Source organism: Pediococcus pentosaceus, assembly GCF_001437285.1.
GTDB classification, from domain to species: Bacteria; Bacillota; Bacilli; order Lactobacillales; family Lactobacillaceae; genus Pediococcus; species Pediococcus pentosaceus.
This window is the reverse complement of sequence record NZ_JQBF01000004.1, coordinates 1-57,671: the sequence shown is the minus strand read 5'-3', so window position 1 is coordinate 57,671 and position 57,671 is coordinate 1. Positions and strand designations below refer to the sequence as shown.

Genomic DNA, 57,671 nt, shown 5'->3' with positions numbered 1-57,671 from the left:
CAAAGTTGTCGAAGGCGATATTCCTGATGGTTACATGGCTCTTGATATTGGACCTAAGTCAGTTGCAGAATTTAAGGATGTCCTTAAAGATGCTAAGACTGTTGTATGGAACGGACCAATGGGTGTATTCGAAATGAGCAACTATGCTAACGGTACACTTGAAGTTGGTAAGTTCTTAGGTACATTATCAGACGCTACAACAATTGTTGGTGGTGGTGACTCAACTGCTGCTGTTAAGCAATTAGGCGTTGGCGACCAATTGACACATATCTCAACTGGTGGTGGAGCTTCACTTGAATACCTTGAAGGTAAAGAACTTCCTGGTATCGCTGCTATTTCAAACAAATAATTAAAGTTGTAGAAATCGAAGAATCAGTTGATTCTTCTTTTCTGCTACATAACCTGTAATTCGGAAAGGATGTTTTATTTTGCGTACTCCAATTATTGCTGGAAACTGGAAAATGAACAAAAACCCCCAAGAAACTCAAGAATTCTTGGATGCTATCAAAGGTAAGTTACCTGATGCTTCTGTAGTAGAATCAGTTATTGCTGCTCCTGCTATCGATTTAAGCACTTTAGTAGCTTTCTCAAAAGATGAACAACTAAAGACTGCTGCTGAAAACAGCTACTTCGAAGACGAAGGTGCTTTCACTGGCGAAACAAGTCCTAAGGCTTTAAACGAAATGGGCGTTAACTATGTTGTTATCGGTCATTCAGAACGTCGACAATACTTCGGTGAAACTGACGAAGATATTAACAAGAAGGCTAAGGCAATCTTCAACAACAACATGACACCAATCATTTGCTGTGGAGAAACTCTTGAACAACGTGAAGCTGGCGAAACTAATGAATGGGTTGCTGGTCAAATCACAAACGCTCTTAAAGATTTAACTGCAGAACAAGTTGCTGCATCAGTGATCGCTTACGAACCAATCTGGGCTATCGGTACTGGTAAGACAGCTTCAAGTGATCAAGCTCAAGAAGTTTGTCACGTAATTCGTGAAACAGTTGCTAAGCTTTACGATCAAACTGTTGCTGACAAAGTACGTATTCAATACGGTGGTAGTGTAAAACCTGCTAACATTGCTGAATTAATGGGCAAAGAAGATATTGATGGTGGACTTGTTGGTGGAGCATCACTTGATCCAGAATCATTCCTAGAATTAGTTAACTACAAGGGTTAATATAATTAAGGAAATATAATATAATAATAGTTGAACTGCGTTAAGCAGATTTAAAAATGTGAGGAGATATTTAAAATGTCACTTATTACTGATATTTACGCACGCGAAGTCCTAGACTCACGTGGTAACCCAACTGTTGAAGTTGAAGTTTATACTGAAGATGGTGGTTTCGGTCGCGGAATCGTTCCTTCTGGTGCTTCAACTGGTGAACACGAAGCTGTTGAACTTCGTGATGGCGACAAGAACCGTTTCTCAGGAAAAGGTGTAGAAAAGGCTGTTGCTAACGTTAATGGTCCTATTTCTAAAGAAATCGTTGGTTTTGAAGTTACAGACCAAATCGCTATCGATAAGGCAATGATTAAATTAGACGGTACCCCTAACAAGGGTAAGCTTGGTGCTAACGCTATCTTAGGTGTATCACTTGCTGTTGCTCGTGCAGCTGCAGATGAACTACAAGTTCCTCTATACAACTACATTGGCGGTTCAAACGCTCATGTTCTTCCAACACCAATGATGAATGTTATCAATGGTGGAGCTCACTCAGAAAACAAAGTGGACTTCCAAGAATTCATGATCATGCCTGTTGGTGCTCCTTCTGTTAAAGAAGCTATCCGTATGGGTTCAGAAACTTTCCATGCTTTGAAGAGTCTTTTGTCAGCTGATGGCAAAGCTACTTCAGTTGGTGATGAAGGTGGATTTGCTCCTGACTTTGCTAACAATGAAGAACCTCTTCAATACCTAATCAAGGCTATTGAAAAGGCTGGTTACAAACCAGGTAAGGACGTTGCTATTGCAGTTGACGTTGCTGCTTCAGAACTTTGGAACGACGAAGACAAGAAGTACAAGCTTCGCTGGTCAACTGGTGAAGAATTCACTACTGAAGAATTCGTTAAGTACCTTGAAGGCTTAGTAAACAAATACCCAATCATTTCTATCGAAGATCCTATCGATGAAAACAACTGGGACGACTGGGCAAGCATCACTAAAGAACTTGGCAAGAAAGTTCAACTTGTTGGTGACGACTTCTTCGTTACAAACACAGAATACCTTGCTAAAGGTATCAAGATGGGTGCTGCTAACGCAATCCTTATCAAGGTTAACCAAATCGGTACTCTTACAGAAACAATGGAATCTATCGAAATGGCTAAAGAAGCTGGTTACACAGCTATCGTTTCTCACCGTTCAGGTGAAACAGAAGACACAACAATCGCTGACTTAGTTGTTGCTACAAATGCAGGTCAAATTAAGACTGGTTCAATGAGTCGTACAGACCGTATTGCTAAGTACAACCAATTAATGCGTATTGAAGACCAACTTGAAGGCGTTGCAGAATACAAGGGTATTAACTCATTCTACAACCTAAGTGCTGACGCTCGTGAAGAAATCAGCAACAAGTAATTAAATTAGGTCAATCAAAGAGGCGGACATTTTGTCCGCCTCTTTTTTTGTTATTAAATTGGAATTCAGGCTCAAATATGTTAAATTAGTACTAGAACTTATTAAGAACATGAAGGAGGTCATCTTGTGTATTCACTTCTGATGACAATTCTATTGATTCTGTCAGTGTTTATAATCATTGCGGTTATGATGCAACCGGCTAAGACTGACAGCGCGATGTCTTCATTAACGGGTGGTGCTGGTGACCTATTTGCAAAGCAAAAACCACGTGGATTTGAAGCATTTATGCAAAAAGTAACTGCAGTCTTGCTTTTCTTGTTTTTTGCTGTCACCATTGCAATGGTTTACGTATCTGCACACTAGAGAGATCGTATTGAACAAAAAAATTGCATTTAGCAAATTCTGAAATTTAGATTTCGGAATCATTAGGAACGGCTAAAGACGAAATTAGTTTTGTCTTTAGCTTTTTTATTTAATAAATACAAAAATATGAGGTAAGAAATGGAAATAAACAAATTACAAGCTTTAATTATTAATTATCTGCAACAACGACCAACCCAAAAGTTAACTGCTGAGGAACTTTTTAAGGGTTTAAATTTAGAAGGGGCCAGTGTGTTTAACACCTTAGTTAAGGAATTGGCATTAATGGAACGTTCTAAAAAAGTTGAAATAACGGAAGATGGCAAATTTAAAATTGCTCGTCCTAAAAATCAATTATTAGTTCATGGTGTGTTCCATGCTAATGATCGTGGTTTCGGATTTGTTTCAGTAGAAGAGGATGAAATTCCTGACATTTATATTAGTGAAGATCATACAGCGTATGCTTTAAATATGGATGAAGTTGATGTAAAAATTACTCGTCCATCTAAGAAGGGTGACGATCGCGGACCAGAAGGAATTGTTAAGAAGATTACAAGTCGCCACTTTACCCAAGCGGTGGGGGTTTTTGAATTTGCTCCTGAACCACAGAAGAATGTTTTAGGTCATATCAATTTGAAAGACAAGAAAATGTCTTCATATCAATTCGATGTTCTAGAAGGCGGAATTCAACCAACTGACGGTTCAGTGATCACGGCCCAAGTTACGCAATATCCTAAGCCTAATTCTCCTAAGTTAATTGCCGGGGTTGCTGAAAAGACGGTTGGTCATAAGGATGATCCAGGAGTGGACATCTTAGAAGTGGTTTATCAACATGAGTTACCAACTGAATTTCCAGATGATGTCAAAGCAGAGATTGCTTCGATTCCAGACTATGTAACAGATGCAGAGAAAAAAGGACGCGTTGATTTAACTAATGAAGTAGTGGTCACAATCGATGGGGATGATTCCAAAGATTTTGATGATGCTGTAGGTCTTAAAAAACTAGATAATGGAAATTACCGTTTATTAGTTAACATTGCGGATGTTTCTCACTATGTTAAAGAAGGTTCTCCTTTAGATAAAGAAGCATATCGTCGAAGTACAAGTGTTTACTTGACTGACCGAGTAATTCCAATGTTGCCACGTAAGCTTTCTAACGGAATTTGTTCATTAAACCCTAATGTTGAACGGCTTTCGATGACTTGTGAAATGGAAATTACGCCTGAAGGAGACGTAGTTAACCATAAGATTTACCCAAGTGTAATTGAATCAGATGCTCGAATGACATATAACGATGTTAATAAGATTTTGGAATCTAAAGACGAAAAAACTATGGCACGTTATGAAAAATTAGTGCCTATGTTTGAAATGATGGGCGAACTTCACAAAATCTTGCTTAAGAAGCGTAAGCAACGTGGAGCAATTGAATTTAGCGATAAAGAAGCCCAAATCATCGTTGATGAAACCGGACATCCAATTGACATTAAATTACGGACGCGTGGGACTTCAGAACGTATGATTGAATCATTCATGTTGGCAGCTAATGAAACGGTTGCTGAGCACTACTATAAGGCTCATGTGCCATTCTTATATCGTATTCATGAAACTCCCGATAGCGAAAGAATGTTAACCTTCTTTGAATTCCTATCTGTATTTGGACACGTAGTTAAAGGAAGCACCAAGGATCTGAAGCCTAAGACGCTGCAAAGCGTGCTTAAGAAGATTGCTGGGACTCCAGAAGAAGCAATGATTTCAGTAATGATGCTTCGTAGTATGCGCCAAGCTAAGTATGATGCTCAATCATTAGGTCATTTTGGATTGGCTGCTGAGTATTATACGCATTTCACTTCACCAATTCGCCGTTATCCGGACTTATTTGTGCACCGCTTAATTCGTCATTATGCCGAAAATGGTACTGGTGAAGCAGCACAAGCGAAATATGTTGAAAGCATTCCAGAAATTGCCGATCATACTTCCAAGTTAGAACGTCGAGCAATCGACACAGAACGTGATGTTGATGGAATGAAGAAGGCTGAATTTATGGCTGACCATGTGGGAGAAGAATTCCATGCGGTAGTTAGTTCAGTAATGAAGTTTGGTTTATTCGTTGAATTGGAAAATACGGTTGAAGGACTAATTCATATTAGTACCATGAAGGATGACTACTATGAATATGTTGAAAAACAGATGGCCTTGGTCGGACGGAATACCCACCGTACATTCCAAATTGGTCAAGAAGTTGAGATTAAATTAATGCGAGTGGATAAGGATCAATCTGAAGTTGATTTTGAATTATTGCATCCAGAAAAAACACCTAAGAGTGATATTCAACTTCCACCGCGTCAACAATTTAACCGTGGTCCGCGTCGTAACGGTCAAAAGCCTAGCGGAAAGAACAACAATAAATCAGGAAATCGAAACGGAAAACCATTTTACAAAGATAAAACGGTCAAGAAGTTTTCTAAAAATACTTCTCATAAGAAATAAGAGGAGGTTATGTTATGGCTAAGAAACCAAAGTCCAATGATAAAGCACTTGCCCAAAATAAAAAGGCGCGTCATGATTATTCCATATTAAGTACGATGGAAGCGGGAATGGTTTTAACGGGGACGGAAATTAAATCCATCAGAGATCGGCGAGTAACGTTGAGAGATGGATATGTACAGATCCGGCACGGAGAGGCCATCCTCATGAACGTTCAAATTAATGAATATTTACAAGGAAATCAATTTAACCATGATCCCTTCCGTAACCGAAAACTTTTATTGCATAAAAAAGAAATTTTGAAGTTACAAGAAGAAACCAAAAATAAGGGAATCACCATCGTACCGTTGAAGATGTATCTAAAAAATGGTTTTGCCAAAGTCCTAATCGGAGTTGCCAAAGGTAAACACGAATACGATAAACGTGAATCATTAAAGAAGCGTGATCAACAACGGGAAATCGATCGAGCCTTAAAGAATAGATAAAAAGAGATTATCCAGCGGATAATCTCTTTTTTTGTTAGATTGATTTTTTTAAATGTTGGTAATTACGGTGAGATACAACTTGTTCATGATCATTTTTGAAGCCTAAACGACGATATAAACGTTCAGCGTTAGGATTTAAATCATCAACTAGTAAACCTAATTTTTTAAGACCACGTTTTTGAGCATATTCGGGTAGAGCATTAAGCAGTTGAGTTCCAATTCCCATGTTCTGGAACTTGGGATTGACTACCAATGAATCTAGGTACCATTCGTCAGCATCCGCTTCTGGATCTTCGTAAATTGGTTGAGCTGGTAGCTTTACTTGATCAAAGTGTTTTTGAAACTCCTCATCTAAAATATCTTCATGGGCCCCTGGATAGCCATAAGCCACGCCGGCTACTTCATCATGTTCATTTTTAGCAACAATGATGTCTGCATGTTCTGCATAAGTCGGGCTTTTAAAAGTTTCAACAAAGAGTTTGGTAACCTCGTCTGCATCATTATTTAAGTAAAATGGTAGTTCTATTTCATCTAAGATAATCTTGAGTAATTCAATCACCGCTGGAATGTCGGCAGTGGAAGCTTTGGTTATTTTCATGTAAATTCTCCTTTAAAAAATTGTTATAACTGGTTGCGTCGGAATTGATTTTCCAAGTCCGAACTAATTTAGGTTCGCGTAGCGGAGGACGCTTTTGAATCCAGCGATCTAAAATAGCCGCTAAGCAAATAAAGAGAGGGAGGTGTTCTTGGTCAAAAACATTCAATTCAATATAGGCACTACCATTGATTTGAACCCGGTTAATTTCTAGAATAGTTGAAATTCCGTGGAAAACTTTAAAATGACAGGTTACAGTATCTCCGGCAATCCACCAATGCAAGTTATGGACTAAAAGAAATCCACGGATAAAACCGATGGGAGTGGTAACGGTTCCTACCTTGGTACCTTGCAAAAAGAGTTCAAATTTAGGCAGTTTACCAACCGATACCTGCTTTAGTTCTGAAACCAATTTTCCGTTTAAATCATAAACCGAGAGAGCGTCGTTTTTAATGCCCCATTTACCGACCAAAAGATATTTGGAGTTGTGCTTTTCATCGCTGACAATGGTAGCTCCCTTATTTTCGAGTCCTTGGCTTTTTAGATAAAATCTACGCATAGCATAGCCTCGTTTTACTGATGGTTTTCATCAAGTTGCTCAAGAATGGCTTTAGCAACCCCATTTTCATTATTAGTAACGGTCAGATGATTAGCAAGTTTTTTAATTTCCGGAATCGCATTACCCATGGCGTAACTAACACCAGCGATTTTTAACATAGAAGCATCATTCATATTATCACCGATGGTCATTACTTGTGACATGGGAACGTTCAATTCATCAGCAAAGTGTTGAACCGCAATTCCTTTTTGGGCACGGGGATTATTGATTTCGATGTTATTTTCAAAAGAAGATGAAATGGCAACATCAACTTTAGCATGTAAAGCTTCACGAACGGGTTGCAACCCCTTTTGTCCATTTTCACCAAAAGCCACAAGTTTAAGCACTTGAATCTTCGGATCGTCAATTAAAACTTGGTAATCATCCACGTAGCGAATGTTCATTAGTTCCACCCGTGCTGATGACATAGCGACTGCTAATTTGAAAGGTGTGTCTGGGTTAACCGTTTCAAGCAAATGAGCTACGGTTTGAATTCGACGAGTGCGACTATTAGAAACGACGCCTTGGTTAGTTGTAATTTCATAGTAAAGACCGGCTTTTTCTAGTTGATGCATGATCAAGACGGCTGATGGCTTAGTAATAGGAACCATATCTAAAGCTTTACCATCGACGTCGAAAACAGCGGCTCCGTTTAAAGTAATTAGTGGGACCGATAGTCCGTATGCTTCAAGCAAAGGTTTGGCTTCACGATATTCACGACCAGTGGCCACTGCAAAATGAACCCCAGCAGCTTGGGCCTTTTTAATAGCATCTGCGTTGGCACTTGAAATCTGCATTTCTTCGTTAAGAAGTGTTCCATCCATATCTGAAGCGATAATTGAAATCATTTATAAGCACATCCAATCCATGTATTTATGTTAATTCTAACATGACATAGCTTTTTTTTTACTAAATCAGTTAGAATAGAAGTAATAAAATTGTATTAAGGAGTTACGAAATGAAAAAAATAATCCATAACGATTGGCAAGATGTTTTACAAGGTGAATTTGAACAAGCATATTATGCTAAATTGCATGAGTTTTTGAAACATGAATATGCTACTCAAAATATTCATCCTGACATGTACCATATTTTTCAAGCCTTTGAATGGACTCCTTTTTCAAAAGTAAAGGTGGTAATCTTGGGGCAAGATCCATATCATGGACAAAATCAAGCGCACGGACTAAGTTTTTCAGTGCAACCTGGGGTGCAAGTTCCACCATCGTTACAAAATATCTACAAAGAACTCCAAAGTGATTTGGGAATTGCTCCAGTCCAACACGGTTATCTAAAAAAGTGGGCAGACCAAGGAGTGCTACTTTTGAATTCTGTGTTGACCGTTCGTGACGGACAAGCTTATTCCCATCAAGGGCATGGTTGGGAACGGTTGACTGACACGGCGATTCAGGCCTTATCGGAAAGAGAGCAGCCCGTTGTGTTTATTTTATGGGGAAAAGCGGCCCGCGACAAGATTAAGTTAATTGATCAATCCCGCAATATTATTATTCAATCAGCCCATCCCAGTCCCTTATCGGCATACCGGGGCTTCTTTGGCTCAAAGCCATTTTCAAAAACCAACGAAGCGCTTGAAGCGATGGGAGAGACACCAATTGACTGGCAGTTGCCAACGGAAGTTTTGGAGGAAAAATAATCATGGAAACCTATCAACTAAATGACGAAGCCGAAACGATTAAATTTGGCAAAATTATCGGGGAATTACTGGAAGCTAACGACGTGGTCTTATTAGATGGTGATTTAGGAGCCGGAAAAACGACACTGACAAAAGGCATTGCTCAAGCACTTGGAATTCGGCGCTACGTGAAGAGTCCCACCTATACCATTGTGCATGAGTACCATGATGGTAATATGCCATTATTTCATATCGATGCATATCGTCTTGAAGAAGACGGTGCGGGAGATATTGGAATTGACGAATACTTTGAAAGTGATGGAGTGACCGTGGTGGAATGGTCACAGTATATTAAATCGTATTTGCCAGATCAATTTTTAAGGGTTATTTTAGATCGCAATCATGACAATACCAAACGTTTTCTAACTTTGGAGCCTAACGGTGAACATTATCAAAAAATCGAAGAAGCAATTGAGGAAAATATCAATGGCCGATGAAGTTAGTTTTGTTGAGGGGCAAGCTGAGGATGCACAAGGGATTGTTCAACTAATTCAAAAATTGGAATCTGAAACAACTTCCATTGAATTTGATGATGCAATTTCTAAGTTAAGTCTAGAACAAATTGGTGAAAATCTAAATTTGATCCAGCAAAGCCCATTGAATTTTCTCTTAATTGCTAAGTTGGGGGAGACGCCGATTGGCATTGTGACCTTAATCGAAACTGATGAAGTGAAGCATCGGGCTGAATTAGGCGTTGGTGTCTTAAAAGACTACTGGCATAACGGGATTGGGACAATGTTAGTCGATGAAGCTTTATACTGGGCGAAGCAATTTAGCTGGTTAGAGCAAGTTTGGCTAGCAGTTTTGGATAATAATCAGTATGCTATTCAAATTTACCAAAACCTAGGTTTTCAAACTAAAACGCCCCCAACCATGGATGGTCAGGGGCGTCAAATTATAAAAATGGAATTATCCCTTACTTAATCGGACGAATAAAACTAGCTAAGGCATCGGCTCCAAATCGATGTTCTTGATGTAATAAGATATTCGCACAGGCACGGCTATCATCCAGTGCGTTATGATGGTGCTGCAAATCAATTCCAAGATTATCACAAATCGTATTAAGTTTATGATTGGTGTAATCTGGATAGAAGCTTTTGGAAGTTCGTAAAGTATCTAGTGTTTGATATGGTAGTCGATTAATTTGATAACGTTCTAAAGTTTTTTTAAGGACACTATTATCAAAAGTTGCATTGTGGGCCACAACCAGTTTGTCGGGTGTAAAGAACTGTTTAACGACGGGCCAGAGTTCTGGAAATGTGGGTGCATCACTCACATCGGCTTGATGAATGCCATGAACTTGGACATTGCGCCAATTAAATTCAGTTTCAGGGTTAATTAATGAGTAAAGTTCGTCTGTAATGACATCATTTTGAACAACAGTCAGTGCAATTGAACAGGCGCTTGCACGAGTAGGAGCTGCTGTTTCAAAGTCCATTGCGATAAAGTTCAATTGAATCACTTTCCTTTATTGATTTAACCTATAGTTTAACGAATAAAAGTGAGCGAGTAAAGGAGCTAATTAAGATGATTAAAGTTGGAGTGATCGGATTAGGAAATATTGCTCAAAAAGCCTATTTACCGGTGTATAGTGAGTTACAAGATCGTTTTGAATGGCATTTAAGTAGTCGTAATGCGGAGAAATTGGCTCATATTCAAAAACAATTTGGATTTCAATATGGATCAACTAATTCAGACGAATTAATAACAGAGGGAGTAGAAGCAGTCTTTGTGCACACACCAACTGCTACCCACTATGCCATTATTAAGAAATTTTTGGAAAATAAAATCAACGTCTTTGTGGATAAACCAGTATCAGAAGATATAGATGAAGTTCGAGAATTGTATCGTCTCGCTGAAAAACAAGGAGTTTTATTAACCTGTGGATTTAATCGCCGGTTTGTGCCTTTTCATCAACAATTAGCTCAATTACCAGCGAAGCATTTAGTTACGGTAACTAAAACTCGTGAATTAGAGCAGCAAAATCCGTTATTTGCAGTTTATGATTTAATGATTCACGTAATCGATACCACGCAATTCTTAATGGGTTCAGGAACGGTAGAATTTGTCGACGGTCAACTGATCCAACAGGACGGTAATTTGATTTTAGCGCGAATTAATCTTCGCAAGGGAGATATGTTAGGAACAGCAATGATTGATATGCAAACTCAAACTAATAGCGAGATGGCCCAAGTGATTAGTCAAAGAGGGATTTCCACTGTGGATAACTTAAGTTCCTTAACGCTTCAAAAAGAGGGGATTAAACATTATCAACAGGCTCCTGATTGGCAGACTAACTTGAAAACTAGGGGATTTGACCCGTTAGTGCGAAGCTTTTTAACAGCACTTGAAAAGCACGCCGAAAACCCAGTTTCACCAGCATCAGCAATCCTTTCACACGAGTTGTGCGCGCGTTTAATAAGCCAAGGTAAAGTGATAGAATAGACTAAGAGATTTTAAGATGAAAAGAAAAAGTAAGAGGGGAAAGTATGATGGATCAATCAATAGCTGATGCATTTCCAGAGGTTCAAGTGTTAGAGCATGAGCCTTTGTCAAAATACACCAATACCCAAACTGGTGGTCCAGCTGATTTGTTGGTATTTCCAGAGTCAGTAACAGAAACCAAACGACTAGTACTTTGGGCAAAAGAAACGGATACGCCATTGACCATTATTGGTAATGCAAGTAATTTAATTGTGCGAGATGGTGGTATTCGAGGGTTAACGTTAATTTTAACTAAAATGGATGACATCCAGGTCAATGGAAATGAAGTTGTTGCGGAAGCAGGGGCGGCACTGATTCAGACCACGGAAGTAGCCTACCAAGCAGGATTAACGGGCCTTGAATTTGCAGCTGGTATTCCTGGATCAATCGGGGGCGCAGTCTTTATGAATGCGGGTGCCTATGATGGTGAGATTAGTGAAGTAGTTACTAGCGCAGAAATTTTGACGAGAGATGGCGAGATTAAAAATTTAAATAACCATGAACTCGATTTCGGTTACCGCCATAGTAGTGTGCAAGATTATCAAGATGTTGTGCTTTCGGCAACCTTTAAGTTACGTTCAGGGGATGCTAACAAAATTCGAGCTCGGATGGACGAACTGAATCGTTTGCGAGCTTCGAAACAACCTCTTGAATATCCATCATGTGGGAGTGTTTTTAAACGACCAACAGGCTACTTTACTGGAAAATTAATTCATGAGGCAGGTCTTCAAGGCTTTACAGTGGGGGGCGCACAGGTTTCAATGAAACATGCGGGCTTCATCATTAACGTTGGAGGAGCCACCGCAACAGATTACATGGATGTGATTCATCATGTTCAAGCAACCGTCTTGAAACAATTTGGAGTAACGCTAGAAACCGAAGTTCGAATTATCGGTGAAGAGAAATAATTAATTGGTATATATTAGAAGAGTTTAGAAAAATAATTTGATTTTCTAAACTCTTCTTTGTTCGAAAAGACCATAAAGAACGGCAGGTCCATGGTATAATGGGCGTTGAATAAAATTTGGAGGGACGGTTATGGATATAAATTGGTCCCAACTATTAACATGGAGTAACCTCATCAATTTAATCGATATAATTGTGGTTTGGTTTGTAATTTACGAGCTAATTATGTTACTTCGAGGAACCAAGGCGGTACAGCTATTCCGTGGAATAATTGTAATCGTAGTTATTATGGTTGGTAGTTGGTATATTGGATTAAGTACCGTGTATTGGATCATGAACCAAGTCATCAACTGGGGCGTAATTGCCATGGTGATTATCTTCCAGCCGGAGATTCGACGGGGATTAGAACATCTCGGTCGGGGTTCGATTTTTGCTAAGAATCATTCACAAAATGAAGCAGAAGAAAGCTTGATCAAAGCTTTGGATAAAGCGATTCAATACATGGCTAAGCGGCGAATTGGGGCTTTAATATCAATTCAAATGGATACAGGGCTAGATGACTATATTGAAACGGGGATTCCATTAGACGCGGATGTTTCGGGAGAACTACTAATTAATATTTTTATTCCGAATACCCCTTTGCATGATGGGGCAGTTATTATCAAAAATGATAAAATTGCGGTAGCAGCAGCCTACTTACCATTGTCACAAAGTAACTTAATTCCAAAAGAATTAGGAACGCGTCATCGAGCGGCTGTGGGGATGAGTGAAGTTACCGATGCTCTTACCATTGTTGTTTCAGAAGAAACTGGTGAAGTTTCTATTATGAAAGATGGTGAATTAATTCGCGGAATGACACAAGAGTCGTATCTAAAATATTTCCGTACGCAATTAATTACGGCCGATGAAGGACCGACACCATTCTTTGCTTCTGTTACAGAAAATATTTCGTCGTTCTTTAAAGGAAAAAGGGGGCGACACTAAGTGAAAAAACTTTTTACACAAAACTTAGGATATCGCTTAATTGCGCTAGTGTTAGCCGTCCTACTTTTTGCATACGTAAAGACAGATCATTTAACCGCAACCCGCACCTCGGGAGGCGATTCTAATCAAAATAATTCGGCTTTGATGTCGACTAAGACGACTACTATCACCATGCCGGTCGACTTGGATGTTAATACTTCTAAGTACGTAGTGAGCGGTTATCGAGAGAACGTAAAGGTGACTTTGTCTGGAACCAGTGCGCTGGTAACGACCTTAACTAACACGCGTAATTTCAAGGTGTACTTGGACTTGCAAGATTACAAGGCTGGAAAATATACAGTTAAGTATAAAGTTACGGGTCTGGGAAAGGATATTAAATATAAGATTGATCCCGAATTAGCTAAGATTTCGATTGCTAGACGACGAACTAAAAACTTTGAAATTCGATATCGTTACGATACCAATATGATCAAAGAAGGCTACACCATGGGAAATGTTAAATCCTCAACTACGGAGGTTCAGGCCACAGGTTCAGCTACAGATATTGAACGCATTTCTCAAGTAGTCGCAGATGTTAATGTTCCTAGCAACACAACGGAAGATATTTCTGCTCGAGCAGTATTGCAAGCTTTAGACGTAAACGGTAACATTGTAAACGTGGTGTTAACGCCTCAATCAGTAAATGTTACCATTCCAGTTACGAAAGTAGCTTCTAAAGCAAAAAGTTCAGCTTCAACTAGCAGTTCAAGCAGCTCTAAATCAAGCTCAGGAGAATCTAGTTCAGATGCTTCCAGTGCCACGGATGAATCTGCCCAGTCCGATTCAAATGCATCCACTAATTCTTCAGCTCAAACGACCTCAGATAGTGCAACTTCCGACAGTACAAGCACATCTGATGCTAGCGGAAACACAGATACACAGGTGAATTAACAAAGGAGATTATTAACAATGAAATTAAAGTATTTTGGTACTGACGGAGTTCGAGGAATTGCAAATGAAACATTGACTCCAGAATTAGCGTTTCAATTAGGCCGTGCTGGTGGTTATGTTTTAACTAAGCATGCTAAAGATGATGAACAACCACGGGTTTTAGTTTCAAGAGATACCCGAATTTCAGGACAATTGTTAAAACATGCATTGATCTCAGGCTTACTTTCAGTCGGCATTGAAGTTATGGACATGGGAATTGTTACAACTCCTGGTGTGGCTTATCTTGTTCGTAAACAAGAAGCTGACGCTGGTGTAATGATTACTGCTTCACATAATCCGGTTCAAGATAACGGAATCAAGTTCTTTGGTTCAGATGGTTACAAGCTATCAGATGAACTTGAAGCTGAAATCGAAGTACTTTTAGATGCTGATAAAGACAACTTACCTCGTCCTTCATCTACTGGACTAGGTTCAGTGACTGATTATCCAGAAGGTGGATTAAACTATACGGCCTTTCTTGAACAAACTATTCCCGATGACTTGGAAGGTTTGCATATCGCAATTGATGCTGCTAATGGAGCAACCAGTAGCTACGTTTCACAAATATTTGCGGACTTAAATACTGAGTTTGATACGATGGCAACAAATCCAGATGGTTTGAACATCAACGCTGGAGTTGGTTCTACTCATCCTGAAGGATTGGCTAAGTTTGTGGTCGAAAAAGGCGCTGATATGGGAGTTGCTTTTGATGGCGATGGAGACCGTTGTATTGCCGTTGATGAATTAGGTAATATCGTTGACGGTGACAAGATTATGTATATCTGTGGTAAATTCTTGAGCGAACGCGGACGTTTGAAAGACGATACTGTGGTTACAACCGTGATGAGTAATCTAGGACTATATAAGGCTCTAGAAGCTAATGATATGCACTCGGTTAAGACCCAAGTTGGTGACCGCTATGTGGTTGAAGAAATGCTTAAAGACGGATATAACCTTGGTGGTGAACAGTCCGGACACATTGTCTTCTTAGACCACAATACTACTGGAGATGGTATGTTAACCGCCATTCAATTGATGTACGTGGTTAAACAAACTGGTAAAAAGTTGTCTGAGTTAGCTGCTGATGTGACAACTTACCCTCAAAAATTAGTTAACGTTCGAGTACAAGATAAGAAGCTAGCACTTGAAAATCAAGCAATTAAAGATATCATTGAAAAAGTTGAAAATGAAATGAACGGTGAAGGTCGAGTTCTAGTGCGCCCTTCAGGGACTGAAGACCTACTTCGTATTATGGCCGAAGCTCCTACAAAAGAAGCAGTTGGTCAATACGTTGATCGAATTGTTGCTGTAGTTCAAAGTGAAGTTGGCGTGGATTAATTAGTTGAATTCAACTTCTACAACTGAATAAATTTAAAAAACTATGCTATTTTGCAAAAAATGGCATAGTTTTTTTATACGCGAAAAGCATTGCTACCATACCTATTTCGGCATTTGATATATACCGATTTTAAATATTAGCGTTTGACAATTCTATAAAGCCGTTATATATTAATAATCGTTCTATATACCAATTTTAAAAATTTAAATATATTAATTTAGAGGTGCAAGTAGTATGTGTGGAATTGTAGGAGTTACTGGAAGAGCTGATACAACCAATCTATTAGTAAATGGACTTAAAAAACTTGAATATCGTGGATATGATTCTGCGGGAATTTATGTCAGCAATGCTAATGGTGAAGATCATCTGGTTAAAGCTCAAGGTAAGATTAAAAATCTTGAGGAAAAAATTACGGATGATGTCATGGGAACCACAGGAATTGGCCACACACGCTGGGCAACACATGGAGTACCAAGTATTGAAAATGCTCACCCTCATTTTTCAGAAGACCACCGTTTTTACTTAGTTCACAACGGGGTAATTCAAAATTTCAAAGAACTTAAAAAAGACTATTTATCTGAAGTTACTTTCCAAAGCGATACGGATACGGAGGTTGTGGTTCAACTTATCGATCGTTTTGCTAAAGCAGGGATGGATACGGAACAAGCTTTTAAAAAAGCAATTAGTTTATTAAAAGATTCATCATATGCCTTTGTTTTGATGGACCGTCAATTACCAGAAACCTTATTCGTAGCTAAGAACAAGAGTCCTTTGTTAATCGGAGTGGGCGAAGATTTCAATGTAGTTTGCAGTGATGCATTGGCAATGATTAACGTGACTAACCAATTTGTTGAATTACACGACGGGGAGGTAGTTAAGATTACGCCTCAAAGCATTTCAATTAGTAATCTAGCCGGCGAAAGGATCGACCGTGCTCCTTTCACTGTTGATATTGATCAAGCTGACGCGGATAAAGGAACTTACCCATACTACATGCTTAAAGAAGTTGATGAACAACCTGCTGTAATCCGTCGTATCGAAGCTAAATATTTAGATCACGCCGGCAATATTCACTTTGATCAAGCTTTGTTAGATCAAATTAATCAAGCTTCTAAACTTTACATCGTTGGGGCTGGAACCAGTTATCATGCTGGATTAGTGGGTAAGAAGTTATTTGAGAAGTTTACCAAAACTCCTACGGAAGTGGTATTAGCTTCTGAATTTGCTTACGACGATCCTATCATTGAAGATCAAGCCTTCTTTATCTTCTTGAGTCAAAGTGGAGAGACTGCTGATAGTCGTCAAGTTTTAGTTCGAGTAAACGATGAATGGCAAAAACCCAGCCTAACAATTACTAACGTTGCTAACTCAACATTGGCTCGTGAAGCGGACTTCTCAGCTACGCTGGAAGCGGGTCCTGAAATTGCCGTTGCTTCAACTAAAGCATATACAGCGCAAATCGCAGTAGAAGCTTTATTGGCAGTAGCAATGGGACGTGAAAAGACTAATGCTACAGCTGTCAATTTTGATATTACGGGACAATTGAGTAAGGTTGCTAATGCCATTCAAACCGTGGTCGATGAGAAGGGTAAGATTGAAGAGTTAGCTCTAGCAACTTTACGAGAAACGCGCAATGCGTTTTATATTGGACGAGGCTTGGATTATAATGTTGCCTTGGAATCTTCTTTGAAACTAAAAGAAATTTCTTATATCCAAGCTGAAGGTTTTGCTTCTGGTGAATTAAAGCATGGTACGATTGCTTTGATTGAAGATGGAACGCCGGTAATTGGAATTATTACGCAATCTAAGACGGCGGATCATACGCGTAGTAATCTTCAAGAAGTTCTTTCTCGTGGTGCTAACGTCATCACCATGGTTAGTGAAGATTTGGCTAATTCTACAGATGATATCTTACTTCCAGTAGTGGACGAAATGTTGATGCCATTGGTTAGTGTGATAGCTGCTCAATTGTTAGCTTATTATGCTAGTTTGCAGCGTGGATATAACGTAGACCAACCACGTAATTTAGCTAAGAGTGTCACGGTCGAATAAAAGTTAATATCTAAAATAAGCGGTACAGGTGCTAAACTGTATCGCTATTTTTTTGGATAAATTGCTAAACAGTATTGACACTCATAGTTGTAAGCGTTATCATTGTTCGTGTAAGGTAGTGGCGCATCTCCTACCTGTACAATCAATTCTCTTTCTCTCTTATGCTGGATCCGACTATCAAAAGGTCAGGATCCTTTTTTGTTGTCTAAAGTGTCACTAGACACAACCTCCTACGGCAAACTATACTAGTAGAAGTGGAGGCAGAGCAATGAAGAGTAATGAAACATTTACGCTAATCCAAGAGATTACGCGCTTAGACGGAACTAAATATATTGAAATTGGAAATATGATGATGAATGGTCGGGCTGAATTAGCCGCTGAACGTGGTTATATTAAATCTGTCCGAATTTTGCAATTAAATATCTCACATTCCCAACATGTTATTAATTACGAAAAGTATATTGGGGAGCGCTACGAGATGCCGGATGAGTCCATGACGGCTTGGGAAGAATGGCAAAAAGACGATCGGATTATGAAAGAATTTAATGCGATCCTTCATGAAAATCATATTAGTGGCTAAATCATAAAAAGGTCGGTGAGCTAAAACTGCAACTCAGCAGGAGCGCGAAGCCGACCTTTTATTTTAGTAATAGTAAATAAAAATTAACGGTGCAAAATATTCGCATTATGGCGGATAAAGTGCTATTATATTCATGAATTTAAATATAAGAATACTGTACAAGGTTTGAGCACAGGAGGGTACATATTATGGAAAAAGCATATATGATCGGTACTGGAATTGCCAATTTAGCAGCAGGTATTTATTTGATTCGCGATGGTGGGTGGTCTGGTAACCAGATTACGATGTTTGGTTTAGAAAAACATGGTGCCAATGATGGGGCTGCCGTCGCCGACTATGAGCAAGAATATGGAAATCAAAGTCTGTCTAACAACCGAGGCTATTTAGCCAAGGGTGGACGGATGTTAAACGAAGAAACTTACGAAAATCTCTGGGACATTTTGCGGAGTGTCCCATCTTTGGACAATCCGGGCCAATCGGTTACGGATGATATATTGAATTTCGATCATGCACATCCCACTCATGATGTTGCCAGATTGATGGATAAGAAGAATGGAATTCGTAACAATGGTGGAGCAGACGACTATAATCGGATGCAGTTTAATAATAAAGATCGCTACTTACTATCTAAATTAATGATGATGCCAGAGAGTAAGGAAGATAAATTAAACGATATTAGCATTGCAGAATGGTTCGCTGAAAGTCCTCATATTTTTTCAACTAACTTCTGGTATATGTGGGAAACTACTTTTGCCTTCAAGAAGGAAAGCTCGGCCATGGAGCTTCGGCGCTATATGAATCGGATGATTCTAGAATTCAGTCGAATCAATACTTTGGAAGGGGTAACTCGTACACCATACAATCAGTTTGAAAGTATTATCTTACCTATGAGAAAATACCTTGCGGATCAAGGCGTTGAATTTATTAATAACCGAAAAATTACGGCATTTAACTTCAAAGACACTCCGCTCCGTGATGATATTATCGTTACGGGACTTGAATACGAAGATGTTGAGAGCGGTGAAACTGGAAAAATCGAAGTTGATGAAAATGATTTAGTATTTGATATTAATGGAGCAATTACGGATAGTTCATCAATGGGTGATTTCAACACGCCAATTAAAGAAAATATGGAATACGCTCCAAGTGCAGCCCTTTGGAAACAAGCTACAGAACATTTTTATAACCTTGGAAATCCTGATAAATTCTTTAATGATCGAGCCCAAAGTGAATGGATGAGTTTCACGGTTACTACTAATAACCACTACTTGGTAAATGAAATTAGTCGAATTACCCAACAAGAACCGGGGAATGCGCTAAATACTTGGGTAGATAGTAACAACCTCCTATCCATTGTGGTGCATCACCAACCTCATTTCCATGCCCAAAAGGAAAATGAAACGGTCTTCTGGGGTTACTTCATGTTCCCACGTAAAAATGGGGATTATGTTGATAAACCAGTGATTGAAATGACGGGTAAAGAAATGCTTCAAGAACTTCTAGGACATCTATCAGAAGTTGACCGAGCAGCTGATAACATCATCAATCATGAAGAAGAAATCATGGATAGTATCGTGAATGTTATTCCAGTTTACATGCCATATGCTAGTGCTTTGTTCAACCAACGGGCAGTGGGAGATCGTCCAGACGTTATACCAAAGAACTCTAAGAACTTGGCTTTTGTTAGTCAATTTGCTGAAATGCCATTTGATATGGTCTTTACGGAACAGTATTCAATCAGAGCCGCTCAAAAGGCGGTTTACCACTTCATGGGTATTCCAGAATCACAAATGACGCCGGTTCATCACTATGAAAAAGATCCAAAAGTCTTGCTAAAAGCAACTAAGACTATGTTTAGATAAAAATAAGTATATAAATAAAAGTACCGCAGAAAAATTTAAATTTTCTACGGTACTTTTTATTTGAGGATTTTAGGCACGATATATTGTTGATAATAGTTTTGGTAAGTTTTAGCGGTAATCTCCGACGCCGTCCCACTAGTACCAAATTCTTTAATTTTCTTAGCACTGAAATTAGCTTTTTTGATGGCGCTGACGGAGAAGATTTGTGCATCATCGCCCACTAAAAACTTAACATTTTTAGCAGAGGTCGGTAACTTGGTATTTTTGATACTTTTTAGAACTGCTAACGTATTGGGGACGTAATTTCTGGTAAAGCTAAAGATATCGATTTTAGGTACTTTAATAATAATGTTATTGTCCGTAAAATTGATCTGAAAAGGAATTCTCGAATTAATATTATTGGCAATTTGATTTTCAATTACCGTTGCACTATCAGACGTATCATCTGTGGTATAATCACTGGAATCTGATTTAGCCATTTGGTTGTTGGTTAAGTTAGGATAAGTCTGAATTCCAAGGGCCGCTAAAATTACAATTACGATGTTTGACTTAGAAAAAATTCTAAGGGGTTTAAATTTTTTAGATTTTGGCATCTTCCTGTTCCGTTTCATTTTCTATATAATAAAGCATTAATAATAGACAATATATTACTTATACAATTATATTAAACAATGTATTAATACACAAACATTTGTTTGCTATTTGGGGCTTAAATCGTATTTTAGAATGGAGTAAATGATGATTAAATATGCAATTTTTGATTTGGACGACACTTTGCTGGATTTTAAGCGGGGAGAACGAGAAGGTTTAACCAAAATAATGACTAAATATGGGGTTTCTGACTTGAAGCAGGGGTTTGATACATACACCAAAATTAACCATCAAGTTTGGGAAGCAATTGAACAAGGTCAGGCTAGAGATGCTCTATTGAATACGCGCTTTTCCAAAGCTTTTAATTTATTAGGAATTAAAGTTGACGGAGCAACGGTGGAGGCAGAATATCGTAGTAGCTTAGACACTAATTTTTACAAACTACAAGGCGTAGATGAGCTTCTAAGCGATTTAAAAGCGGCGGGGGTCCATTTACTAGTAGGAACTAATGGCGTCAAAGAAACGCAGCTTCGTCGCTTAAAAGGTTCAGGACTAGAGCATTATTTTGAAGACTATTTCATCTCAGAAGACATTGGGTTTGCTAAGCCGGATAAACGTTTCTTTGAACCGATGTTTAAAAAATATGGAAATTTAACGACGAACGCCCTGATGGTGGGCGATCGGCTTCAAGCCGACGTTTTGGGTGCCAAACGCGCACAATTAAACAGTATTTGGTACAATCCTCAAGCATTACCGGTAGTTCAAGCCTACCAACCTACTTATGTGGCCAATTCGTTTAAACAAATTAAAAAAATTATCTTAAACGCGTAATTTAAAATGCATGGATAAACTAATTTTTGGTGCATTTTTTAGCGCCGTGAAGGTCAACTAACTAAAATGTTTTTCAAGATTTTTAAATCTTTGAAGAACATTTTTTTAGATTTCATGTCACTCTTTTTTGATTAATTTTAAGAAAAATAGGGTATCCAGCAAAACGCGCAGACAAGGCGTTTTAATGGATACCCTATACTATATATTGTATTATACATATGGATAAGCACATAGATGTTGTGTTTTCAAGAATTGAATTTAAAAAATTTCGGAGTAATCTTTAGATATGGTTATTTGAATTATCGACAGAAAGAAGGACCGATAATGAATGCGCAGAGTTAGAACATTCGACATCAATCATATCTTAAATCGAGGTTATCAATCAACCTCATATTTCAAAGTGAAACATTTTTTTAATGTTTGGGGTCCCGGCTTAATTGTGATGTTAGCTGATACCGATGCAGGGTGTTTGATCACTGCAGCTCAGTCGGGAGCTCAATGGGGATATACAATGATTCTTCCCCAAATCTTATTGATTCCAGTCTTATATTTTGCGCAAGAGATGACGGTCCGCCTCGGAATTGTGACTAAAAAGGGACATGGTGAGTTAATCCGAGAGTATTTTGGTAAGAAGTGGGCTTGGATTTCGGCTGGAACCCTAGCTATTTCAGCTATTGGCGCATTATTGACGGAATTTGTAGGGATTGCCGGAGTGGGCGAAATGTTTGGTATTTCCAAATGGATTACAATTCCCATTGCGACCGTTTTACTGATTGCCATTGCGTTTAGCGGCAGCTATCGACGGGTTGAAAAAGTAGGTGTCATGATTGGTTTAGCAGAGTTGGCTTTTTTAGTCGTGGTAGTAATGGTTAAACCGCAACTGGGCGATATGGTGCGTGGTATTAGTACCATTCCATGGCATAATTCATCCTATATTTATTTAGTGGCTGCTAATGTTGGAGCAGTAATTATGCCGTGGATGATTTTTTATCAACAAGGAGCCGTAGTCGACAAAAATTTGGGCGTGGAAAGTATTAACAAAGAAAAACATGATACTTTTGTGGGAACCTTGGTAACACAAGGAATTATGTTAACGTTTGTGATTGCTTTTGCGGCGACGATGGGACTTCAGCACCAGCAAGTGGCCTTAGAAACGGTCAGTGACTTAGCCAGTGGTTTAAGTGCATTTATCGGAAGTTATCCGGCTAAATTATTTACGGGAATGAGCTTATTAGGTGGATCATTGGTGGCTGCGTTAGTCGTAGCCCTAGCCGGCACTTGGGGCGTTACTGAGGTTTTAAATTGGAAACATAGTTTAAACGAACCGCTTCAAAAGGGAAGTATAGGGTTTTACATAATTTACTGCTTGGCACATATTATTGGGGCCATTTTGGTATTAGCTAACATCAATTTAGTTAATTTAGCAGTTTCAGTGGAAGTAATGAACGCTTTGCTTTTGCCAATTGTTTTAGGTTTTTTGTTAATTCTGGAAGCGAAAGTTTTACCAGAAAAATATCGCATGCACGGAGTTTATCGTTGGTTAGTGACGGTTTTGTGCATGGTAGTGATGGGGTTCGGTTTATACATGGTTGGACCTATTATGGGGATTTGGTAGAAAGGGGATTGAATTTTAGATGGATAGTATTAAAACAGTACTAAGTGACAAAATTGAAAATTTGAAAAAAATGAAGGTGACAAAAGTTGATGGGGAAGTCGTTAACTTTTACCCTTATAAAATTGCTTTAGTAGTAGAAACATTAACCTCTGATACGGCGCTCCAGACCAGCTTAAAAGAACAAATTTTTAATCGTATTGTTGATGATTGGGACAATAACATCAGCACAGCCGATATTAGACAAGTTTTTCAAGAAATTTTGCGGTTAAATAAGCAAGCTAAACTATTAGAACGGTACGAAGCTTATCGTGAAAAAGATATTAAAAAATGGAAGACCGCCATTGATCCACAATACAAACTTAATCAGCTTTTTAACGGAAATGACATGGTGGTTCATGAAAACGCCAACAAAGATAGTAATGTTTTTAGTACCAGAAGAGATTTGACTGCCGGAATGGTGGGTAAATCAGTGGGATTAACCATGATGCCTGAAATTGTAGCTAAGGCTCATTTAAGAGGAGATATCCATTTCCATGATTTAGATTATTCTCCACTAACTTCGATGACCAACTGTTGTCTAATTGATTTTAAGGGGATGCTGGAAAAGGGCTTTAAGATTGGAAATGCAGATGTGGAACCTCCTAAGTCAATCCAAACGGCGACTGCTCAAATGTCACAGATTATTGCTAATGTGGCTTCTAGTCAATATGGTGGTTGTTCGGCCGATCGAGCAGATGAATTGCTTGCTCCATACGCTAAATTAAACTATGAAAAACATTTAAAAGAAGCTGAAGAATGGGTTGAAGAAGGTCGCCGGGACGAATTTGCTAAAACAAAAACGGCTAAGGATATTTATGATGCAATGCAAGCTCTAGAATACGAGGTTAATACTTTGTTTTCATCTAATGGGCAAACACCTTTTACTACGGTTGGATTCGGATTGGGAACTTCCTGGTTTGAACGAGAAATCCAAAAAGCAATCCTCAAGGTTCGGATTAAAGGTTTGGGTAAGCAGCATCGTACCGCGATTTTTCCTAAACTGGTCTTTTCAATTAAACGTGGGTTAAATCTCAATGCTGGTGATCCTAACTATGACATTAAGCAACTTGCGGTTGAATGTGCCACTAAGAGAATGTATCCTGATGTCTTGATGTACGACAAGATTGTCGAATTGACGGGGAACTTTAAAGCTCCAATGGGCTGCCGTAGTTTCTTACAAGCATGGAAAGATGCAAACGGAAATGAAGTTAATAATGGTCGGATGAATTTAGGCGTAGTAACCATTAATTTGCCGCGCATTGCGCTAGAAGCTAAAGGCGATCGCCAAGTATTTTGGGAAATCATGGAAGACCGCGTTGAAACCGCTCGACGCGCACTATTATTCCGAATTAAACGTTGTCGTCAGGCACAGCCGCAGAATGCACCCATTCTTTATAAAAATGGTGCATTTGGCAAACGTCTCCAAGACGAAGACGAGGTCGATGAATTATTTAACAAGAATCGAGCAACGATATCGTTGGGCTACATTGGGTTATACGAAGTCGGCACGGCTTTCTTTGGCGCCGATTGGGAACAAAATCCGGAAGCTCATGATTTTACCGTAAAAATTGTTAAGTACTTGCATGATTACTGCCTCCAATGGGAAAACGAATATGGATATCATTTTAGCGTTTATTCCACACCAGCTGAATCACTAACGGATCGTTTTTGTGAAGACGATATTGAAAAGTTTGGTAAGGTAAAAGACATTACTGACAAAGAATATTACACCAACAGTTTCCACTATGATGTGCGTAAAAATCCTACACCATTTGAAAAATTAAGTTTTGAGGAAGCCTATCCTAAGTACGCTTCGGGTGGATTTATTCATTACTGTGAGTATCCCAATTTAAAACAAAATCCGGCTGCGCTAGAAGCGGTCTGGACTTGGGCTTATGACCATGTCGGTTATTTAGGGACTAATGCTTCAATCGATCATTGCTACAAATGTGGTTATGATGGCGATTTTAAACCCACTGCCCGGGGCTTCGAATGTGCACAGTGTGGTAACCGCGATCCTAAGACTTGTGATGTAGTCAAAAGAACCTGTGGATATTTGGGTAATCCAATGATTCGTCCGATGGTCCATGGTCGTCATCAAGAAATTGCATCACGGGTTAAACATATGGGTCAAGGTGAAGCCAATGAATAAATCACGACCAGTACGCTTACCTAAAAATCCGGAACCACAAGCCTGGTTGGCAGCTGATCGTAGTCTCCAATACATTGCCGACTATAAACCTTTTAACATGGTAGATGGTGAAGGGATTCGATGTAGCTTGTATGTTTCCGGATGCCTGTTTAATTGTCCGGGTTGTTATAACAAAGCTGCGCAAAATTTTCATTATGGGACGCCTTATTCAGATGAATTAGAAGATCAAATTATGAAGGACCTCGCTAATAGTTACGTACAAGGTTTAACGTTGCTAGGAGGAGAGCCGTTTTTGAACACGCAAGTTTGTTTGCGGTTGGTGCGACGAATCCGAGCTGAATTTGGTAACGAAAAAGATATTTGGTCATGGACTGGCTATACTTGGGATGAACTGATGCAAGAATCATATGATAAATTACAATTATTAAGTTATTTAGATATTTTGGTGGATGGACGCTTTTTAGAAGCTGAAAAGGATTTGAGCTTACAGTTTCGGGGAAGTGCCAACCAAAGAATCATTGACGTCCCTAAATCGTTAAAAGAAAATCGGGTAATTATTTGGGATAAGCTAATTCGATAAATGGGGATGATATAGGATGAGTACGCTATTAATTAAAGATTTAAAGGTGGTTGCCGGAGAGGAACCTATTCTTAACGGAGTAAATTTAGAAATTAAAGCTGGTGAAGTACATGCGTTGATGGGTCCAAATGGGACAGGAAAATCAACCCTATCAGAAACCATCATGGGTAACCCGCTCTATCAGATTGTGGAAGGACAAATCTTTTTAGATGGTCAAGATATTACAACTATGAGTGTGGATGAACGTGCTCGAGCAGGAATGTTTTTAGCAATGCAATATCCGACGGAAGTTGTCGGAATTTCGAACGCTGATTTTATTCACGCGGCCTTAAATGCGCGGAATGGAAATCAGCCAGTGGCCATTTTACCGTTTTTAAATGAACTAAAACAACAAATGGATTTTTTAGAAATCGATGAAGACTACGCTGATCGGGGCTTAAATGCTGATTTTTCTGGTGGTGAAAAGAAACGCAATGAAATTTTACAAATGATGATGCTGAAACCGAGCTTTGCCATTTTAGATGAAATTGATTCTGGTTTGGATATTGATGCTTTGCAAATTGTGGCTAAGGGAATCAATGCAATGCGAAGTGATGAATTTAGTTGCTTAATGGTGACTCATTATCAGCGTTTATTAAATTATGTGGTTCCTGATGTGGTCCACATTATGATGGGCGGTAAAATTGTGAAAACGGGTGGTCCAGAACTCGCCCAAGAGCTAGAAAAAACGGGTTATGCCGATTTAAGTGGTGCCGTGGAGGGGAGCGATAACGATTGAAACAAAATTAGAATCGCCAACTAAATATCCGAAAATTATGGGGATTAAATATGATCCTCAAAATTTTAGCTATGCATCGATGACAACGACGAAGTGGTCGTGGAAAGCTAATCCATTAGCCTTACAAGAGCTACAGGCCGCAGGTGGTAGGATTCAAGTTTTCGGCTCCACGCAGCAGCTTAGTGTCGCCGGAAAACGATTGTTAGAAAGTGAATTGCAAGCTAATGTGGATAATCAATTTATGTTGGAACATGCCCAGCAATCTTGGCAAGGACTTGAGCTGATTCTACCAGCACGGGTGACCTTAAAAAATAAGTTGCACCTCGAAATTACCTTCGAAGCAGCACAACCTTCCGCTTTTACCATGCTATTGAACGTTGGTGCCGGAAGTCAGATGCAATTAGAACGCGAAATCCATTATCCGCCAGTTAGTACCCGGCTTAACTTATTAACATGTGGAAAAGTGGAAGCCGATAGTCGATTAAATTTAGTTGATCGGTTGCAGGGCGGACAGTCGCCACAGCAAAGTTTATGGATGGCAAACTTGCATTGTCAAAAAGACGCTCAGTTAGATTGGTCATTTTACCCTGAGGTGAAGGGTAAAGTACTTGGAAAATGTATCACGGTGCTTGAAGAACAGGGAAGCTCTGCTGTATTCAAAGTGGGCCAATTTGGTCGTCGGGATGATTGGATTGGAATCCAAGGATTAATCGACCATCGTGCTCCTAAGACATTTAGCCGAATCAAAATGCGGGGAGTTCTTTATGAAAAGGCCCAGGTGTATTTTACTAGTATCGGTAAGATTAATAAGGGAGCCCATGGAGCTAATGCAGCCCAAGAAAGCCGGTTAATGACCATTGAACCGCATGCTAAGGGAAGTGTTAATCCCCTGTTAATTATTGACGAAAATGATGTGCAAGCTGGTCATGCTGCTAGTGTAGGACAGTATGATGAAGAAGCGTTGTACTATCTTTTAAGTCGGGGATTAGTGGAGGCGGATGCTAAACAAATTTTAATCAATAATTTCATGGAACCTGTTTTACCAAAAGAAACTGTGGAAAAGTAATGGTGGTAAACAATGATAGATGATCAAAAAATAGCCTATTTAGATAATGCAGCGACCATGCCGATGCCAGACGAAGTATTGGAAGTAATTGATATGTACTACCATGCCCATAAAGTTAATGTGCATCGGGGAATGTATCGATTAGCTCACCAAGTTACGGAACAATATGAAGCAGTTCGTCAAGCCACGGCTGATTTTATCAATGCTCAGGACTCCTCGGAGATTATTTTTACCAGTGGTACGACCGATGCCCTAAATTTAGTTGCTTTTGGTTATGCGGAAAAACAACTTCAACCAGACGATGAAATTATTATCAGTGTTTTAGAACACCATTCGAACTTCATTCCGTGGCAACGCGTGGCTCATAAAACGGGCGCAAAATTGAAAATTGTCGGTTTAGATGACCAACAGAATTTAGATATGCAGCAATTTTCCGAATTGCTTACGGAGAAAACCAAGCTAGTCGCCATTACGTTAGTTTCTAATGTGCTAGGAAGCATTGTGGATGCCAAGCAAATTATTGAACAAACGCATCATATGGGGGGAGTGGTTGTATTAGATGCTGCTCAAGCAGTTGGTCATCTACCCCTAGATGTTCAAAAATTAGATGCTGATTTCTTAGCCTTTTCTGGACATAAAATGTATGGGCCTACCGGAGTTGGAGTTTTATATGGAAAACGGAACTTGTTAGAACAGGTTGCGCCTTTGCGATTTGGCGGGGAAATGGCTGATGAAGTTGATGCTCAAACGGCGACGTTTCAACCGCTCCCCCTACGGCTAGAAGCCGGTACGCCTAACATTGCCGGAGTTTTAGGGTTGGGGGCTGCTATTCAATATCTACAAAAGATTGGTTTTACAACCATTCATCAACATGAACAGCAATTATTAAATCAGTTATACCAAGGATTACGGCAGATACCAGCAATTAAAGTTTATGGTCCAAGGTCTGCGGCCGAGCGCCAAGGGGTGCTTAGTTTTAACTATGGAACTATTCATGCCCATGATGTAGCGACCATTATTGATACCGAAAATGTAGCGGTTAGAGCCGGACATATGTGTGCGGAACCTTTAATGCAAGCTCTAGGAGTAAGTAGCGTCGTCCGGGCCAGTGTTTCGTATATGAACACGACGAGGGATGTCGAACAGCTTTTAGCAGCAATGAATCAGGTGGGTCAAATTTTATTATGAGTAATATTCAAGAACTTTATCAAAAAATAATTGTAAATCATGCTAAGTATCCGATCGGAGTCGGAGTTTTACCGCAATATAATTACCACGCTAAATTGAAAAATCCTGATTGTGGGGATGATATTGAGGTTTATCTCAAGGTGGTGGATCAGCATTTGGAACAGATTAGTTTTACGGGACAAGGGTGTATCATCAGTCAAGCTTCTGCCAGCATGATGGTGGATGCTTTGTCAGGCAAGCGCATTTTAGAAGCGCAACAATTGATGCAAAATTTTCAGAACTTGATTCTGGGAAAAGATTATGATGAAAGCCAATTAGGTGATTTAATCGCGTTTGCGACCCTCAACCAATTTCCAACGCGTGTTCGTTGTGGAATGCTAGCATGGCATGCAATGGCAGATGGATTGAATCAAGGAGGAATCAGCTTTGGAAAGTGAAAATCCACAGTTTGAAAAAGACCAATTAAGGGATGAACGTGGAGCGATGGATCCAGTCGCCCCCGTTTTTTCAACAGGAGTGGGGATTGATGCTGAAACAATCAAGCAGATTTCTCAGGCTAAAAATGAACCGGCGTGGATGCTTGAAATTAGGTTGGCAGCTTATCAAACCTATTTAGACTTACCGATGCCCAAATTTGGTCCCGATTTGAATGGAATTGATTTGGATCAAATTAAGTATTTCCAACGTGCTACGGATCACATCGCTCGGGACTGGGAAGACGTTCCCAATGATATTAAGGCTACTTTTGAGCGGATTGGTGTGCCGGAAGCTGAGCGTAAATATTTGGCGGGTTCCGCTGCACAATATGAATCAGAAGCCATTTATAGTAATCTCAAAAAAGATTTGGAAAGCCAAGGGATTATTTTTATGGATACCGATTCGGCGCTTCAGAAACATCCAGATTTAGTTCGCCAATATTTTGGAACACTGGTTCCTGCTGATGATAATAAGTTTGCAGCACTTAACACGGCGGTTTGGTCGGGTGGTACCTTTTTGTATGTACCAAAGAATGTCCATGCTGATATTCCAATTCAAAGTTATTTTCGGATTAATGCTGGAAGAACTGGTCAATTTGAACGAACGCTCATCATCGTTGAAAAAGGTGGGAGTGTTAATTATGTTGAAGGTTGCACGGCACCCAACTATTCCGAAGATAGTTTGCATGCGGCGGTCGTAGAAGTTTTTGTTAAAAAAGATGGTTATTGTCGTTATACAACCATCCAAAACTGGTCGACCAATGTCTATAGCTTAGAAACTAAGCGTGCTCAAGCTGGGACGAACGCTACCATGGAATGGATCGATGGTAACTTGGGTTCTAAAGTGACGATGAAATATCCCAGCATTTACTTAGTTGGCCAAGGAGCTACGGGTTCTATGCTTTCAATTGCGGCTGCCGGAGCCAATATGCATCAAGATACCGGCGCCAAAATGATTCATATGGCTCCACATACGCACAGTACCATTGTTTCTAAAGCAATTTGCCACAATGGTGGTCGAGCAGATTATCGAGGGTTGATTAAGTACACTAAAGCCGCAACCAAGGCTAAATCACATGTGGAATGTGACACGATTTTAATGGACCCCGATAGTGCTAGCGATACTTTCCCAGTCAATGATATTGAAACTAGTGATGGAACGATTGAACATGAAGCCCATGTCTCTAAAATCGCAGAAGATCAATTATATTACATGCAAAGTCGCGGTTTGGATGAAGCAACGGCGTCCCAGTTAATTGTGATGGGCTTTCTAGAGCCCTTTACCAAGCAATTACCGATGGAATATGCGGTGGAATTAGATCGGCTAATTAAGTTTCAAATGGAAGATAGTATTGGATAAATTGAAAAGAGTAATACGCAAAAAGCCCTATAATGGTGGCTTTTAGGCGCATTACTCTTTTTTTATAAACAAAATTGTTGACTTTATGTCGTTATCGTCATATAGTTGTTTATGTTGATAACAACATAAATGTAAAAACAAAGGGGTAAAAAATCATGGAAAAAACTTTTAAAACTTTAGATGACTTTTTAGGAACACATTTTATTTACACATACGATAATGGTTGGGAATACGAATGGTATGCTAAAAATGATCATACTGTTGATTACCGAATTCATGGTGGAATGGTTGCTGGTCGTTGGGTAAAAGACCAAGAAGCTCATATCGCTATGTTAACGGAAGGTATTTACAAAGTAGCTTGGACTGAACCAACTGGTACTGATGTAGCCTTAGACTTTGTTCCTAATGAAAAGAAATTGAATGGAACCATTTTCTTCCCTAAGTGGGTTGAAGAACATCCAGAAATCACGGTTACTTTCCAAAATGAACACATCGATTTGATGGAAGAATCTCGTGAAAAATATGAAACTTACCCTAAGCTAGTTGTCCCAGAATTTGCTACAATTACTTATATGGGTGATGCAGGCCAAGACAACGATGAAGTTATTGCCGAAGCTCCATACGAAGGTATGACTGACGACATCCGCGCTGGTAAGTACTTTGATGAAAACTACAAACGCATTAACAAATAAAGTTTAGATTTGGAGAGAAACCAATAATGCCAAGACCAAGAGTTTTACCGTACATTATTTTAGGATTATTAAATAAAAACGGAATGATGTCTGGTAAAGATATGATTAGTGAGTTTAAAACTGATATAAGTGAGTTTTGGACGGTATCACATAGTCAGCTCTATCCCGAACTACAACGGATGGTGGATGAAAAGCAGATTAAGGTGGCTGAAGATGTGGAAGTTAAGGATCGGAAGGTCATCAATTACGTGATTGAAGCTAAAGGGCAAGAGACGTTAAAAAGATGGCTTGCCGAACCGATTACCTTAAAGAATGATGAATTAACATCATTGAAACTTTATTGTATTTCAGATCAACGAGCCCCAATCTTGCAACAAATTTTAAAACAGTGTTTGGCATTGCATCAACAAAAGGTAGTTCATTTAAAAGCTCGAAAAGAATTATTATTTGGAGATGAATTGGCGATTAAAGCTAATTACGGACACTATTTGATTTTATCCAGAGCAATCGAACGTGAATCGGACTATGTTAATTGGCTCCAATCTAAAATAAACTAATAAAAAGCGTTGAATCTAAGCCGAGTTAAGCTGATGATTCAACGTTTTTTTGATGGTTCGTTGTTGTGAAATAGCCCAAAGCATTAGTAACAAAATAGTGAGGTAATTGATAGGTCCTAAAAAATATTTACCAATATGATAACCAGCTAAATTTCAGATTAAACCTATGCTATTCTTAAAGTGGATAAATATTTAATTAAATTGAGGAATGAAGGGGTTCTGGAGGATGAAGAAACAAGTATATATTATTATCAGCATTGTGTTAGTTATTTTGATTGCGTTATTGGCGTTAGCTAATACGGCGGCGACAGATATCAACTTTTTATTTACGACGATTAAGATGCCACTAATTTTATTGATTTTGGTTTGTTTATTAATTGGTGCCTTTTTCATGTTTGTATTGTCGATGAGTTCTGCTATGAAGAAAAATAGCGAAATTAAAAATTTGAAAAATGAAGTTGAACAAACTAAGCGCGAATTAGGACAAAAGACGGAAGAATTAGAACGTCGTAAGAAAAATGCAGATACGCAACTAGGGCGTTAAATATAAATAGGGTTAATTTGAAGGAGGAAGTCTGTGGTAGGCGGGTAGATTGGTCATGGTTAAAAAAGCTAGTAAATTTATCAAATATGGGGCGTTATTTGTTGGCAGTTTGGCTGTGATGGCTGTGATTTTTACATATATTTTGAATATAAATAAGTTTGCTGGATTAACTGGAGATGATTTTTTATACCATTTTGTGTATGAAGGCGAATGGCCTGCTAAAGGGGGCCCTCAAGAATATCATAATTTGTACGATTGGAAGCGAGCTATTCATACTCATATGACGCAGTGGAATGCTCGCTTTACTTCGATTGTTTTTGAGATTGCAGCCATGCAATTTCCTAAATGGATCATTAATATCGTTAATACGGTAGTTTATCTGGTAGTGGGTTTTGAAATTAATATCCTAACCAGCGGTAAACGTGCTATTTTTCGTCCGCTCCGACAATTGGCAATCTATCTATTAATGTGGTTCTTTTTAGCTGGCTTTGGAAGTACAGTATTGTGGGTAAGTGGGACCTCTAATTACTTGTGGCCAGCAGTCTTGATGCTAGGCTTTTTTATGCCATATCGTTTTGATTATCATGTAAAAAAACACCATAACATCATGGCATGGTTTGTTTTGATATTGGGCGTTTTAGTTGGTATGTCGAATGAAGTGGGAAGTTCAACGTCGATTCTGGTTGTTGGATTTTTTAGCTTCTTTAACCGTTCCAAAAAGGATTTCAATGATCTATGGTGGAAGACGGTTGGAACAGTTGCTAATGCAGTCGCCTTTATTTGTATGTTAAAGATATCATCGGGTTCAGCTGAAACTAAGAATTACGGCAAGGGGGATGGTTTTATATACCATCTCACTAAAATTATTTTAGATACAGTTGCTTATTCAGGACCATTATTGCTAGTAACGTTCATGCTAGGACTGTATGTTGTTTTTAGCCAGCGTCAGCTTTTTAGAAGAATTTTTGCCCCTCAAACATTAACAAGCTTAGAACAAGCCACTTTGAGTGGGATGATTTTCTTGGTTAGTGGATTAGCTGGAGTGGGAGCTATGATTATTTCGCCAGTCTTATTCCCACGGTTGTGGTTCGCTGTTAATGTTCTACTGATAATTTCGTTATTTAACTTTTTTGAAGCTTGGCAAATTATGCGGAAATATAGTGCCTTCACTTCAGTAGTTTTAGTGGTGGCCGTTGCTGGATTAACATATCTTGGGATTCCAAGCTATCAGTTTCATTTGGCAAACTTAAAAGAATCATACAATGTATTTTATACTCACGAACAACTTGCTAAAGAAGTTCGAGCAAAGGGTAAAAAGATTGTTCACATGCCAGGGATTCAAATTACAACGGATTTGTACAATCCATATGATGGAACACCATACATTATGCCAGGAAATAAAAAATTGTGGGCTAATACTTGGATGGCGTGGTATTGGAAAGTTGATCGAATTATTTTAGACAACTCGGTGCCAGTTCGGCAAACGCCTCAAAAAGATTTTCCATTAATTACGCAGGTGGAAAAATTTTATGATAAACATATTGAACCGACCAAGATGTTGAAAAACTTCAAGTTCCCACAAATCACTGAGAAACCTAAATATGTACGGTCGATTAACAATCAAGTAGCACCAAAGAGTGTGAATACTAAGTTGGATAATAGTAACCTACCAGCTAATAAGCCATGGTTGAGAAATGCGCTGATTCGATACATTAATGTGGATACGAATCGAGTCGTGGGAACGGAACAGATTACCTCACCTTACGGTCAGAGCTATAATATTTCGAACGCCTCGATTGTGGGTTATGATACTTTGAAAGATAACCCTAAATCATATATCTTCACCAAGAAATATAATCAGACGATTAATCTTAAGGTTAAACCACACACTAAATATGTAACGTTGTATTTCAATCAGGTTGATTACGATGGTAAGCATAAAAAATCGACCTTGTATGCAACAACGTATTTCCTAGCTACGACTGGACAGACTGCTACAATTCAGACGCCAGCTGGGTTTATCTTTAAAGACGGCAGTACAGTTCGAAAGCTGGATATTAAAGAAAATACAGGAGAAGTTCTGTATGAGGTTAAGAAGGCGCCGTTTAAACAGCAAATTAAAATTTATCGCGGGTATTATTTGTTGGGGATTATGATGATAGTATTCGTTGTGTTGGATGTGTTGTTGGCTTGGATTGGAAGGGTTTTTGAAAAACGTAAACAGGAAGAATAGTTAAAAAAAGCATGAGAATCGATGAGATTTTTATGTTTTTTTTATCTGAAAAGTAGATATATATCTTAGAAACAACATTTGTACTCAATATAGAATATTTAAAAGTAATTTTTAATGGTAAAATTATTTGGATAAGTAAATTTTTCGAATTGTAGGTTGAAATTTTATGAGTAAAAGAGAAAAGTCAATTTCTACTCCAATAATTGGGAACGTTCCTTTTAGTGAAGATGGACTAAAACAGTTAGAGAGAATCGATAATAAAAAATTACTATTAGAATATCCGACTGTTTACATTATTTATTCTGAAAGAAATGGAACGTACCAAGTGTATGTCGGGGAAACTAATAATATCAAACAAAGAACAAAGGAGCATTTTAGAGAGGGAAATCGTTATGCGAAGGGTTCAAATATGTTTGTGATAGGTCATGAACACTTTAATAAATCACTAACTTTGGATATAGAGAATAAATTTATGTTGTATCTGACAGGAAATGAAGTTATTAAAAATCTTTCTAATAAGCGTGATAATCCACAATATAGGTATTTTCCTTACGAGGAAATGAATCAAATTTTTTCTAAATCATGGAAGAAGCTTAGAAAAAATGAACAAAGTTTATTTCCAATAGAAAAAGTAATTGAAGATAACGCTCTTTTTAAAGCATCACCTTTTCATAAACTAACGATGGAACAATTTGAAGCCAGAGATAAAATTATTAATCGGGTAAAAGAAGTTTTAAATAAAGGAAACGATCATCAATTGATTTTGGTCGAAGGCGCAGCTGGTTCAGGTAAAACAGTTTTATTAAGTTCCCTATTTTATGCTTTATCTGAAGAAAATAATGAAAATACATACATGTTAGTTAATCATGACGAGCAGGTTAAAGTTTACAACAATATAGCAAAAAAGCTAGGACTTCAAAAAAGATTGAATGAAAAGGTAATGAAGCCAACGAGCTTTATTATTAATGATAAATTTGAGAATGAAGACAATATTGTTTTGGTTGATGAAGCACATCTGCTGTGGACTCAAGGAAAGCAATCTTACCAAGGCCAGAATCAGTTACAAGATATTATCAAAAAATCAAGGATAACAATTGCTGTGTTTGATCCACAACAAGTGCTACGAACACAACAATATGTTGAAGATGATGATTTAAGAAAAATAGAAGAGAATGCTAAAAATAATGGTAATTTAATCGAGCTTAAGAAACAATTACGAATGAATGCTAGTCAAGAGACAATTGACTGGATTAAAACATTTGTTTATCGGCAAGAAATTATACCTTTTCCTAAGAATGATGTTAAATATGATTTAAAAATATTCGACGATCCACGAGATATGTATGAGCAGCTAAAGATAAAAAATCAAAATCAAGAATCAGGACTTTCGAGGATTTTAGCAACTTTTGATTGGGAATTTAAAGAGAAAAAGTCTGGCACAACTGATTTGTATAAAGTTGAGGTAGATGGTCTGAGTTTACCTTGGAATAATCAATTGAAATCTTCTAATAAGTATTTATCGTGGGCCGAACGTCCGGAAACTATTAACGAAGCAGGCTCAACATATACTATTCAGGGATTTGATTTAAATTATAGCGCTGTAATAATTGGCCCATCTGTAAAGTATCGGGATGGTAAAGTTATTTATGATCCGGATTTTAGTGCTAATAAAAACGCCACTAATAAGCGCACGTTAAAAAATGGAAAGAAACAAAAAATTTACGATACGTTGTTACCTAATGAACTGAATGTCCTTTTAACACGAGGAATTAATGGATTATATATTTATGCTGCAGATAAGGAACTACGGAGAGCCTTATTACATTCCCAAAAAAACAGATAAATGAGTCTAATTAAAAAATGTTTCAAAAGGTACGATATATTTTTTGAACCACCTTTTATTATGGAAGAGCTTGATAGAAATATTAAATAATTACAGAATTTACCAGAAATAATACGAGTATCTTAACAATTCTGAAGTTAAACTAATATCCACTGTAAATAATAAACATCAAAAAACGAGAAGAAAATCAAATCCTGATTTTCCTCTCGTTTTTAATATCTAATCACTAACTGAAAAACGCAACTTCATGTGCTGTGAGCCTAGATTAATAACATCGTTTAAAAGTTTTTGTGAATGTTGGAGTACAATATCAGCCATTTGTTGATTAGCTTTTTCTAAGGCGCTTGTGGAAAAATCCCCTTGTTGATCAGTCTGGTTTTCCACAGCTCGAACCAGTTGCATGACTTCTTGTTCATAAGTACTTTGCAAGTTTTGATATAAAGCGTAATTGCTATCACCAATCAAGGCGAGAATGCGACTAATCCAATAAATATAATTGCTATCTGTAGTTAACGGTGTATCACGATAGCATGCTGGCGTATCGGTAACTTGACTGTAGAAGGGTGTCAAAGCATTGAAAGTGTTGGGACCAAAGGCGAGCCAATGGATTCCGGCAATTGCATCGGGCACACCGTTACGAAGTTCTAAAATATGTGTTTCTAAATTCCGATTAATTCCAATTGGACGAAATTTCACGGTGGGCGCTACGGTACCATAGGGATCAAAGGGAGTTTCATCAAAGTGAGAACTCAGTAAAAATTTTAAATCTTCAATTGAAATTTTGCGGTCACTCCGGTGGATAAATGGTAAATCTTGATCCGTGGGTTGACCTTTGAAATTATGATCTAAGTATTGATGAACGTACCAAGCCCGTGGATTATTATAATGCTGATCTTTGACAGTTGAACTACCAAAGATATGGCGGAAGTTTAAAGTATTATCATCAGGATTTAGATGATTTTGAGTAATTAAATCAGGCAAATCCGCTGCATACAGATAATCCTCGGAATTGAAATCAAAATAATCAATATTCAAGCGATTCGGTGCAATCACATAGGCATCGTCTGGAATTCGGACAGCGGCCCAGTGGTGACCACCTAATGTTTCCAAGTACCAAACTTCGTCTTGGTCAGCAAAGGCGATTCCGTTCGACTCATAGGTTCCATACTGCTCTAAAAGTGACCCTAAACGTAGCACGCCAGTCCGAGCACTATCGATATATGGAAGAACGAGGGTGGTGATATCTTCCTCCCCAATTCCTTTTTCCACTAGGGGATCGACACTTAACATCCGTGGGTTACTAGTAATTGTTTCAGTGGCAGTCATGGCGACATTATGTTGATTGATACCACCAGCTCCCCAAACACCGTAAGTTGCATCTGCATCAGGTGTTGAAGTATAGCGTACTCCGGTTGTTGGTAATGGAATCTCAATTTCACTATGAACAGAGTGGTAAATTTTTGAATTTTCACTAGGGTCAACTACTACAAACCGTTGTGGATTAGAAGCATCATCGCCGTCTTCATTACGCGCAATGATGGTTGAGCCATTGAGGGATGCTTGCTTACCGACTAGGATTGTTGTACAAGTTTTTTGAACCATTTTGCGTTACCTCCAAGAACTATATTTGTCCCTATCTTACTCTATATTATTAATAATTTCAGACTCAAAATACCTCTAAAATCAAATTTTCTTCTACAGATGCGCAAAACTCTCCACCAGCCGATGGATATTTAATCCAGCGTAAGTGGGGAGTTTTTATTTTGTATTAAAAATAATTTTTGTTCCATTCAATTATTTTCGTTTATAAACTAAAACAGTTAATGGAGCAAAAATGGAGATAATAACGATTCCTGCACCTAATACTATCCAAGCCGATGTAGGCCAAAATCCCGCATTCAGGATGGTTCTTGAAGCATTGATAACATACGAAACTGGGTTAAGTTCGACTAAGATTTTCATGAAAGGTGGAAGTGTCTTTACGGGAACAAAAGCATTCGAAAGAAATACGAGAAGCAACATGGTCATTAGTGAAATACTTTCTACCATGGTGGAACTTTTGGCGAACAAGCCATAAAGCGCGAAAATCCAACTTAATGCCCACCCCAGGAAAACATCAAGAATAACTACTAGAATTGCCCATCCTAGACCAGCTGCTGGACGCCAACCCATTAAGTATCCAGTGGTTAAAGAGACGGTGGCTGCAATTAATAAACGTAGAATGTCTGCTAGTAACTGCCCAGCAAGTGGAGCAACTTGGGGAATCGGTAATGTTTTTAATCGATTAAAGATTCCTGTACTAAAGTCGTCACTGATTTGAGTTCCCGATCCAGTAGCAGCTGAAATCAAAGATTGCATTAAGATTCCAGGAACCAGTGTGGGCAAATAGGCGTAGACGTTTCCTGCTATTGCACCACTGAATAAGTAACCGAACAATAGCATGAACAAAATGGGTTGGATAACTACATCCAGTAATTTATCTGGATTGTGCAAAGTTTTTAATAGATTGCGATAAGCCATCGTTAAGGTACTTTTAAAAATACTAGTTTTATGAGTTTCTAACATTGTTATGCTCCTTTTATAATTAGTTTTTACCAACAGTCATTGCAAAAAATACATCATCAAGCGAAGGCTGTTTAATTTGGATATCATTTGCGGATAGTTTGGCAACTTGTAAGTTAGTTAAAATTTTAGTGATGTCATCAACTTCATTAAATGACACGTTCACCATATTATCCGTCTGCTGAACTATGCCATTTGTTGCCTCAGCAATTGCTTGAACAGCTTGAGTTGCTTGAAGTTCATTTTGAAAAGTTAAATTTAATTTCTTGCTGGCAATCTTTTCTTTTAACGCTTGAGGTGTACCTAAGGCAACTAGTTTTCCATGATCAATCAGAGCGATATGATCAGCTAATTGATCGGCTTCTTCAAGGTACTGAGTCGTTAAAATAACGGTTGTTCCAGCTTGGACTAGTTGGCGAATGGTTTTCCACATTTGTTCTCTTGTACGAGGATCAAGGCCGGTAGTGGGTTCGTCTAAAAAAATAATTTTTGGCCGGGCAATTAAACTGATGGATAGATCCAAGCGCCGTCGCATTCCGCCAGAGAAGGTTGCCAGAAGTTTATCTGCAGAATTTATCAATGAAAATTCTTCCAATAGTTCTTGTGTACGTAGTCTTGCTTCACGAAAAGTAAGCCCATTTAATAGCGAAAAGGTCTGTAAATTTTCGCGAGCCGTTAAATCTTCATCAACAGACGCGTATTGACCTGCTAAACCAAATAAAGATCGGACGGCTTGCGATTCAGATTGGAGATTATGCCCCAATACTTGAATGGTCCCACTAGTTGGTTTCAATAAGGTAGTGAGCATGCGAAGTATTGTGGTCTTGCCAGCTCCATTAGGACCAAGCAAGGCAAATACCTCGCCGACTTCAACGTTGAATGATACACGGTCCACTGCGGTTTGTTGACCAAATTTTTTACTTAGTGTTTGAATTGCGATTGCAGGTGCTGTTTTCATAAGTTCTGTCTCCTAACATTTTTAAATATTATCAGGGCCCTTGATTTTATATAGTAAGGGTCCTTGATTAAAATGTCAAGGCACCTGAGTATTTTATTGTGTGAGAGCACTTGTTATAATGAACTTATGATAAATAGGAATGGATGGAATTAAAGTGGATAAACTAATTGAAAAACACCAATTGGCAGCTAAACTATTTGAATTTACGACACTGCAAAATATGGCGGATGAGCAAGCTGAACGGCATATGCCAGTTTTTAAAGGACAAAATAAAATCTTAGTGGCGTTGAGCGAAGGGGATAATATTTCGCAAAAAGAGTTATCACAACGATTGGGGATTAGCGTACAAGCGATCGCTGAGTTTATTACTAAATTAGTAAAAAAAGGATATATTACTAAAACAAAATCTTCCACAGATGGGCGCGTTCAGTTAATAAAGTTAACGGAAAAAGGACGTAAACAAGCTCAAAAAAGCCTATTTTATATTCCAGAATATCTTGATTACTTGAACGAAGACGAACAAAATCAATTAGCAGCTATTTTGGATAAAATGAATGAGGGAATCCGAGATAATCTACAACTTAATGGAATTCAAAATATTGGAACTCGCTTGCGTTTTGGTCAGTTGAAACGAAAAACTGATGACTATAAAGAATAAATAGCATGACTCTTCACAGCTTTAATTAATTTGAATAGAAGAAACACCATTTAATCAATGCTTAAACTAGTCAATTAAATGGAACACAATACTATTAGTAGGGAAGTATTGGAAGTTTAGTAATTTTTAATAAATATAAGTTCAGTTTAATTGCGCAACGGGGGTTTAAAAACGTCTATATAAAAATCCCCCGTGTTACTAACACGAGGGATAAGTTACTTTAACGGTAACTGTTTAAAAATTTATTTTAAAAGAAGCAAACTCATCAAGCTATAGGTTTGAATGCTTATCAATATCAACATTATAAAGCTGATAGGAAGGCATCATTAAATGCTGGGATATCCTTTGGTTCGCGACTGGTAATTAGATTACCATCGATCACAACAGCTTTGTCTTCAATGCGTGCACCGGCATAATACAAATCAGGTTGTACAGTTAAATATGCTGTCATTGTACGACCTTGCACTAACCCGGTTTGAATCATTAATTGTGGACCGTGGCAAATACTTGCTGTTAACTTATTAGTTGCCAAAAAGAACTTGGTAAATTCGACAAACCGTTGGTCTGCACGTAATTGATCTGGTGAAAATCCTCCTGGGATGAACAATGCATCAAAGTCTTGAGGACTCACTTCATCAATGGATTTATCAATGTTAATCTGAGTACCATGCTTACCTTCAACAGTGCCTTTTTCAAAGCTGATCGTTGTCACTTTGTGTCCTGTAGACTTAAGAGCCTCTACAGGTTCAGTATATTCAACGTCTTCGACTAGATTAGTCACCAAAACTGCAACTGATTTTGCCATAATAAAATTCCTCCTTGATTTATAGTATATAATATATACCTATAATAATATATCTATAAATAATAGACCACAATAAGGCACTTTTTTGTGCCTATCATAATCTTTAGAAAAATTTGGTGCCGAAAAGATTTTTGTTGAAAAAATCGGGCGCCACAATTGAGCAACGTCTAGTTTTTCAAGAAGCATTAAATTTTGTTCGAGAAGAAGATACGTTCATGGTAGAAGCAATTGATCGTTTGGGAAGAAATTATGATGAGGTTATTCAGACTGTAAATTATCTAAAGCAAAAAAATGTAAAAAGGGGACAAAAATAAAGAAGGTTCGTAAACATAAATGAAGTCTCAAGTTATGAAACTAATTGCGTAGGAAAAGGTTATTATTAGCTATAAATACTAAAGGGATCGTGTTTCTCTATTTGATTACCTGCTACCTTAATTTGGTAAGAAAAAGTCAATAAAAAAACTTATCTATAGTATTTTAAGTACACCTACTAATTGGAAGACAAAGAGAAAAAATTGTGAGTCAGAAAACCGTTTTTAGATATGAACAGCATTTTCCTTCACACCTTAGCGATTTTAAATAATAGCCTTGAAAGTGATTATGGAAAAGCCCTCTACGCTCAATGCAAAATTGACGTAGAAACTATTTTTGATCGATTGAAAGGTGCATTTGGTATGTGAAGAACCCATGTCAGAGGCAAGAACGTTGCACCTACTGACATTGGAATGATGCTTATGAGCATGAACCTAACCAAATTATCCCTCGAGGCTAGAAGAAAAGCGGAAGCTTTTCAACACAAATCAGTCAAAAATAAAAAAAACGCGACGAAGCAATCACATTTATGATTATTCATCGCGTTTTTTATATTTAGAGCTAGTTATTCGCTAGACCCACTATTTCTTTTAAGACATACCTGGTTTCAATACCACTTTAATGTTATTATCTGCTTTTTTGTCAAAAATATCGTATGCTTCAGCAGCACGCTCCAAAGGCATTGTATGTGTAATGATATCCGATGGGTCGAACTCCCCTTTTTCAATCATGTCATAGATTTTCGGCATCAAGTGGATAACCGGAGCTTGTCCCATTTTAATATTCACATTACGAGTGAAGAAATCTTGGAACGGGAAATTCGTTGCTGGAGTCATATAAACCCCAGTTACCATCAACGTCCCAAATTTCTTCACAGCTTCACTTGCGGTTTGTATTGGTGAGTAAGAACCGCTTTGCGGGGTAAGAATATCTTTAGTTTTTTCTTTGATTGGTGTTACACCATCCATTCCTACACAATCAATTACTACCTCAGCACCGCCCTTAGTCATTTCATACAATTCACTACCAACTTTAGAAACATCTGAAAAATTCACGATCTCTACGCCGTTCATTTTTTTCGCATGCTGCAAACGATGATCGACGTTATCTACAGCAATTACACGTTTAGCACCTTTCATTTTGGCAAATTTTTGTACAAATAATCCGATAGGGCCAGAACCCAATACGATTACTGTATCTCCTGGTTTCATACCACTATGCTCTACACTCCAATATGCTGTTGGCAGTACATCTGATAGAAATAATACCTTTTCATCCGGTAGATTACTTTCAGGAACAACAAAAGAAGTAAAATCTGCAAATGGAACACGTAAGTATTCAGCTTGCCCTCCAGGGTGATTTCCGTTCATTTTACCAAAACCGAACAACCCGCCTTGATCAAACATTGGATTAGGGTTGGAATTGTCACATTGACTTTCCATATGATTAGCACAGAAATGACACTTTCCACAACCAATGTTGAAAGGGATAACAACTCGGTCGCCTTTTTTCACTTTCGTTACTGCAGAACCAACTTCTTCTACAATGCCCATAGGCTCATGCCCTACCACATAGTCTTCTTCCATGACCGGTTTCCCGTTATGGTATAAATGCAAGTCAGAACCGCAAATAGCTGTTGCTGTGATGCGAACAATCATGTCGGTTGGTTCTTCAATCGTAGGATCCGGGACCGTTTTGACTTCCATTTTTTCGTTTCCTTGCCATGTTACTGCGCGCATAAAATCTCTCCTTTTTGTAAAAGCGATATTTTCAGATTATGAAGACAGCTTATCATCCTGTTTTATATAAATCAAAAGTTAAAGCTTTAGGACTAATCGGTTATGGCCATATTGCGCAAAAAGTTGCTAAAATAGGACACACTTTTTCTATGAAAATTATTTTCTATAATCATCGTCTTAAAAAGGTTCCTGAATCGTGGATTCAGCAGGTTTCATTTGATGAACTATTAAGGCAATCTGATGTGCTTAGTCTGCATGTGATCCAAACACCAGAAACGATTGATTTAATTAATAATGATACAATTGCCAAAATGAAAAATGGGATTATTATATTGAATACGGCCCGAGGCAAATTGGTTAATGGAAGCGGACATCAGGAATGCCTTGAATGAAGGCAAAATTTATGCCTACGCCACTGATGTTGTTAAAGGGGAGCCCATTGCTAGTGATAGCCCATTATTACAGGCCAAAAATTGTTATATTACCCCACATATTACTTGGGCACCATATGAGACAAGAGATCGGTTGTTGCATATGACTGTTGATAATATAAAAGCATATTTATCAGGAGATCTGAAAAACGTTATCAATTAATGGCAATGGTATGTGAATTCTTTTGCCTACATTGAAGTAAAATTGTCTAAAATAAAGTAATGAGAAAAAACAGAGCCAGCAAATAAAGTGTTAAGAAGAAATTACGTAAGTTAGTAAACAAGAACGAAATCGATCAACTTCGTGAAGAATTGATGAAAAAGAATCAAGAATTATATGATGCAAAATTGGAGAACGAAATCTTAAAAAAATCAATGACCCTGTTCGGAACTTCAAAGGACGAAAGAAAACACAAATAGTTGATCAGGGTCGAACAAGAGTCTCTTCCGAAATCTAACCGGTATAAAGTCGGCGATATTCTTAAGACCATTGGACTTAAGAAAGCGACTTATCATGATGAACGTAAACGTATCAAAGATTATGTAGATATGTAAAAGTAGAGATACTAAAAATTGCCGAAAGCGGAAGATATCGCGGACGTCTAACCTACGGTTATCGTCGCGTTCAAGAAGAGCTCATTAAATTAGATATCCATCTATCAGACGCCGTAGTGCGTCGTTTGATGGATGAATTAAATGTTCAAGTAAGCCTTTATAACCGCCACAGAAATGGTAGATATTCATCTTATAAAGGTACAGTTGGAAAAGTGGCCCGTAACGTTCTACATCAGCATTTTAATGAAACCGTACCTTTCAAAGTATTACATACCGATGTTACACAAGTACGCTTGGCCAATACTAAGTGGGCTTACGTTTCAGCTATTACTGACGAAGCAAGCAAGGAAGTTTTAGCATTTCAAGTAAGTAATAGTCCTAACAGTAAACTAATTATGGATACACTCGATGAACTCACAGAAAATATTTCGGAAGGAATAAAACCAATAATTCATTCAGATCAAGGTTGGTATTATCAATTGAATTACTATACCGATAAACTCTCTGAAAAAAAATTTATACAAAGCATGTCTCGTAAGGGAAACTGTCTTGATAATGCGCCAATTGAAAGCTTCTTTCATCTTCTTAAAACAGAATGTCTTAATGGATTTCCACAGTGTAAAGATATTGGAGAATTCAAGGAAATCACAAAGAATTACGTCGATTGGTTTAACAATCGACGAATATCACAGAAAACAAAAGGCATGACTCCCTGCGAATACAGGGAACATGCCTTAGCAGTTTAAAAATATTCAATTTTGTCTAACTTTTGTGTTGCACTTTAAATGAGGTGATCTTTTTGAATCTTTTAAGAAATTATAGCTGCTAATGCAGCACCAGTCCGAGAGTTTTTATCGTTTAGGCTATATTTTGGATGACCTTCAAAACAAACTTGACCGCCGAATTTACCAGCATCGGGTCCCATATCGACTAACCAATCGGCTCGTGAAATTAATTTCAGATTATGTTCAATCAGGATTAATGTATTGCCCTTATCAACCAATCCTTCAAATAAATCGATCAATTGTTGAGTATCCTGTAAGTGCAATCCGGTTGTTGGTTCATCTAAGAAATAGATTCGGCCGGTATGATTCAATTCCATTGCTAACTTAACACGTTGCACTTCACCACCAGATAAAGTGGTCATCGACTGGCTAAGATTCAAATAACCAAGTCCAACTTGGTGGAGTAGACTAACCTTTTTGTAGATATCTGGCACATCTTTGAAAAACTCTAAAGTGTCGTTGATAGAAAGATTTAGAACCTCAGAAATATCTTTGCCATGATAAGTGTATTGTAGTGCTTCTTGGCTATAACGTTTCCCATGACACAACTCACATTCTTGAACGATTGGATCCATGAATGCCATCTCGGTGATCATCACACCTTTACCTTTGCAACGGGGACAAGCACCTTTACCGTTATAACTAAATAGTTGTGTTGAAACGCCATTGTTGGCTTTACTGAAAAGCTTTCGTAGAGGATTTAAAATGTTTAAGTAAGTTGCAGGTGTAGAACGAATATTCAAACCTACAGAATCCTGACTCAAATCAATATAGTCTTGTTCAGAAACTTGTTGTTTGAAAGCTTGGACTAAAGTACTTTTTCCAGAACCTGCTGGTCCAGATATCACGGTCATCACACCTTGAGGGATTCTGGTAGATACGTCTTTTAAATTATGAGAAGTTACATGATTAACATTTAGCCAAGATTGAGGTTCACGAGGCTTTGGGAAAGTGATTTTTTCTCGTAACATTTTGCCCGTAATTGTATCTGACCGTAACAGTTCGTCGTAGGTACCAGTGAAAGTTACTTGACCACCATTTTTGCCGGCTTGTGGTCCCATTTCCACGACATAATCTGCTGTCGAAATAATGGCAGGGTTGTGATCAACTAGGATAATGGTATTGCCATGTTCCTTGAGCTTTTTTAAGGATTGGGTAATTAATTTAATATCGTGAGGATGGAGTCCTACACTTGGTTCATCGAGTACGTAAACTAAATCGGATAGGGAACTCGTCAAATATTTGGCAATTTTAATCCGTTGAGCTTCTCCACCAGATAGAGTATCAGTTCCACGGCCAAGGGAAAGATAACCTAAACCGATGTCGACCAAAGCTTGAATTTTACTATGTAGTTCACGCACCATTGTTTTAGCCTTGGGGTCCGAGATATTATCCAAAAATCTTAGGACACTTACTAAATCCATATCGCTGACTTCTGCAATATTTTTGCCAGCAATTTTACCAGTTAGAGCCTTTTTGTTCAGACGTGTTCCATGACATACTGGGCAAGGTTTTCGAGTGACAATCTTTGATAAGGCAGCTTCATGATGACGACCTGAGGCACTATGAATAACAGAGCGAAGCATACGTGGAACTAGTCCTTCATATAATGCCGTACGGCCCCAATTTGCCGGTGGATTTTTTAATTTTTGTTGCGGAGCGTGCATGAATAAATCATATTCTTCATCGGTGTAGTCTTTAATTTTTTTGTCTAAATCAAATAATCCACTGTTGCCATATTCCTTCCAACGCCAAGTTCCCGGTTGAAAACCGGCAAAAGTCATTGCACCTTCATTGAGTGATTTATTAGGATCAATTAATTGACGTTCATCTATGTCGTCAACAAAGCCTAGTCCCTGACATTTTGGACACATTCCCTGAGGTAGGTTAAAGGAAAACCATTCAGAATACCCAACCCAAGGCTGTCCAATTCGAAAAAACATCAAACGTAAGACGGAATAGATGCCGGTGTAGGTTGCCAGAGTAGATCGAGGATTACGACCAATAGGCTTCTGTTCAACCACAATTGCCACTGGTAAGTTGTCGATTCGGTTCACTTCAGGTTGACCGTATTTAGGCAAATATTGTTGGGTGAAACTAGGAAAAGTTTCATTCAATTCACGTCGGGAAACAGCGGCTAATGTATCAAAAACTAAAGAGGATTTACCAGACCCAGAAAGACCAGCAAATACAGTCGTTTTATGCTTAGGAATATCTAAACTGACATCTTTTAAGTTATTTTCTTGAGCTCCATGGATAGAGATAGTCCCATCTGCAAATAAATCAGTCATAAAAACCTCCAACAGTAAATTTATAATTCCATTATATATAGAAATCTCGTTTAACAAAAATAATCGGGTCTAGAATTTTTGGTGTTGGAAAGTATTTCCATTCCAAAAGTACTAGGCCCTAATTTAAAAAGCCATTGATAATGGATCAAAAACGGCCACTAGGGTATACCCTAGTGGTTTGACTTATCTTCATGAAATGAGGATGCCTAAAAAAGTTCAATAGCATTGTCCAAATTAGATGATAATTATCAATCAACCAGTAAGCAGAGGCCCTTAGGAAGCTTCAATAACTTCAGATTATGTATATCTTTAATGTTCGAATTAAAAAAGGTACCTAGCCGTTGCGCGGCTAAGCACCCATAAAAAAGTTACCAACAACAGTCAACAGATAACCGGTTATTTGTCATTACAATTACTAACATAATTATTGGCACAATAATCTGTTCAATGATTATTCCAGAATATTGAACGAGCTATTTTAGTTTTGTATCCGAACCAAAAGTCCTATTAAGTCAGTCAGGTAAAACTGCAAACGCCCTAACTGGAAAACCAGGGGCCTTTTCAGCCTTTGGAACAGAAATGAAAATATAACTACCAGTAGCAGGAACTAAATCCAAATTAGCTAATAATTCAACCTGATAATGATTATGGGAAAGAACATAATATTCACCAATCAAGCCATGTTCTTGCTTTACAGCAGTATCCGTATCAAAATTTTCATGCCCATTTGCTGAGGCACTCCGTTGTTCATAGATGAATTTCAAAGCATCTAAATCCCATCCAGGATAATGAGCTTGCTCCTTGTCATCTAGGTTTTCAAATTTTTCTTGACTAGGCCAACGTTTTGACCAATCAGTTCGTAAAGCAACAAACGAATTTTCAGGAATTTTCCCATTCTTCTTTTCCCATTCTTTAATATCATTTACGGAAAGAGAAGAATCTGCATTATTTTTAGCTTCATTAGAATGATCAATAACAACTAGTGGGAGAACTAATTCTTTGAGAGAAAAATTTTCGACATACTTATCTTGGTGTTCATCAAAATGAATTGGTGGATCAATGTGAGTTCCAAACTGCCCTGGAAAAGTATATTCTTTGACGTAAAAACCATCAGAATGTGTAAAAATGGTTTTAAATTCTGGGCGTGCAAAGGAAGGAAAACGAGGGCTTTCCGGCCCAAATGAATGGGTTAAATCTACCCAATTAAATGATTTTAATTTTTCAACGACTTCGCCAACAGATTGTGACTTTGAAATTTTAGATGTAAATTTAGTATTTGCAGATGTTGTAGTTGTCATAACGAAAATCCTCCTAATCTTTGTTTGAGAAGTCTAAACTTGGTGTTTTTTCTGAGAAGAAATGAGTTTTTGCGACTAAGATTGCAAATCCTACTAAGATCCAAATAATACCAACAATTTTTGATTCGATTGATAGGCTTAAGAAAATCCATGTGCTGACAGCGAAACCAATAAATGGTGATACCAAATATTTAATAAATGACAAAACTGAACCGTGGTCTCCCTTTACATAAAACTTCCAAATGACCGAAAGATTCAACAAAATGAATCCGAATAAGGCACCAAAACTAACCAGATTAGAAACCGTATCTTGTGAAAGCGTTAGTGATAGAATTAGTGAAGCCAAGCCCACTAGAACAATGGCAAAGATTGGTGTTCGATACTTCTTATGCAATTTAGCAAAAGCAGGAGGTAAAATGCCATCTCTGCCCATAGCGTAAAGAATCCGTGAAACTGCGGTTTGACCTTCTTGACCACTGGCGAAGCCGAATGAAAGAATAATTGTAATGTCTGCTAATTTAACTAACCATGTGCCACCAACTCGTTGAAGAATACCGAGAAATGCAGTATTCTGATTGAGATTTTGATAATCTGGAGCTACAAATCCAGCCAAAACAGTAATAATAACAAACAGAATACCAATTGATAAAATCGAAAGAATAATAGCTCTCCCTACTGAGCGATGTGGATCTTCCGCTTCTTCAGAGAGCGTACTGATGGCATCAAAGCCTAAATAACTAACAATGACAATACCCGTTGCTTGGAGAACACCCTGTATGTTGAAGTGTTGAGGATTATAAAATGAAATCGTTTGTGGTTGAATAGCACCCGAAAGAAGTAGTCGAATGGTGCCAATAATAAAAGCAACTAAAACAATTCCTTGGAGTGCAAACAAAACCCAACTAATTTTAGTAACAACGTTTGCACCTAAAATATTGACGATAGTATTAAATATCACTAAGATAATGATCCATGCCCACCCAGGAACTGTCGGAAATAACGATTCACCGAATGATTGACTGATTAAATAGGTGATGGTGGGAATCAAAAAGTAATCAAGTGTAATCCCCCAACCACCAATAAATCCTAAACCGGCATTAGTTCCTTGTTGAACGTACGTATAAACTGATCCTGAAAATGGGTATCTCCTCGACATCGTAGCATAACTAAATCCTGTAAAGAGCATTGCCACCATTCCTACAAAGTAAGCTAAAGCAACCATACCATTTGCAGGGGTTAGGAATGATCCATAAAATGCGAGTGGTGCAACCGGAATCATGAATGTAATACCATAAACTAATAAATCTTTTGTGGAAAGACTAACTTTGAGTCCTTCATCATAGCTTGTGTTTTCTTCCATATAATATGCTCTCAAATTTTAATAAGTTTTATTTATAAAACAGTATAAAAAATCATTTAACGGGTTCTATTTATTTTTAAAATGATAGTATCTGCTTATAATTTGTTATCTTCCCTGACCAATAATATTTTCGTTGTGAACTCAGAAAATATTAATTGTTAAGAACTAGTCTTTCCAAACACTCTTAGCTGTATCAATCACTAAATTTAATTTATTCCACTGATCCTCCTCAGTTAGACGGTTACCTTCCTCTGTTGAGGCAAATCCACATTGCGGTGAAATACAAAGATTTTCCAATGTAATATATTGACTAGCATCCTCAATCCGTCCTCTTAAGAAATCTATGTTTTCTAAATCGGGACGCTTACTGGTAACAATACCAATAACCACACGTTGTTGACGGCCATTTTCAGAAATTAGTTTCAATGGTTCAAACCCTCCAGCACGATTATCATCATATTCCAAAAAGTAACCATCAATATGCAGTTGGGCCAAATATGGGCTAACTGAATCATAAGCACCAACACCGCCAGCATAATGAGAGTCATAATTTCCCTTGCAGACATGCATTGTTAGCGTTAAGTCATCTGGCTTGCTGTCAGCAATGCTATTAATTGCCTTCACTGTTGCTTCAGCAAAGGGTCTGAGTTCAGGCGATAAAGTTCCTTTAGAGAAGCTTGCCCACATTCCCCATGACGTGTCATCAAGCTGAAGATAACGACAACCCAAGTCATAAAAATGCTGAACCGTTCTTTTATAAGCTTCGATCGTATCATTTAGAAATTCATTAAAGTCACCATTGTAGTATTCGTCAAAAACTTCAGCTTGTTCATTGGGAAATAGAACTGAGGGACTAGGAATTGTCTGTTTAGCTGTAATTCCATCTGGTACAATGCTATTGAGGTATTTAAAGTCTCTAAAGAATGGATGGTCAGGATTGTAGGTTACCTTGTCAATAATCTTGATGCCACCACTTCTTGTTTCTTCACCCTGAAATTTATAACCTTTTTGGGGGATAAGATATTGTGTTCCATTTAATCCGGCAAGAAAATCAAGATGCCACCAACTGCGGCGAAATTCGCCATCAGTCACCGCTTTCAAGCCAATTTCTACTTGCTTTTCTACGATACGATCAATTTCTTTGTTTTCAACTCTTCGAAGGGCATATTCATCAATTTTATTATTGCGAAAATTATCACGGGCCTGTTTTAATTTTTCTGGACGTAATAAACTACCTACTTCATCATATCTGTAGGGGAAACTTTCTCTAATTGCTATTGTCATCTTAATCACTCCTATTAGTATTTTTAGATAAAAAAAAGCCCTTATACAGAATTGATCTGTATAAGGACGATATTGCCGTGTTACCACCTTAATTTTCACATAACTTGCGCTAAGTGACTTATCAAGTCCAAAAAAACTGACAATCCCATTGTTTTATAAACAATGAGGATTCATTGAACTATTACACTATAAGGTGCGTTCACCAGGTTATTTTGCTAATGGCTCAATAACTCCCAGCTCAAAGACCATATTCATCAATTCCCGGCAATTCACTCTCATCAAATGTGAACTCTCTCAATACCGTTCTGAGACTACTCATCTTCTCATTGCTTTCATTCTATCAATTTAATTAAAAATTATAGTCAAAATAATTAAAATGTCAACATCGAATTCACATCTATTTATAATGTATTTCTTTCGATAACCAACCTATCACTATCACTTGGAAAACTAAAATTTTATTTTTAATAAGCTCATAAGCCTTAAATGGCAGTCTGTAGCTAATATTTTTAATAGATTTTTGGTCAGGTAGTTAAAGGGTAGATTGCAAAATTAATCCGAACGTCGTTCAGATTAATTTTACAATCTACAATATGTCAACATATAACGCCGATCAATGACTCCATGAAAGGTCTTGCAGCAACTTCTTAACAAACTAGTGCTGGTGGGCGTGTTGTTGACTTGACTGGGGCCGATAAGCGGCAACTAACCCTGTCACAGCGTCCAAAGTCATAATCAGACCCATTAACCACATCGCTGCCATATTGTGCATGGTACCAATTAGAATCAGCAGCACCATATTTAACGCCAGCATGAGCCAGCCCATTGTTTTCGACATTTGTTGCATGAAAATCCTCCTCAAGTGTATGGATAAGACCTATACCATTTTTCGATATTACTTTAGATTAATTCTAAATTATGTTTATGGTAATCTTAAAAAGTGTTAAAATTCTTGTCAGAGGGGGAATCACGATGAAAACCTATACGGACTATTTCTTTGATGAGCCAGCGTTTGATCTCCACGATGGCGGTTACGTGCCGCTTGAGGTCAGTGATGCGCCTGAGAAGCCCTTAAATGTGCCGCCGTTGTTGAAACCGGATAAAGAGACGGCGACCGACGTTTATTACACGGTGACAGCAGAGGCTGGGGAAACGCAACTGTTACCTGGGGCGAAGACCAAGACGTGGGGCTATAATACCAGTCTGTTAGGTCAGACGATTGTGTATCGCCGTGGTCAGCATACGCATGTGACACTAAAAAACACCCTGCCTGAGTTGACCACTTTTCATTGGCATGGGGCTAATGTTAGTGGCCCTTATGTTGATGGCGGATGCCATGCGCCGGTTTATCCGGGTGAAAGTAAGCATATCGACTTCACATTGGAACAACCGGCGACGACTTTGTGGCTGCACGCGCATCCGTGCCCATCCACAGCCGAGCAGGTTTGGCATGGTTTGGCTGCCATGGTGATTGTCAAAGACGACCATGAAGCCAGCCTGCCATTGCCAAGGAACTATGGCGTTGACGATATTCCGGTCATTTTGCAAGACCGGCGTTTTCATGAGAACAACCAGTGGGACTACCGGGCTGATTATGATCCTGACGGTGTTGCTGGGCCAACTGCAATGATTAACGGTACAATCAATCCCTATTTTGATGTCACCACGCAAAAGGTCCGGTTGCGTTTTCTGGATGGTGCTAATCGCCGTGAATGGCGGTTGCATTTTTCCGATGACCTGCCATTTACGCAAATTGGCGGGGATGGCTCACTGTTACCGGAGCCGGTCAAATTTACCCATTTGATGCTGACTTGTGCTGAGCGTGCCGAAGTGATTGTTGATTTTGGCCAATACCATGAAGGCGACGAGGTCACCTTATATACGGATGATGTGCCATTGCTAAAGTTCCGCATTCATGCGTTCAAACCGGATCAGACTACCTTGCCTGATAAGTTGTTCGATGTGAAGGCACCAGTGGTTGACCCGGCTTTGCCAGTTCGCCACGTTGTGATGCAGGGGATGGACGAAGGTGTTGCGATTGATGGTAAAAAGTTTGCCATGCAGCGGATTGATGCCGCGCAACCAATTGGCAAAACCCAGTACTGGGATGTTACCAATAGCAATGATGCGCCTGGAATGGTTCATCCATTCCATGTGCATGGAACCCAATTCTTAGTTTTGTCGCGGAATGGGCATGCGCCGTATCCAAATGAACATGGTTTCAAAGATACAATTGGCGTGAATCCTGGTGAAACGGTTCGGCTGCTGGTTCGCTTTGATTTGCCAGGGGTTTATATGTATCACTGCCATATCATTGAGCACGAAGATGGCGGCATGATGGCACAGATTGAAACATTCGATCCAGCCAAGCCAAAGCAAGAATATAAATTGATGGATATGGATACGTTAATGATGGCCTTGGCTAAAGAACGTGGCGTCAAACCATCTGAGATTTGGATGGGCGGTATGCAGTCTTATGAAAAAATGGGAATGAAAATGTAAACGTCCCACAATACTAATATAGAAAAAGATGATTTTAATATGCACTCTCCAACGATCAAACATCGCGGGGCTTTTGTCGCCACGTTACTGACAGGTACCTTTTCGATGTCAATTTCTCAGTCTTCTTTAAGCACCGCTTATCCTGCTTTTATGAAAGCTTTTGGTTTAGGAGCGGATACAGTTGCTTGGCTGACAACCGGCTTTATGTTGGTGATGACCTTGATGATTCCGGTTAGCCCATGGCTGTTGCATAATGTTACTTTCCAACGGCTTTTCCAAGCGATTGAACTCATTTTTGCCATTGGGACAGGCTTATGTATCTGGGCACCGAGTTTTACCGTGCTCATGATTGGCCGGTTGCTTGAAGCGATTGCGGTCGGGATTATTTTCCCGAGTTTCCAGACCGTGTTGCTGACGATTACGCCGCATAGTGAGCGTGGTCGGGTGATGGGCACGGCGGGATTGGTCATGGGCTCAGCCTTGGCAGTCGGTCCGATTATTTCCGGTGTTTTGCTGACATGGTTCCCTTGGCAGGCTTTATTCTTGTTCTTCTTGGTCGTTTCGCTGCTTGTGCTGGCCGTTTCAACGGTGACCATTGCGTCTGTCATGCCATTGCAACCGACGCAACTGGACTGGGTGTCCTTCCTTTTATCCGCAAGTTTTCCAATTCTACTTTATGCCTTGGGTGCTTTGTCGAAAAAAGGCTTAACTGTTGGCGTGGTTGGTTTGTTGATTTTAGGCGTTCTGGCAGCTGGTATTTTCGTTGTTCGGCAATTGAATCGCCAACCACCAATGTTGCAAATGCGAGTTTTTGCCACTGGTATGTTTACTAAAGCGGTGTTTCTGACCGGAATTTCATACGTCGGTTTGATTGTCACCACTATCCTGATGCCGCTTTACTTTCAAACGCTACTTGGTTTGTCACCGTTGATTTCTGGCTTGTCCTTAGTGCCAGCTGCGGTGTTGCTGAGTATTTTGAATCCAATTAGCGGGCGCCTACTGGATCGCTTTGGACCGCGTGTCGTGGCCATGATTGGCATGTTGTTGATTACTGGCGGCTTTGGTCTGTTAGCAGTCTTTGCCCATCATTTACCGCTGATTGGGGCAGTTATGTTGGCGATGGCGACTGAAGCCGGCAATGCCTTTGTGATGATGCCTTCAGTGACGGCTGGCGCGAATGCTTTGCCGAATGAGCTCGTGGCAGACGGCACTGCGGTTACAACGACGGCTCGTCAGTTATTCGGTTCTGCCGGTGTCATGTTCGCCACAGTGTTTTTGGATGGCATGCAAACCACGCTGCGAAGTCATGCTGGCGGTTTTGCTGTTACCTTCGCTGTGTTTGCTGGCGTGGGCCTGATTGGCTTGCTGTTGGCGTTGACGTTACCAAAGGAAGTCGCGAAGAAAGCGGTATAGCTGCGAATTCGTGCTTTGCATCTACAAAAATGACCGCCTACCAAAAAGTAGACGGTCATTTTTGTTGCAACTAAGCATGCTTGACTGGGTGCTTAGCCGCAAATGATCAGGAGAGAAGCATCGCGACTAGGAAAGGAGGGCAACACGGTTGCTTTAATCAACAAAGACCAGTTCGATAGTTTCATCTTCCGGTTTGATGTTGACAGATAAATGACGATTAAGGTCGGCCACCAGTTTGCGTGCGAAGGCCATCTTCTCGTCGAATTCGGTCATGTGCGAAGTAAACGGGACGCTTTGGTAATTAAAGTTTTCGCCGATATAGCCCGGATCAGTCACGTAGCGCAAGTTGTTTTCGTCGTGGCGACTGCCCGGTTTCAGGACGGTATCCAAATACTGATAGAGAATCGTTGGATCGTAATTCAGCGGCTTATCAAGGGTCGTGGAAAGCTTGTAGCCGGTTGCTTGACCAGCGAATTGTTCGTTGATTTAGACTTGGGTAAGGCTTTGATACAATTTCAAAACGATCACTCCTCTTCTTTTCACTTTTAGTATAGCAGTTATGGTAGATTGTAAAATTAATCCGAACGCTGATCTTTTTTGTCCGAACAGCGTTCGGATTAATTTTACAATCTACCTTTTACCAAGCAATTGATGAAATGCTAGCTAACGCTAGTCCTAGTGATAAATTGTCTAAACGCTTGCAAGCAATCTTTGCCCAAGCATCTATTTCTCGGCGTGATATGTTGGGTGCAATGATTGGCGCGGTATGAATATTGCTACAGCAAAAAGTGAATCATTTGCAGTTAATGAATTCAAACAGCAGTATATCGATGGCTATAATAATTTAAGCCCTAATAAACTATCAACAGTTCCAGATAAAGTAGCCAACCAAGCTGAGTATTCTCAACGAATTTGGGTGCATGGCGACGTCATGACGACACGAATGAAAGAAACCCTGAACAAGGGTTTGAGTCGCCGCATGAAAAAATCAGACATCAATAAAATGACCCGCAGTATTCCTCAAAGCGGTGATCGAATTGATGACAATTTAGCAACGCCTATGAACCAAATGCTATCCAGAATTCATACGTTAACAACTAATGAAGCTATACGCAATAGCAACGGTGGTAAGAATAGAACGTATGATGAACAGAATGTTCAGTATGTGATGTGGTTAACCGAGGAAGATGATCGTGTTTGTGATATTTGTGAACCACTTGATAGACAAACATTTGCCTATGGACAAGCACCGATTCCAGTCACGGATACTCATCCAAGGTGTCGTTGCCAGCTGGTAGCCTGTGATGAAGATGGGAATCTGCTGTCTGGTGAACTTGATAGGGTATTTAAGGAACAAAAAAAGCCCACTTAGTTTAAAACTAAGTGGGTCAGGAATATTATTAATTGGCTTCGCTCACAACAAAGTCGAGGGGTGCTAACTAAGTTAGCATCTATAATTTAGTATAAGAACCTTAAATGAAGCTTAAAAACTAATTCTTTGATTTACCGACAAAGAAAGAAACTACAGCAACAACAATTACTGCTCCAATAATTGAAGGAATAATTGCCATTCCGGCTAATTGAGGGCCCCAAGATCCGAGTATAGCTTCTCCAATAGAGGAACCAACTAATCCGGCAACAATATTAGCAATCCACCCCATTGATTTTCCTTTGCTAGTAATTGCTCCAGCAATAGCACCAATGATGGCACCAATAATTAAAACCCATAACCAATGCATAAAGCATCATCCTCTCTTATTTTTCGAAGGATGTTTTTTAGATTTGTTATAGTTTTGAATTTCTTTGAAAATGGCTAATAAAAGTTGAGATATAGAAATGATAATTGATAATTTTGACCAAAGTCCAAATCTTTTCATATGAAATCCTCCATTATCTAAATTGCATTCTTCTAAACCTAATTATAGGCAATTGAATATTTGCATACAAGTTATTCGATTGTGCCATTCTTTTTAAAATAGGAATTTTTGATTTGCCTTTTTCTCAATTACAGACGTTAAAGAATAATTGATTTAGTTATTGCACTTACAAACAATTTAGTCTACGGACTTAAAAAGGAGTTTTGATGATGAAAACAAATTTGCAATTTTTTGCTGATCCTAACCCAGAACCTAAGCCAAACGATTCTAACCCAAATCCTGATGTGACCTTTTGGGCGTGGTGTGATAGACGGTTCTTGCATCAA

Annotated in this window: 53 protein-coding genes and 3 pseudogenes (1 of these 56 running past the window's edge); 39 read left to right on the top strand and 17 right to left on the bottom strand. The window is 38.7% G+C overall.

Going from position 1 to position 57,671, the window contains the following annotated elements; genetic code table 11:
* The 6 genes from IV86_RS05245 to smpB form a co-directional block, all read left to right on the top strand.
* Positions 1–349, top strand: partial view of a phosphoglycerate kinase gene (locus tag IV86_RS05245; RefSeq protein WP_002834068.1) — the 3' end only. It extends 854 nt beyond the left edge of the window; the window shows 349 of its 1,203 coding nt (coding positions 855–1,203); its start codon lies off the left edge, out of view; its stop codon occupies positions 347–349.
* A 79-nt stretch (positions 350–428) separates the two neighbouring features.
* Positions 429–1,184 carry a triose-phosphate isomerase gene (gene tpiA / locus IV86_RS05240; protein ID WP_002834066.1) on the top strand — a complete coding sequence of 252 codons (756 nt, stop codon included), beginning with the start codon at positions 429–431 and terminating at the stop codon, positions 1,182–1,184.
* A 75-nt stretch (positions 1,185–1,259) separates the two neighbouring features.
* On the top strand, positions 1,260–2,582 hold the full coding sequence (eno, locus tag IV86_RS05235; RefSeq protein WP_002834064.1) for a phosphopyruvate hydratase: 1,323 nt from the start codon (positions 1,260–1,262) through the stop codon (positions 2,580–2,582).
* Positions 2,583–2,708: 126 nt separating this feature from the next.
* Positions 2,709–2,945 carry a preprotein translocase subunit SecG gene (gene secG / locus IV86_RS05230; protein ID WP_023440132.1) on the top strand — a complete coding sequence of 79 codons (237 nt, stop codon included), beginning with the start codon at positions 2,709–2,711 and terminating at the stop codon, positions 2,943–2,945.
* A gap of 138 nt (positions 2,946–3,083) precedes the next feature.
* Positions 3,084–5,429, top strand: a complete 2,346-nt coding sequence (gene rnr, locus IV86_RS05225) for a ribonuclease R (RefSeq protein ID WP_056979414.1) — start codon at positions 3,084–3,086, stop codon at positions 5,427–5,429.
* A gap of 14 nt (positions 5,430–5,443) precedes the next feature.
* Positions 5,444–5,911 (top strand): SsrA-binding protein SmpB, encoded by a 468-nt coding sequence (gene smpB, locus IV86_RS05220; protein WP_002834060.1) that lies wholly within the window; start codon positions 5,444–5,446, stop codon positions 5,909–5,911.
* 34 nt (positions 5,912–5,945) lie between these two features.
* Here the strand turns inward: smpB and IV86_RS05215 are convergent, their stop codons facing one another.
* From IV86_RS05215 to IV86_RS05205, 3 genes are read right to left on the bottom strand one after another with little or no spacing between them, the layout of a single operon-like run.
* A complete protein-coding gene (locus IV86_RS05215; protein ID WP_056979413.1) occupies positions 5,946–6,509 on the bottom strand; it encodes a GNAT family N-acetyltransferase in 564 nt (187 codons plus the stop codon).
* Positions 6,463–7,065 carry an LURP-one-related/scramblase family protein gene (locus tag IV86_RS05210; protein ID WP_002834058.1) on the bottom strand — a complete coding sequence of 201 codons (603 nt, stop codon included), beginning with the start codon at positions 7,063–7,065 and terminating at the stop codon, positions 6,463–6,465. The genes IV86_RS05215 and IV86_RS05210 overlap by 47 nt, the downstream gene beginning before the upstream one ends.
* A 14-nt stretch (positions 7,066–7,079) precedes the next feature.
* On the bottom strand, positions 7,080–7,952 hold the full coding sequence (locus IV86_RS05205; RefSeq protein WP_002834057.1) for a Cof-type HAD-IIB family hydrolase: 873 nt from the start codon (positions 7,950–7,952) through the stop codon (positions 7,080–7,082).
* A 110-nt stretch (positions 7,953–8,062) separates the two neighbouring features.
* Between IV86_RS05205 and IV86_RS05200 the strand changes: the two genes are divergently transcribed.
* Genes IV86_RS05200 through IV86_RS05190 form a run of 3 tightly spaced genes read left to right on the top strand, consistent with a single transcriptional unit; the run spans position 8,063 to position 9,718 of the window.
* Positions 8,063–8,755 carry a uracil-DNA glycosylase gene (locus tag IV86_RS05200; RefSeq protein WP_002834055.1) on the top strand — a complete coding sequence of 231 codons (693 nt, stop codon included), beginning with the start codon at positions 8,063–8,065 and terminating at the stop codon, positions 8,753–8,755.
* A gap of 2 nt (positions 8,756–8,757) precedes the next feature.
* Positions 8,758–9,231 (top strand): tRNA (adenosine(37)-N6)-threonylcarbamoyltransferase complex ATPase subunit type 1 TsaE, encoded by a 474-nt coding sequence (gene tsaE, locus IV86_RS05195; RefSeq protein ID WP_002834053.1) that lies wholly within the window; start codon positions 8,758–8,760, stop codon positions 9,229–9,231.
* Positions 9,221–9,718 carry a GNAT family N-acetyltransferase gene (locus IV86_RS05190; protein ID WP_002834051.1) on the top strand — a complete coding sequence of 166 codons (498 nt, stop codon included), beginning with the start codon at positions 9,221–9,223 and terminating at the stop codon, positions 9,716–9,718. The genes tsaE and IV86_RS05190 overlap by 11 nt, the downstream gene beginning before the upstream one ends.
* Here the strand turns inward: IV86_RS05190 and IV86_RS05185 are convergent.
* On the bottom strand, positions 9,711–10,247 hold the full coding sequence (locus tag IV86_RS05185) for a 3'-5' exonuclease (RefSeq protein WP_056979412.1): 537 nt from the start codon (positions 10,245–10,247) through the stop codon (positions 9,711–9,713). The two genes, IV86_RS05190 and IV86_RS05185, sit on opposite strands and share 8 nt — an antisense overlap.
* Before the next feature lie 74 nt (positions 10,248–10,321).
* On the opposite strand from IV86_RS05185, the gene IV86_RS05180 reads away from it, so the two are divergent.
* The 8 genes from IV86_RS05180 to IV86_RS05145 all read left to right on the top strand — a co-directional run bounded on the left by IV86_RS05180 (position 10,322) and on the right by IV86_RS05145 (position 19,970).
* On the top strand, positions 10,322–11,239 hold the full coding sequence (locus IV86_RS05180; protein ID WP_011673083.1) for a Gfo/Idh/MocA family protein: 918 nt from the start codon (positions 10,322–10,324) through the stop codon (positions 11,237–11,239).
* A gap of 44 nt (positions 11,240–11,283) precedes the next feature.
* On the top strand, positions 11,284–12,186 hold the full coding sequence (gene murB / locus IV86_RS05175) for a UDP-N-acetylmuramate dehydrogenase (protein ID WP_002834046.1): 903 nt from the start codon (positions 11,284–11,286) through the stop codon (positions 12,184–12,186).
* A 130-nt stretch (positions 12,187–12,316) separates the two neighbouring features.
* Positions 12,317–13,168, top strand: a complete 852-nt coding sequence (gene cdaA, locus IV86_RS05170; RefSeq protein WP_002834044.1) for a diadenylate cyclase CdaA — start codon at positions 12,317–12,319, stop codon at positions 13,166–13,168.
* The gene (locus IV86_RS05165) at positions 13,169–14,098 is read left to right on the top strand and encodes a CdaR family protein (RefSeq protein ID WP_002834043.1); all 930 of its coding nucleotides are present in this window, start codon (positions 13,169–13,171) and stop codon (positions 14,096–14,098) included.
* An 18-nt stretch (positions 14,099–14,116) separates the two neighbouring features.
* A complete protein-coding gene (glmM, locus tag IV86_RS05160) occupies positions 14,117–15,475 on the top strand; it encodes a phosphoglucosamine mutase (protein WP_002834042.1) in 1,359 nt (452 codons plus the stop codon).
* Positions 15,476–15,710: 235 nt separating this feature from the next.
* Complete coding sequence (gene glmS, locus IV86_RS05155) at positions 15,711–17,528, top strand: glutamine--fructose-6-phosphate transaminase (isomerizing) (protein WP_002834041.1); 1,818 nt, start codon at positions 15,711–15,713, stop codon at positions 17,526–17,528.
* Between the two features lie 268 nt (positions 17,529–17,796).
* Complete coding sequence (locus tag IV86_RS05150; protein ID WP_002834040.1) at positions 17,797–18,108, top strand: hypothetical protein; 312 nt, start codon at positions 17,797–17,799, stop codon at positions 18,106–18,108.
* Between the two features lie 188 nt (positions 18,109–18,296).
* On the top strand, positions 18,297–19,970 hold the full coding sequence (locus IV86_RS05145) for an oleate hydratase (protein WP_081035678.1): 1,674 nt from the start codon (positions 18,297–18,299) through the stop codon (positions 19,968–19,970).
* A gap of 56 nt (positions 19,971–20,026) precedes the next feature.
* On the opposite strand, the gene IV86_RS05140 is transcribed toward IV86_RS05145, so the two are convergent.
* The gene (locus tag IV86_RS05140; protein ID WP_002834038.1) at positions 20,027–20,563 is read right to left on the bottom strand and encodes a hypothetical protein; all 537 of its coding nucleotides are present in this window, start codon (positions 20,561–20,563) and stop codon (positions 20,027–20,029) included.
* A 145-nt stretch (positions 20,564–20,708) separates the two neighbouring features.
* Between IV86_RS05140 and IV86_RS05135 the strand changes: the two genes are divergently transcribed.
* The 14 genes from IV86_RS05135 to IV86_RS05070 all read left to right on the top strand — a co-directional run bounded on the left by IV86_RS05135 (position 20,709) and on the right by IV86_RS05070 (position 36,515).
* Positions 20,709–21,392, top strand: coding sequence for a YjjG family noncanonical pyrimidine nucleotidase (locus IV86_RS05135; protein ID WP_011673085.1), 684 nt, complete (start codon positions 20,709–20,711; stop codon positions 21,390–21,392).
* Between the two features lie 328 nt (positions 21,393–21,720).
* Complete coding sequence (locus IV86_RS05130) at positions 21,721–23,007, top strand: NRAMP family divalent metal transporter (RefSeq protein WP_133281365.1); 1,287 nt, start codon at positions 21,721–21,723, stop codon at positions 23,005–23,007.
* 19 nt (positions 23,008–23,026) lie between these two features.
* Positions 23,027–25,198, top strand: coding sequence for an anaerobic ribonucleoside-triphosphate reductase (gene nrdD, locus IV86_RS05125; RefSeq protein WP_002834034.1), 2,172 nt, complete (start codon positions 23,027–23,029; stop codon positions 25,196–25,198).
* Entirely contained in the window at positions 25,191–25,778 is a 588-nt protein-coding gene (gene nrdG / locus IV86_RS05120; protein ID WP_002834033.1) for an anaerobic ribonucleoside-triphosphate reductase activating protein, read from the top strand. The genes nrdD and nrdG overlap by 8 nt, the downstream gene beginning before the upstream one ends.
* A 16-nt stretch (positions 25,779–25,794) precedes the next feature.
* Positions 25,795–26,556: a Fe-S cluster assembly ATPase SufC gene (sufC, locus tag IV86_RS05115; RefSeq protein WP_002834032.1), complete on the top strand. Its 762-nt coding sequence runs from the start codon at positions 25,795–25,797 to the stop codon at positions 26,554–26,556.
* A 37-nt stretch (positions 26,557–26,593) separates the two neighbouring features.
* Positions 26,594–27,622 carry a SufD family Fe-S cluster assembly protein gene (locus IV86_RS05110; RefSeq protein ID WP_002834031.1) on the top strand — a complete coding sequence of 343 codons (1,029 nt, stop codon included), beginning with the start codon at positions 26,594–26,596 and terminating at the stop codon, positions 27,620–27,622.
* Positions 27,623–27,634: 12 nt separating this feature from the next.
* On the top strand, positions 27,635–28,810 hold the full coding sequence (locus tag IV86_RS05105) for a cysteine desulfurase (RefSeq protein ID WP_011673088.1): 1,176 nt from the start codon (positions 27,635–27,637) through the stop codon (positions 28,808–28,810).
* Entirely contained in the window at positions 28,807–29,247 is a 441-nt protein-coding gene (gene sufU, locus IV86_RS05100) for a Fe-S cluster assembly sulfur transfer protein SufU (protein ID WP_011673089.1), read from the top strand. Before IV86_RS05105 ends, sufU begins: the two co-directional genes overlap by 4 nt.
* A gap of 46 nt (positions 29,248–29,293) precedes the next feature.
* On the top strand, positions 29,294–30,646 hold the full coding sequence (gene sufB, locus IV86_RS05095) for a Fe-S cluster assembly protein SufB (RefSeq protein ID WP_049752779.1): 1,353 nt from the start codon (positions 29,294–29,296) through the stop codon (positions 30,644–30,646).
* 155 nt (positions 30,647–30,801) lie between these two features.
* A complete protein-coding gene (locus IV86_RS05090; RefSeq protein WP_002834025.1) occupies positions 30,802–31,338 on the top strand; it encodes a phenolic acid decarboxylase in 537 nt (178 codons plus the stop codon).
* Positions 31,339–31,364: 26 nt separating this feature from the next.
* Complete coding sequence (locus IV86_RS05085; RefSeq protein WP_002834023.1) at positions 31,365–31,895, top strand: PadR family transcriptional regulator; 531 nt, start codon at positions 31,365–31,367, stop codon at positions 31,893–31,895.
* A gap of 226 nt (positions 31,896–32,121) precedes the next feature.
* Positions 32,122–32,439 carry a LapA family protein gene (locus tag IV86_RS05080; RefSeq protein ID WP_036673170.1) on the top strand — a complete coding sequence of 106 codons (318 nt, stop codon included), beginning with the start codon at positions 32,122–32,124 and terminating at the stop codon, positions 32,437–32,439.
* A 55-nt stretch (positions 32,440–32,494) separates the two neighbouring features.
* Positions 32,495–34,672 (top strand): DUF3329 domain-containing protein, encoded by a 2,178-nt coding sequence (locus IV86_RS05075; RefSeq protein WP_056979410.1) that lies wholly within the window; start codon positions 32,495–32,497, stop codon positions 34,670–34,672.
* A gap of 166 nt (positions 34,673–34,838) precedes the next feature.
* Positions 34,839–36,515 carry a DUF2075 domain-containing protein gene (locus IV86_RS05070; RefSeq protein ID WP_055126049.1) on the top strand — a complete coding sequence of 559 codons (1,677 nt, stop codon included), beginning with the start codon at positions 34,839–34,841 and terminating at the stop codon, positions 36,513–36,515.
* Between the two features lie 219 nt (positions 36,516–36,734).
* On the opposite strand, the gene IV86_RS05065 is transcribed toward IV86_RS05070, so the two are convergent.
* The 3 genes from IV86_RS05065 to IV86_RS05055 form a co-directional block, all read right to left on the bottom strand.
* A complete protein-coding gene (locus IV86_RS05065) occupies positions 36,735–38,117 on the bottom strand; it encodes a C69 family dipeptidase (protein WP_055126050.1) in 1,383 nt (460 codons plus the stop codon).
* 192 nt (positions 38,118–38,309) lie between these two features.
* Complete coding sequence (locus IV86_RS05060; protein ID WP_056979409.1) at positions 38,310–39,080, bottom strand: ABC transporter permease; 771 nt, start codon at positions 39,078–39,080, stop codon at positions 38,310–38,312.
* Positions 39,081–39,099: 19 nt separating this feature from the next.
* Positions 39,100–40,035, bottom strand: coding sequence for an ATP-binding cassette domain-containing protein (locus IV86_RS05055; protein WP_029257775.1), 936 nt, complete (start codon positions 40,033–40,035; stop codon positions 39,100–39,102).
* 154 nt (positions 40,036–40,189) lie between these two features.
* Here IV86_RS05055 and IV86_RS05050 point away from each other — a divergent pair, with 154 nt between their 5' ends.
* On the top strand, positions 40,190–40,693 hold the full coding sequence (locus IV86_RS05050) for a MarR family winged helix-turn-helix transcriptional regulator (protein WP_159250957.1): 504 nt from the start codon (positions 40,190–40,192) through the stop codon (positions 40,691–40,693).
* A gap of 301 nt (positions 40,694–40,994) precedes the next feature.
* On the opposite strand, the gene IV86_RS05045 is transcribed toward IV86_RS05050, so the two are convergent.
* Positions 40,995–41,498 (bottom strand): type 1 glutamine amidotransferase domain-containing protein, encoded by a 504-nt coding sequence (locus IV86_RS05045; protein WP_002834018.1) that lies wholly within the window; start codon positions 41,496–41,498, stop codon positions 40,995–40,997.
* Positions 41,499–41,625: 127 nt separating this feature from the next.
* Here IV86_RS05045 and IV86_RS05040 point away from each other — a divergent pair.
* A pseudogene (locus IV86_RS05040) lies at positions 41,626–41,797 on the top strand (recombinase family protein); the annotation flags it as partial.
* Positions 41,798–42,400: 603 nt separating this feature from the next.
* Here IV86_RS05040 and IV86_RS05035 read toward each other — a convergent pair.
* Positions 42,401–43,549: a zinc-dependent alcohol dehydrogenase gene (locus IV86_RS05035; protein WP_002834016.1), complete on the bottom strand. Its 1,149-nt coding sequence runs from the start codon at positions 43,547–43,549 to the stop codon at positions 42,401–42,403.
* Positions 43,550–43,623: 74 nt separating this feature from the next.
* Between IV86_RS05035 and IV86_RS05030 the strand changes: the two are divergent.
* The 3 genes and pseudogenes from IV86_RS05030 to IV86_RS05025 all read left to right on the top strand — a co-directional run.
* A pseudogene (locus IV86_RS05030) lies at positions 43,624–44,143 on the top strand (NAD(P)-dependent oxidoreductase); the annotation flags it as partial.
* Positions 44,144–44,235: 92 nt separating this feature from the next.
* A pseudogene (locus tag IV86_RS08910) lies at positions 44,236–44,400 on the top strand (helix-turn-helix domain-containing protein); the annotation flags it as partial.
* A 143-nt stretch (positions 44,401–44,543) separates the two neighbouring features.
* Positions 44,544–45,281, top strand: a complete 738-nt coding sequence (locus IV86_RS05025) for an IS3 family transposase (RefSeq protein ID WP_306765403.1) — start codon at positions 44,544–44,546, stop codon at positions 45,279–45,281.
* A gap of 62 nt (positions 45,282–45,343) precedes the next feature.
* Here the strand turns inward: IV86_RS05025 and IV86_RS05020 are convergent, their stop codons facing one another.
* The 5 genes from IV86_RS05020 to IV86_RS05000 form a co-directional block, all read right to left on the bottom strand.
* A complete protein-coding gene (locus tag IV86_RS05020) occupies positions 45,344–47,611 on the bottom strand; it encodes an ATP-binding cassette domain-containing protein (RefSeq protein ID WP_056979408.1) in 2,268 nt (755 codons plus the stop codon).
* Positions 47,612–48,123: 512 nt separating this feature from the next.
* Entirely contained in the window at positions 48,124–48,909 is a 786-nt protein-coding gene (locus IV86_RS05015; RefSeq protein ID WP_056979407.1) for a cyclase family protein, read from the bottom strand.
* Between the two features lie 13 nt (positions 48,910–48,922).
* On the bottom strand, positions 48,923–50,269 hold the full coding sequence (locus IV86_RS05010) for an APC family permease (RefSeq protein WP_056979406.1): 1,347 nt from the start codon (positions 50,267–50,269) through the stop codon (positions 48,923–48,925).
* Positions 50,270–50,434: 165 nt separating this feature from the next.
* Positions 50,435–51,553, bottom strand: a complete 1,119-nt coding sequence (locus IV86_RS05005) for a 5-methyltetrahydropteroyltriglutamate--homocysteine S-methyltransferase (protein WP_056979405.1) — start codon at positions 51,551–51,553, stop codon at positions 50,435–50,437.
* 655 nt (positions 51,554–52,208) lie between these two features.
* Entirely contained in the window at positions 52,209–52,400 is a 192-nt protein-coding gene (locus IV86_RS05000; protein WP_055126665.1) for a hypothetical protein, read from the bottom strand.
* 125 nt (positions 52,401–52,525) lie between these two features.
* Here IV86_RS05000 and IV86_RS04995 point away from each other — a divergent pair, with 125 nt between their 5' ends.
* Both IV86_RS04995 and IV86_RS04990 read left to right on the top strand, forming a co-directional pair.
* Entirely contained in the window at positions 52,526–54,055 is a 1,530-nt protein-coding gene (locus IV86_RS04995) for a multicopper oxidase family protein (protein WP_056979404.1), read from the top strand.
* A gap of 39 nt (positions 54,056–54,094) precedes the next feature.
* Entirely contained in the window at positions 54,095–55,468 is a 1,374-nt protein-coding gene (locus IV86_RS04990) for an MFS transporter (protein WP_056979403.1), read from the top strand.
* A gap of 153 nt (positions 55,469–55,621) precedes the next feature.
* On the opposite strand, the gene IV86_RS08790 is transcribed toward IV86_RS04990, so the two are convergent.
* Entirely contained in the window at positions 55,622–55,954 is a 333-nt protein-coding gene (locus IV86_RS08790) for a hypothetical protein (protein WP_232621581.1), read from the bottom strand.
* Positions 55,955–56,234: 280 nt separating this feature from the next.
* Between IV86_RS08790 and IV86_RS04980 the strand changes: the two genes are divergently transcribed.
* The gene (locus tag IV86_RS04980) at positions 56,235–56,840 is read left to right on the top strand and encodes a minor capsid protein (protein ID WP_232625443.1); all 606 of its coding nucleotides are present in this window, start codon (positions 56,235–56,237) and stop codon (positions 56,838–56,840) included.
* A gap of 118 nt (positions 56,841–56,958) precedes the next feature.
* Here IV86_RS04980 and IV86_RS04975 read toward each other — a convergent pair whose 3' ends face one another.
* A complete protein-coding gene (locus IV86_RS04975) occupies positions 56,959–57,207 on the bottom strand; it encodes a GlsB/YeaQ/YmgE family stress response membrane protein (protein ID WP_003606447.1) in 249 nt (82 codons plus the stop codon).
* Positions 57,208–57,671: the final 464 nt, after the last annotated feature.

What these genes read in the sequence shown, in the direction of transcription:
- eno (WP_002834064.1), top strand. Translation starts at nt 1,260, where the DNA reads ATGTCACTTATTACTGATATTTACGCACGCGAAGTCCTAGACTCACGT.
- rnr (WP_056979414.1), top strand. Translation starts at nt 3,084, where the DNA reads ATGGAAATAAACAAATTACAAGCTTTAATTATTAATTATCTGCAACAA.
- smpB (WP_002834060.1), top strand. Translation starts at nt 5,444, where the DNA reads ATGGCTAAGAAACCAAAGTCCAATGATAAAGCACTTGCCCAAAATAAA.
- IV86_RS05215 (WP_056979413.1), bottom strand. Translation starts at nt 6,509, where the DNA reads ATGAAAATAACCAAAGCTTCCACTGCCGACATTCCAGCGGTGATTGAA.
- IV86_RS05210 (WP_002834058.1), bottom strand. Translation starts at nt 7,065, where the DNA reads ATGCGTAGATTTTATCTAAAAAGCCAAGGACTCGAAAATAAGGGAGCT.
- IV86_RS05205 (WP_002834057.1), bottom strand. Translation starts at nt 7,952, where the DNA reads ATGATTTCAATTATCGCTTCAGATATGGATGGAACACTTCTTAACGAA.
- IV86_RS05200 (WP_002834055.1), top strand. Translation starts at nt 8,063, where the DNA reads ATGAAAAAAATAATCCATAACGATTGGCAAGATGTTTTACAAGGTGAA.
- tsaE (WP_002834053.1), top strand. Translation starts at nt 8,758, where the DNA reads ATGGAAACCTATCAACTAAATGACGAAGCCGAAACGATTAAATTTGGC.
- IV86_RS05190 (WP_002834051.1), top strand. Translation starts at nt 9,221, where the DNA reads ATGGCCGATGAAGTTAGTTTTGTTGAGGGGCAAGCTGAGGATGCACAA.
- IV86_RS05180 (WP_011673083.1), top strand. Translation starts at nt 10,322, where the DNA reads ATGATTAAAGTTGGAGTGATCGGATTAGGAAATATTGCTCAAAAAGCC.
- murB (WP_002834046.1), top strand. Translation starts at nt 11,284, where the DNA reads ATGATGGATCAATCAATAGCTGATGCATTTCCAGAGGTTCAAGTGTTA.
- cdaA (WP_002834044.1), top strand. Translation starts at nt 12,317, where the DNA reads ATGGATATAAATTGGTCCCAACTATTAACATGGAGTAACCTCATCAAT.
- glmM (WP_002834042.1), top strand. Translation starts at nt 14,117, where the DNA reads ATGAAATTAAAGTATTTTGGTACTGACGGAGTTCGAGGAATTGCAAAT.
- glmS (WP_002834041.1), top strand. Translation starts at nt 15,711, where the DNA reads ATGTGTGGAATTGTAGGAGTTACTGGAAGAGCTGATACAACCAATCTA.
- IV86_RS05150 (WP_002834040.1), top strand. Translation starts at nt 17,797, where the DNA reads ATGAAGAGTAATGAAACATTTACGCTAATCCAAGAGATTACGCGCTTA.
- IV86_RS05145 (WP_081035678.1), top strand. Translation starts at nt 18,297, where the DNA reads ATGGAAAAAGCATATATGATCGGTACTGGAATTGCCAATTTAGCAGCA.
- IV86_RS05140 (WP_002834038.1), bottom strand. Translation starts at nt 20,563, where the DNA reads ATGCCAAAATCTAAAAAATTTAAACCCCTTAGAATTTTTTCTAAGTCA.
- IV86_RS05135 (WP_011673085.1), top strand. Translation starts at nt 20,709, where the DNA reads ATGATTAAATATGCAATTTTTGATTTGGACGACACTTTGCTGGATTTT.
- IV86_RS05130 (WP_133281365.1), top strand. Translation starts at nt 21,721, where the DNA reads ATGCGCAGAGTTAGAACATTCGACATCAATCATATCTTAAATCGAGGT.
- nrdD (WP_002834034.1), top strand. Translation starts at nt 23,027, where the DNA reads ATGGATAGTATTAAAACAGTACTAAGTGACAAAATTGAAAATTTGAAA.
- nrdG (WP_002834033.1), top strand. Translation starts at nt 25,191, where the DNA reads ATGAATAAATCACGACCAGTACGCTTACCTAAAAATCCGGAACCACAA.
- sufC (WP_002834032.1), top strand. Translation starts at nt 25,795, where the DNA reads ATGAGTACGCTATTAATTAAAGATTTAAAGGTGGTTGCCGGAGAGGAA.
- IV86_RS05110 (WP_002834031.1), top strand. Translation starts at nt 26,594, where the DNA reads ATGGGGATTAAATATGATCCTCAAAATTTTAGCTATGCATCGATGACA.
- IV86_RS05105 (WP_011673088.1), top strand. Translation starts at nt 27,635, where the DNA reads ATGATAGATGATCAAAAAATAGCCTATTTAGATAATGCAGCGACCATG.
- sufU (WP_011673089.1), top strand. Translation starts at nt 28,807, where the DNA reads ATGAGTAATATTCAAGAACTTTATCAAAAAATAATTGTAAATCATGCT.
- sufB (WP_049752779.1), top strand. Translation starts at nt 29,294, where the DNA reads ATGGATCCAGTCGCCCCCGTTTTTTCAACAGGAGTGGGGATTGATGCT.
- IV86_RS05090 (WP_002834025.1), top strand. Translation starts at nt 30,802, where the DNA reads ATGGAAAAAACTTTTAAAACTTTAGATGACTTTTTAGGAACACATTTT.
- IV86_RS05085 (WP_002834023.1), top strand. Translation starts at nt 31,365, where the DNA reads ATGCCAAGACCAAGAGTTTTACCGTACATTATTTTAGGATTATTAAAT.
- IV86_RS05080 (WP_036673170.1), top strand. Translation starts at nt 32,122, where the DNA reads ATGAAGAAACAAGTATATATTATTATCAGCATTGTGTTAGTTATTTTG.
- IV86_RS05075 (WP_056979410.1), top strand. Translation starts at nt 32,495, where the DNA reads ATGGTTAAAAAAGCTAGTAAATTTATCAAATATGGGGCGTTATTTGTT.
- IV86_RS05070 (WP_055126049.1), top strand. Translation starts at nt 34,839, where the DNA reads ATGAGTAAAAGAGAAAAGTCAATTTCTACTCCAATAATTGGGAACGTT.
- IV86_RS05065 (WP_055126050.1), bottom strand. Translation starts at nt 38,117, where the DNA reads ATGGTTCAAAAAACTTGTACAACAATCCTAGTCGGTAAGCAAGCATCC.
- IV86_RS05060 (WP_056979409.1), bottom strand. Translation starts at nt 39,080, where the DNA reads ATGTTAGAAACTCATAAAACTAGTATTTTTAAAAGTACCTTAACGATG.
- IV86_RS05055 (WP_029257775.1), bottom strand. Translation starts at nt 40,035, where the DNA reads ATGAAAACAGCACCTGCAATCGCAATTCAAACACTAAGTAAAAAATTT.
- IV86_RS05045 (WP_002834018.1), bottom strand. Translation starts at nt 41,498, where the DNA reads ATGGCAAAATCAGTTGCAGTTTTGGTGACTAATCTAGTCGAAGACGTT.
- IV86_RS05035 (WP_002834016.1), bottom strand. Translation starts at nt 43,549, where the DNA reads ATGCGCGCAGTAACATGGCAAGGAAACGAAAAAATGGAAGTCAAAACG.
- IV86_RS05020 (WP_056979408.1), bottom strand. Translation starts at nt 47,611, where the DNA reads ATGACTGATTTATTTGCAGATGGGACTATCTCTATCCATGGAGCTCAA.
- IV86_RS05015 (WP_056979407.1), bottom strand. Translation starts at nt 48,909, where the DNA reads ATGACAACTACAACATCTGCAAATACTAAATTTACATCTAAAATTTCA.
- IV86_RS05010 (WP_056979406.1), bottom strand. Translation starts at nt 50,269, where the DNA reads ATGGAAGAAAACACAAGCTATGATGAAGGACTCAAAGTTAGTCTTTCC.
- IV86_RS05005 (WP_056979405.1), bottom strand. Translation starts at nt 51,553, where the DNA reads ATGACAATAGCAATTAGAGAAAGTTTCCCCTACAGATATGATGAAGTA.
- IV86_RS05000 (WP_055126665.1), bottom strand. Translation starts at nt 52,400, where the DNA reads ATGCAACAAATGTCGAAAACAATGGGCTGGCTCATGCTGGCGTTAAAT.
- IV86_RS04995 (WP_056979404.1), top strand. Translation starts at nt 52,526, where the DNA reads ATGAAAACCTATACGGACTATTTCTTTGATGAGCCAGCGTTTGATCTC.
- IV86_RS04990 (WP_056979403.1), top strand. Translation starts at nt 54,095, where the DNA reads ATGCACTCTCCAACGATCAAACATCGCGGGGCTTTTGTCGCCACGTTA.
- IV86_RS04980 (WP_232625443.1), top strand. Translation starts at nt 56,235, where the DNA reads ATGAATATTGCTACAGCAAAAAGTGAATCATTTGCAGTTAATGAATTC.
- IV86_RS04975 (WP_003606447.1), bottom strand. Translation starts at nt 57,207, where the DNA reads ATGCATTGGTTATGGGTTTTAATTATTGGTGCCATCATTGGTGCTATT.